The following is a 55,988-nucleotide window of genomic DNA, read 5'->3' as shown; positions in this document are numbered from 1 at the left end:
CCAGCTCGACTTGATGATCGGCGAAGGCCCGGCCGCGCGCTCGGTCAGAATCGATCTTCCGAAATTCACCCTCGTCGGCGCGACGACGCGGGCCGGGCTGCTGACCAATCCGCTGCGCGATCGCTTCGGCATTCCGGTCCGGCTGAATTTTTATTCCGTGCCCGAGCTGGAACTGGTCGTCTCTCGCGGCGCCCGCGTGCTCGGCGCCAACGTGGCGAGCGACGGCGCGCGAGAGATCGCCAAGAGATCGCGCGGAACGCCGCGCATCGCTGGACGTTTGCTCCGCCGCGTGCGCGATTTCGCGGCCGTCGAAGGCGCGGCCGTCGTCAACGCCGCAGTCGCTGACAGGGCACTGAAGATGCTGGAGGTCGACGGCGAGGGGCTCGACGCCCTCGATCACCGCTATCTCGGATGTATCCTGAAGAATTACGAGGGCGGACCCGTCGGCATCGAAACATTGGCGGCGGCGCTTTCTGAACCCCGCGACGCGCTGGAGGAAATCGTCGAGCCTTATCTCCTGCAGCAGGGCTTCATCAGCCGCACCCCGCGCGGCCGTGTCTTGACGCTCAAGGCCTACCGCCACCTCGGCGTCAGCGGCCCGGCGCGAACGGCCACGCCCGATTTGCCCATTTTTGATGATGGTCCAGACGAGACTTAACGACGCTCTCCCTCGGATCGTAGAAAAAATTCACGTTTTTGCCCGCATTTTCGGGCGATCCTTCCGCTCAACGTATAGGTTGCGCTCTCCTTCATCGAAAGACCGCTTTGTGATCAGCCGCCGTGATTTGCTGAAGATGCTTGCTGCCGTGGGGCTCGGCTCTACGGCGCTGAGCAGTTACGCCGTCGCGGAATCCTTCGGCGAGCGGATAACGTCTTACGCGCTGACGCCACCGCGATGGACGCCCGGCTTGAGACTGCGTCTGGCGGTGCTGGCGGATCTCCACGTCTGTGAACCCTGGATGTCCGTCGATCGGATCGCTGCCATCGTCGAGCAGACGAACAGCCTTCAGCCGGATGCGATTCTGCTGCTCGGCGATTACGTCGTTGGGCATAGCCTTGGCAGACTATCGACGCCCGTCAGCGCCGGAGCTTGGGCAACCGCGCTCGAACGTCTCAAGGCGCCGCTCGGCGTGCACGCCGTTCTTGGCAACCACGATTGGTGGGAGCAACGAGAGGTGCAGGCACGCCGCGCCGGACCAACACGCGCCGGGCTTGCGTTGCAGGCCGTCGGCATCCCGGTTTACGAGAATCAGGCGATCCGGCTTCAGAAAGACGGCAAGCCGTTCTGGCTCGCGGGTCTGGGTGACCAATGGGCGTTCTGGTCACGCTCTGGCGAAGACGACGAACTCGCCGTGAAAAACAGTTATCGCTACCAGGGCGTCGACGATCTGCCGCGCACGCTGGCGCAAGTCACCGACGATGCGCCGGTAATTCTTATGGCGCATGAGCCCGATATTTTTCCAGAAGTGCCTAACCGCGTATCGCTGACTGTTTCCGGGCATACGCACGGCGGTCAGGTTCGCATATTCGGCTTTTCTCCGGTCGTGCCCTCTCGTTTCGGGCGGCGCTATGTTTACGGACATAAAATCGAGCAAGGGCGCAACCTGATTGTGTCCGGTGGCCTCGGCTGCTCGACGCTTCCGGTGCGGCTGGGATCGCCGCCCGAGATTGTCATGATCGAGCTCGGCGGCGGAGGCGAAGCGTGACCGGGAATTCATGGCCGGATCTTGCAGGCCGCATTTTCCGCGACGAGTCCGGCCAGCGCCATGTGCTGCCGGTGCGCATTTATTTCGAGGATACCGATGCGGGCGGGGTCGTCTATCACGCGTCATACGTCCGGTTTTGCGAGCGTGGGCGGACAGACTTCCTGCGGCTGCTTGGAACCGATGCACGCCGCCTAATCGACGGTTCGGACAACCGCGAGCCGGCCGCATTCGTCGTCCGCCGCATGAATTTCGATTTTTTCCGCCCCGCACGCATGGACGACCTGCTCGAGATCGTGACTCGCGTCAAGGAAATCGGCGGCGCGAGCGTCACGCTCATTCAGACGGTCACGCGCGACGGCAACAGGATCGCCGAAGCCGAGGTGACCGTGGTGCTGATATCGGTGTCGGGAAAGCCATTACGGTTGAGCGATGCCGTGCGCGACGCATTTCTCGCGCACTAGCGCCAGCAGGCTCACGGCGCGCGACGCCAGGCTTCGGCCGAAGGCTACGGATGCCGTCGCTTCCAAGTTTCCCAGTTGATTCGTGCAAGACGGTAGGCATCCGGGATCGAAAGCGCCCATACGAACAGGCCGAGCGCCGATCGCCCGATCATCGAACGATCGTCCGGCGCGAATTGCCAAGTCACCAACGCCAGCAGCAGCGTAAATAGGGCAAACATGAAGCCGCGTTGCTGTTGGCCGATCGCAACATGGCCCATGCCGGGGAGAACGATCGCCAACGCAAGAACCAGATACGGGTTTATGGGTTTGCGATCGGCTTGCAGCGCATTCATGCAGCAGACACCAGCTTGACGTTGAGAAGAAGATTTTCGACTTCGAGCACCGCCGCGATGACGTCTTCCAGGTCTTCTGGATTCAGTCGTGCGTTTTCGAAAACGATCTGTCTGAGAATGAGATGGTCGCCGCGTTTGCCTTCTGCAAGCTGGTGCATGATGCGGATTCCGCGCGGCGTGATGGCGATCTCCTTGAAGTAGGGATCGTGAAGAAGGTTGGCCACGTACGGCGCAATTCGCTCGAGGATGTGACGAGCGCCGGGGCCATCACCCTTGATGAGGCACATCTCGGGAAAGTTTGCGGGCGGCTCAAGCCGCTCATTCCAGCGATCGGTCAGCGAGAAATAATCTGCGCCGGTGGGCCGGATGAGAATGGCGACGCTGCCGTCGACGGGCAAGCTGCGCTTCATCGTGACGTCGAGCCAAAGCTGCGGCAATCGGCGAAACGTCAGGGTATCGGGGATGAGACCGACGCGGAATGAGCGTCCGCGAAACGTCCCGTCCAATTTTGGAAAGCCGCAGGAGTCGATTTCGATTTTGCCGGCATCGAGGACGTCCTTCGATGGATCGAGAATCGAATGGCGGGCGCTGGCAGCGAGGCGCGCCTCACGGCGACCGAAAATGATAAAAAACGCGATCGCTGCAGCAAGCAGCAAAGCGGCAAGCGTGAGAGGCATCTATGGTTCTCCCGCGAAAAAAAAGCAGGTGGCGCATCACGAGGACGCGCCACCATTGAGCTAGGGTTCTCAGTAACCTTGTGGCCGCGGCCAGTTCATCGTGAACTGGTCGCCGCGCCGGACGTACTTGTAGCGGTGGAAGTGGAACCAGAGCGAAGCGACGATGAAGAACACCATCATCGCGATGAGCTGAGTGCCGTATCCAAGAAACACCGCGAAGTACGTTGCGGAGCAGATGGTCAGGAGAACGAGTGCCGGAATCGGATGGAACGGATGCACGTATCCGCGCTTGATCGTATCAAGCGGCCACATCTGCCGGAAGAAGATCACCTGAACCGACATGTACGTATATCCGAGCAGGCCCGACAGGATCGAGAAGGTGATCACCTGATCGAGCGGCGCGAAGTACGCAAAGGTCAGCGCGACGGGCACCAGGAACACGATCGACCGGAAGGGCGTCCTGTTCTTGGGATGCACGGCGCCGAACCAAGTCGGCAGATAACGGTCGCGGCCCATCGAGAACCACGCACGCGAAGCGTCGTTGATGCAGCCGTTGGCCGATGCGAGCGTAGAGAACATCGTGCCGACGAACAGCAGCACCATCAGCGGCGTCGAGCTTGTCAGCCGTGCGGCGTCGAAGAGCGGCGTCGTTGCTTGGCCGAGGTATTCCCACGGCATCAGACCCGAGCAGAGGTACCACGTCATCGTTGCCGCGATGAGCAGGGTCATGATGCCTGCCATCGTTCCGAGCGGCAGCGAGCGTGCCGGTGAGCGGACCTCTTCGGCGGCCTGACACGTCCCTTCGATGCCGAGGTAGTACCAGAGGCCGAAGTGCAGCGAAGCAAGCACGCCGATCCAGCCATAGGGCAATCCATTCAGGATTTCCTTATGGTTGAGCAGCTCTGTCGACCACGGCTTCACCGCGACGAACAGGATGACAACCGCGATGAACGCTATCGCGGTCAAGACAAGGTTGACCGTCAACGTCGCATAGACACCGCGATAGTTCAGCCATGCGAGGAACATGATGGACAAGACGATGAATGGCTTGTCCTGGGCGTCCGCGAATCCGGCCATCTGTCCGACTGTCTGGACGAGATAGCCGAGCGTGATGGCATTCGCAGCTTCCAGCATCGTGTAGGCAAACACGAGATAAAGGCCGACGTTGAACGCCATCAACGGTCCGATGATATGTTTCGACTGCGCATACTGACCGCCGGCGGCAGCGACAGTGGATGTCACTTCCGAGTCGATCATGGCGACGCAGGTATAGAGGAGACCGGCAGCCCAGCAGGCGATCAAGGCCGCGATCGCGCCGCCTTTGCCTACCGCGAAGTTCCAGCCCATGTACTCGCCGACGAGCACGATACCGACGCCCAATGCCCACACGTGAGCGGGGCCGAGAACGCGGAGAAGAGAAATCTTCTCTCCGTGAACAGCAGTTGTTTGATTCACAGGTGCCCCCCTTGGTGCGGTGGGTCGATGACCAGCGTGTCGTCGATCTCACCTTCGCGCGAAGACGTCAGGAGGTCTTCGCTGTAAGCGCGGTTGGTCTTGATGGTGTCAAAGAGCATGTAGAGGCCAAGCACCAGTGAAAGTGCCCAGGCCGCATATTCAATGAGTTGAAAATTGTCCATTGCGGCCTCTCACTTTCTGCCGAAGCGTTCTTCGAGAACTTCGATGTATTCGCGCTTCGAGAACATAAACAGCAGCACGAAATAGCCGATCACCACCACAGCGGTGATGCCGAGTTCGATCGGGCTGAAGCTGTAATCGAATCGCGACGTGATGAGCGGAGCCGCAGTGTCCGGAGTGAATCCGAGCTTTTCCCATTGACCAGCTTGCGCTGCATTCTGGCCAAGTCCGACCCACGTCGATTTGTCAGCGACCGGAAGGTCGATTTTACCGCCGCCGGCGAGTTTCAGGTAGAGAGGAGTGAAGAGCGCGGCGAACACGAGAACGAGCAGGAACATGCTATCGAAAAGCTGGCCGATAGCGGACTGCTTTGGAGGTTCGTAGTGAGGCTTTTCCACGTTACCACCTATCAGCTGTATGATTTTTTCTTGGCGAGATCGACGTAATGCAGATCCAGCCCGTATATCTCGTCACGCTCCTCGCTGAGATGCGCGACCATCGCCAGAATGGCGGCGGTATTGAATAAAAGGACAAGCCCACCAAATATAACGAGCGTCCAAGTGACTTGTGGGTCCAGATAGTCTTTCACCTCGTAGAAGACGAAAGCGTAGAGCGCCCATAAAACGGCGACTGCGACAAAAGACCAATTACGATCACCCGAAAATTTCTTGGCTATTCGTGGATCGGGGTTAAGATTTTCCTTGTTCATCAGCGTTTCCCTGTCATTCAACTTGAACGGATAACGTTTCTTTTTTTTATGCGCGTCTTGAGCTCGGGCCAAAGCAAAGTGTGGCACTTTGCCTGATTGTCCAGGCTCACACCAAGTCGCGTATCAGTTGGCTCTTAGTCAACTTTTTTTCGTAACATGAAAACAAAATTCGATGATGCACCGCATATATTGCGATGCAATCATGGGTAGTATTGTTGATTTAAATCAACACGATAATGCCGTTTTGCAGCGCAAAATGCATAAATTTTGATCAATTGCTAAAATAGAGTGCATAGATTTTCGGATCAAAAATTGATCACACGGCGCGTGGTCGGTCCTAGGCAAAAATATCGTCGATGATCCTAAAGTGCGGTTGTGGCCTCCGCCAAGCCCCAGCAGGCGACATCGATGCATTTTTTTGCGTGGATAAACCGCAGCATGTGCCATCGAGTCTGCGGCGCACGGGCCCTTGTTTGGTCATATTGCGCGGCGAAAGCTCTGTTCCAACAAAAGCGCATGCGGCGGGCATGGCTGCCGGGGTGGACGCCATAAGACCGTCATATGCAATCGCGAGCGATCCCGCGGCGCACGATTGCCGGCGTTTCCTGAATTTTAATCTCATGCGCGCTCTGACCGAGCTCTGCATTTCTTCGACATGGATGGTGAAATGAATCCCGCGGATGTCGCCCAAGGCGTCGTTGCTCCGGTTAATGCAGCTGGGTTTTCCTTCATCGAACTGTTCATGCAGGCGAGCCTCGTCGTCAAAATCGTGATGACGGGATTGGGCCTCGCCTCCATTTGGTCCTGGGCGATCATTTTCGAAAAGCTGCTGGCGTTCCGCCGCGCGCGCGTCGAAAGCGACCGCTTCGAGCAACTGTTCTGGTCCGGTCAGTCGCTCGACGAACTTTATGCCAATCTCTCGCGCGGGCGGACAATCACGATGGCCGCGCTGTTCGTCGCCGCGATGCGCGAATGGAAACGCTCCGTCGAAGGCAACATTCGCGCTCTTGGAGGCATCCAGCTTCGCGTCGAGAAGGTGATGGACGTCACGATCAGCCGCGAGATGGAACGCCTCGATCGCCGCCTGCTCTTTCTTGCGACGGTCGGATCGACCGCGCCGTTCGTCGGTCTCTTTGGCACCGTCTGGGGCATCATGACGAGCTTCCAGTCGATCGCAGTTTCGAAAAATACCTCGCTTGCGGTCGTCGCGCCCGGTATCGCGGAAGCGCTGTTCGCGACGGCGCTCGGCCTCATGGCCGCCATTCCGGCCGTCGTATTTTACAACAAATTTTCCGCCGATTCTTCTGCCATTTCTCAACGCCTGTACGCTTTTTCCGACGAGTTCGCCGCGATCGTATCGCGTCAGATCGACGTGAGGACCTGATTACATGGGCGCAAGCATCAAGGTAGGCGGCGGAGGCGGCGGGCGTGGTCGCAGGCGTCGCGGCCGCAACGCTCCGATGAGCGAAATCAACGTCACGCCGATGGTCGACGTGATGCTCGTACTCTTGATCATTTTCATGGTCGCCGCGCCGCTTCTGCAGGTCGGCATTCCGGTTGATCTGCCGGAAGCGAAAGGCCAGCAAATCCCGACGCCGAAGCAGGAGCCCCTTGCCGTCACCGTGAAGGTCAACGGCGACGTCTTCATCGGCGATACGCAGATCAGTATCGATGAGCTTGCGGACAAGCTCAAAGCCATCGCGAAGAACGGTTACGACGAGACGATTTTCGTGCGCGGCGATAGAGGCGTACCCTATGGCATCGTCATGAAAGTGATGGGGCGCATCAACGACGGTGGATTCAAGAAGCTGTCATTCGTTCTCGATCAGGAGAAGGGAGGCACTTAGCGGTGTCCTTCGGACTTGTCCTGTCGCTCGCTTTCCACGCCGCGCTCCTCGGATGGGCGCTTTTTTCCATGCGCTCAGTTTCGCAACTGACGCCGGACACGCCCGCGATCGCGGCCGACATCATCACGCCGTCGGAGTTCCTGCGCCTGAAACAGGGCAGCGAGGACGCCAAGAACCTCGAGACGAAGGCCAAGGAAGAACCGAAGCCCGACGACAGCAAGAACGATACCGCCAAGCCTAGCAATGCCGCGCCTCCTCCTCCTCCGCCGCAGGAACAGGAAGTCGCCAAGGCTGAGCCGCCACCCGAAGCTGAGCCTCCGCCGCCCGCCGAGCCTCCGAAGGCGGCCGAGCAGGTCAAGCCGCCGCCCCCGGACCCGATCGCAAAAAAGCTGGACGAACCCCCGCCGCCGCCTGAGCCCGCGCCCGGCCCGACGCCGGATGAAAAGAAAATCCTGGAGCAGAAGCTCGAGGAAGAGCGCAAGGCTGAAGAAGCCAAGAAGCAGGCCGAAGAGGAAGCCCGCAAAAAAGCCGAGGCCGAGGCGAAGAAAAAGGCTGAAGAAGAGGCCAAAAAGAAAGCCGAGGAAGCCGAGAAGAAGAAGCGCGCGGCCGAGTTGAAGAAAAAGAAGCAGGAAGAGGCCCGGAAAAAAGCCGAGGCCGCGAAGAAACAATTCGATCCGAGCCGCATTGCCTCAATTCTCGACAAGTCGCCCGAAGACGCGCCGCCGAAGGCGCTGCTCGACAAGGACCCGAGGAAAAAAGGTCAGCAGGCTGCCGGTTCAAGTGCGACCGCCGATAAAACCGGTAGGGAAGCGGGAACGGCGACCGGCACCGATACGGTGTTGTCCGCGCGCGAGCAGGATTTGTTGAAGGGAATGCTCAAATCGCAGCTCAACGGATGCTGGCGGCCGCCCGGCACCGGCGGCGGCGAGGAGGTTCCGGTTGTCGAATTGCACTGGGAAATGAACCCTGACGGTAGCCTCGCGGGCGAGCCTCGTGTCACGTCGGCACCACCGACGACGGCGGGGCAGGTTTACACCGAAGCGGCGCTCCGGGCGGTGCGAATGTGCGCTCCGTTCAGGTTGCCTCCCGATAAATACAGCGCATGGAAGATCGTCGACTGGACTTTCGATCCGCGGCAAATGTTGTAAACGCCAAAAAGTTGCTTCATTCGACTATGAAGCGAACACGACCTGAGATGTCCAACGATTGACGGATGAGAGATCGCATGAGCCCGAAAAATTCCCTGCAGCACGCGCTTGCCTTCATCTGTCTCATCGCGGTCGGGCTCGCGCTCGATTGTGGTTTGGCGACAAGGGCGCAGGCACAACTCAAAGGCACGCAGACGGAAGGCACGATCGCGCCGATCCCGATTGCGGTTCCGCTCTTCGTCGGTGACGATCCGCAACTTGCAGCCAACGTCTCAGACGTGCTGCAGGCCGATCTCGAACGGTCCGGGCTGTTCCGCCCCCTCGATCGTGCGTCGTTCTTGGAGCAGATCAGGGACATCAATGCCGTGCCGCGGTTCGGCGACTGGCGCTCCGTGCAGGCCGATGCACTCGTCGTTGGCCGCGTCGTCAATGCCGGTGATGGCCGCGTCGGCGCCGAGTTCCGCCTGTGGGACGTCGCGAGCGGCAAGCAACTCGCCGGTCAGCGATTCTCCACGTCGGCGCAGAATTGGCGGCGCATCGCGCATATGATTGCCGATAGCGTCTACGAGCGCCTGACCGGCGAAAAAGGCTATTTCGATACGCGCGTGGTGTTTGTCGACGAGACCGGCCCCGCGCAGAATCGCATCAAGCGCCTCGCGATCATGGATCAGGACGGCGCCAACGTGCGTCTCCTGACCCAAGGCAAGGAATTGGTTCTGACGCCGCGCTTCTCGCCGACGAACCAGGAAATCACCTACATGTCATATACGTCCGACCAGCCGAAGGTTTTCATCATGAACCTGGAGTCGGGGCGGCGTGAGCTTGTCGGCGATTTTCCGGGCATGACGTTCGCGCCGCGCTTTTCGCCCGACGGGCAAAAAGTCGTGATGAGTCTCGGCACGCCCGATGGCCGCTCGAGCATCTATGAGATGGACCTGCGGACGCGACAGCCGCGTCGCCTGACCGAGTCGACCGGCATCGACACCAGTCCGAGTTACTCCCCTGATGGCCGCCAGATCGTGTTCGAAAGCGATCGCGATGGCACGCAGAAGCTCTATGTCATGAATGCCGATGGATCAGGCGTGCACCCGATCTCGCTCGGAGGCGGCAGCTACTCGACGCCCGTCTGGTCGCCGCGCGGCGATTACATCGCCTTCACACAGCAGGCCGGCGGCCGATTCTTGATCGGCGTGATGAAGCCAGACGGCTCCGGCGAGCGCGTTTTGACCGAAGGCTTCCATAATGAGGGGCCGACCTGGGCGCCGAACGGCCGCGTCCTGATGTTCTGGCGCGATTCTCAGTCGACGAGCGGCGGACCGAAGATTTACTCGGTCGATATCACCGGTTTCAACGAGCGCCAGGTGACGACTCCGTCGTTCGCTTCCGACCCCGCCTGGTCACCGCTTCTTAATTAACACCTTCTTTACAAACGGCGGCATTTCGAACTCCGAGAGCGTCTCGAAATGGCGAAAATAATATAGTTAAAACAAGGAGTTAGATGCTCCTTGGGCGATCGAGAAAGTGTTGACTTTCCCACACGCAGCGTCGTTGCATTTTCGCATCTATAGGATTGGAAAACTTGGTTTTTGTCGCCTCTGTCCTTGATCGTGCGGCGCTCGCCCGGTACCCCAGAGTACGGCTTTTGCCGGAATCGTATCAGGAGATATGACCATGCAGGGTGTAAAGGGGCTGATCCTTTTGTCAGTCATAGCCGCGGCTGTCGCAGTTAGCGCATGCCGTCGCGAAGCTGAGCACGTGCCTTTGAAGCTCGGCGGTCCCACCGCAAGCAGCCAGGCCGTTCGCTAATAGCGGATTGTTTGGAACTCAAAGGAGACTACACATGAAGAGCGCAATCGTTCTTGCTACAGTTTTAGTTGCTGTTGCTGTCGGCGCATGCCGGAAAGAAGTTGAGCATCAGCCTCTGAAGCTCGGCGGTCCGGCCGCTTCGGCTCAGGCAGTGCGCTAAGCACCGCCTGTTGTCTTAGTAATGCGTTTTTCATACCGATCTTCAAGACCGAGTTGTTGGCGATTTCCTCGCCACCATCTCGGTCTTGAGCTTTTTGGCGTATCGATTCGTCTGCTGTCGAATTTCGGTTAGGAACCGAGTCCGAATTGTGCTGACGGAATGACCACATTTTGTGTGTGGGAAAATACTTCTGAATCGAATTGGTCGCACGTGCGCCGCAAAGCCGCGATGTTACAAACCGTTCGGTCGGCTGATGGTCTCGCTGCGCTAACAATTGCGTCGGCATTCGATGCACATGAAATCGCTGTGAATCTGCGGAATTGGTCATATTTTCGGCTGATCATCCCGGTAAACGCTGACAGAACAAAGATGGCCTCTTGCGGAGCGGATTGAACGCGATCTGGCTTGCTCGAGAGTTGCGATCGAGACGAAAGGGATAAACGAAATGCTGGCAACGATTGCGCGGAGCATGTGGCTGCGCCTCGCCGCCGTTTCGATTCTCGCAGCGACGGTCGGTGCGTGCGCGAGCAATAAAGAGCTTCAGCCGGACGCATTGAGCGGCAAATACGGCGCCGCGACTCCCGGATCTCAGCGCGACTTCAGTCAGAACGTCGGCGACATCGTCTACTTCTCGACCGACTCGATCGACCTGACGCCGGAAGCGCAGCAGACGCTCTCGAAACAAGGGCAGTGGCTGCAGCAGTATTCGCAATACGCCATTACGATCGAAGGCCATGCCGACGAGCGGGGCACGCGCGAATACAACATCGCACTCGGCGCCCGCCGCGCCACGACCGTGCGCAACTTCCTCTCGCAGCACGGCATCAACGGCGCACGCATTCGCACGATCTCGTACGGCAAGGAACGCCCGGTCGCGGTTTGCAATGACATTTCCTGCTGGTCGCAGAACAGGCGCGCCCAGACTGTGCTGAACAGCGGCGGCGTCGTAAGCCAGCGCTAAACTAAATATCGCTATTCGGATTGGCGCGGTTGGCTGAATTAAATTAGCCACACGCGCCAATTGCTTTTGACAGGCTCTAAATCGGCAAAGTTTGGCCTAATTGGCCGAGCATAACGGGCGTGCAAGTCAGAATATTCGCGCCCCTCAAATGTACAAATTGCTATCGTCCAGGTTTGTGATTGGCGTCATGTCGGCAGTGCTCGCCGTCATGATCGCATTGCCGTTGCCTGCGATCGCCCAGGATGACAACGAGGGCCCGAACGGAGAGACCGCCGCCGAACTTCTCGTCGATGGCATGGACGCCGCCTCCGATCACGCCACTGAGTCCGCGCGACGGATTTTGCAGAAGTTGATCTCGCTCTTTCCGAACTCGTCCGAAGCGGCCCGCGCGCGCCGGGCGCTGGCAACGCTCGGGTCCGGCGGAGATACTGATGAAGACCGGGCCGCCATCCGCGCCGATGAAGCCGAGCGAACTGCCGAGTATCGCCATGCCTTCCTGGTCAGTGTTGGAGATCGGGTCTTTTTCGCGGAAAGCAGCGCGGACCTCGGCGGCCGGGCCCTTGCCATCATAGAAAGTCAGGCGCGCTGGCTGAAACTGCGGCCAAATCTTACGGTCACTGTGATCGGCCGCGCCGACGACGGCGGTGACAGGCGATCGGCGCAAGTCCTGTCTACGCAACGGGCCGAGGCCGTTCGTGGTCGTCTGGTTGCAGCGGGACTCGATGCGACCCGGATCGATTTGCGGCCGACCGGAAACGATGACAAGGTCGCGGTCTGCACGTCGTCTTTGTGCCGGGCACAGAATCGGAACGCCGAAGTTTTTATTAATGATCTTCGTGACCAGAACCCGATAAGATCGAGCATGCAATCTCCGGCGGCGCAAAACCCCAGATCGTCGTCGGGTCGCCCAGGTGAGACAGGGCAAGTCGCGCAGTGAGCCAATGTGGCTTCGCCTCAATTGCCGCATCGGCGGGGGAAGCCCATGACTCTTCATTTGATTTCGCCCAATATCGGGCGCACGAGACAGTTCGGTAGACGCTTGGCCGTGATAGGGTCGGCGGCGATGTCGAAATCGGTAGCCTTTATCGAATCACACGGAGCAGGGCCGGGGCATGGCTAAGCGCAAACCGATTCCAGTCCGATTGGGAATTTCCGCAGCAGCAGCTGCGTTGCTCATTGCGGCGACACCGGCGTTCGCGCAATCCAAAGACAAAGCGCCGAAGGGAGTTTCTGCCCAGTCCGCGGAAAGCGGATTGCAGGCGCGTGTCCAGTCGCTGGAAGAGCAACTCGTCGATATGCAGGTCGTCATCGGGACGCTCGAGACTATGGCGAAGAGCGGCGGTTCCGCGCCGGCGCCATTCCCGGCATCGACGGCGGGAGGCGACGGCGATGCGGCTCGTATCGAAGGACTCGAAACGCAAATTCGCGCCCTGACGGCTCAGGTTCAGCAACTCTCCGATCAAGTCCGAGGCCTCGGCGGCACGCCGCGTCGCTCGGATATTCCGCCTTCCTCAGACACCGCGTCCGCCGACGACGGAACTTACCCGCAGGCGCACGCCGCCGCAGCACCGAGCCCAGGATTCGGCTCGACGACCGTTGCGGCAGGGGACGATGCCATCGGCGGCCTGCTCAACGGCGATAGCGCGCACTCTCCGGCCGCGGGTGTCGCAAACCCTCAAGGCGGAGAAGCGCCGCCCGCGCCTGTCGCGACGGCAGCGCTGGCCCCCGCCAGCGAGTCGAGCAACGACCCCAAGCAACTTTATGAGCAAGCCTACGGCTATCTCCTGCAGCGCGACTATGGCGCAGCCGAAACGGCGTTCACTGAATTCTTGAAGAAGTTCCCGAGCGACTCGCTTTCGGGCAATGCGCAGTACTGGCTCGGCGAAACGCATTTTGTTCGCGGGCAATACAAGGCTGCCGCGAGTGCCTTTCTGAAGGGCTATCAGACATACGCGCAAGGCGCGAAGGCGCCCGACAGTCTGTTAAAGCTCGCGATGTCGCTCGATCGTCTCGGCCAGAAGGATGCGGCGTGCTCGTCGTTCGCCGAATTGGCGACCAAGTTTCCGGCGGCTCCGAAGAGCGTCAAGGCGCGTGCGCAGAGCGAACGTCAGCGCGTCGGGTGCCAGTAGAGTAGCGGTGAAAAGCGATGTCACGCGACTCGCATCTGCCGGTCTCGCCTGTCGAAGCGAACGCCGCTTTCGAGCCGCTCGCAACGTTTGAGCACGTCGTTCTCGCCGTTTCGGGTGGCCCCGATAGCATGGCTCTTCTCGTTCTTGCTGCCGAATGGCGTCAGAGCCGAAATGGCGCGCCACCATCGCTTTCCGTCGCAACGGTCGACCACGGCCTTCGGCCTGAAGCGTCCCGGGAGGCCGAATTCGTTGCGAGAGAGTCGCGCCGCCTGGGAATGCCTCACGTCACATTGCATTGGACCGGCGAGAAGCCGCCGAGCGGCATTCCCGATGCCGCGCGCCGGGCGCGTTACCGGCTGCTTGAGGCGCATGCGCGAAGCCTGAGCGCGGGCACGGTTGCCGTCGTCACGGCGCATCATCAGGACGACCAGGCCGAAACCTTCGCCATGCGTCTCGCACGCGGAGCCGGCGTTGCCGGGCTCGCCGCCATGCCGGCTGAACGCACGCTGCAAGAAGGATCGAACGTCAAACTTGCGCGGCCGTTCTTGCCGTTCTCCAAATCGCGCCTCACCGCAACGCTTGAAGCGAGTGGCGTAGCCAGCGTTGACGATCCGACCAACACGGATCATCGCTACGAACGTACGCGCGTCCGCGACACGCTACCGGCTCTCGACGCCGCCGGAATTTCCGCCGAGGCGCTCGCGACGTCGGCGCGGCGTCTCGGTGCCGCCGAAGCAGCGCTGCGCTACGCCGACGAACGCTTCGCCGCGACCCTTGCTCTTTCGTTCGGCAATGAAGTCTTCGCCGCGTTCGATCGCAACGCTTTCCGCGACGGTCCCGCGTTGCTCCGCCAGCGGCTTCTCGCAAGCCTCGTCGCACGCTACGGCGGCGCCAGCGACCGACCCGGCCTTTCCGAGATCGAAGACCTCGCGGCCAGGCTTCAGGCGGAAGAAAAAAGCACCGCGACGCTCGGCGGCGCCATGATCACGAGCGGCAGCCGTTTCGTCCGGGTCTGGCGTGAGGCGGGGCGGCTCATCCAGTCTGACCTTATTTTAACTCCAGGTGAAAGCCGCATGTGGGACCGCAGGTTCGTTGTCCAGCGTTCGGCGGAAGCGAATGGGCCGGTAAAAGTGCGCCCGCTAGGCGCGGAAAATTACTTGAGAATCGCGGCCCGCCTCACCCCTGGGCGTCGACCGCCGGCGCGGGCGGCACATGCCCTGCCGTCCTTCTGGCAGGGCGACGATTTGGTCGCGGTTCCGTCCCTTGCCCCATTTGCGATGGCTTCCGAAGCGCCGCTTGTGGAAGCAGGGTGTGAACTCAAGGCTTTGGCGTCGTCGGCTGCTTGTTAAGGTTTTAAGGGCAGGCTGTAGGCTGAACTTGTGCGGATGTGCCGAGCCTCCTATGTTAAGCAGGCTGTCCGGCTCCATGCGCGGCCGGAGCCCAGAACGCTGGCCGCGTGACTGGTCGGTGACTGGCCTCAACAGGGAATCCTATGAACCCTAATTATCAGAAACTTGCGATCTGGGCGGCGCTGCTCGTCCTGCTGCTCGCTTTGTATAATCTGGTGAGCAACCCCAGCCAGTCCAGGCATTCAAACGAGATTCAATATTCAGAATTCCTTGACGCTGTCGATAAGGGGACTGTGTCGGAAGCCGTTCTTGCCGGTAATCGTATCACCGGCACGAAGCGCGATGCGGCGGGAACCGAAGCGGCATTCGCGACGTACGCACCCGAAGACCCCAATCTCGTCACCCGCTTGCGCGAAAAGGGTGTGAAGTTCAAAGCGCGGCCCGCAGAGGATGAAGTGCAGTCGATCACGAGCATTCTCCTGAGTTGGTTCCCGATGCTGCTGTTGATCGGCGTCTGGATCTTCTTCATGCGCCAGATGCAGTCCGGTTCGGGGCGCGCCATGGGCTTCGGCAAGTCGCGCGCCAAGCTCCTGACCGAGCGCCACGGCCGCGTCACGTTTGACGACGTCGCCGGTGTCGACGAAGCGAAATCGGATCTCGAGGAGATCGTCGAGTTCCTTCGCGATCCGCAGAAGTTCCAGCGCCTCGGCGGACGCATTCCGCGCGGCTGTCTGCTCGTCGGCCCTCCGGGAACGGGTAAGACGCTGATCGCTCGCGCCGTTGCGGGCGAAGCCAACGTGCCCTTCTTCACGATCTCGGGCTCCGATTTCGTGGAGATGTTCGTCGGCGTCGGCGCCAGCCGCGTTCGTGACATGTTTGAGCAGGCGAAGAAGAACGCGCCCTGCATCATCTTCATCGACGAAATCGACGCCGTGGGCCGTCATCGCGGCGCCGGTCTCGGCGGCGGCAACGACGAGCGCGAGCAGACGCTCAACCAGTTGCTCGTCGAGATGGACGGCTTCGAAGCCAACGAAGGCATCATCATCATTGCGGCGACCAACCGTCCCGACGTTCTCGATCCCGCGTTGCTGCGTCCCGGCCGTTTCGACCGCCAGATCATGGTGCCGAACCCGGACGTAAACGGACGCGAAAAGATCCTGCGCGTTCACATGAAGAAAGTGCCGCTGGCGCCCGACGTCGATCCGAAAGTCATTGCACGCGGCACGCCGGGCTTCTCAGGCGCCGATCTTGCGAACCTCGTGAACGAGTCGGCCTTGCTTGCCGCGCGCCGCAACAAGCGGCTCGTCACACAGGCCGAGTTCGAGGATTCCAAAGACAAGGTCATGATGGGCGCCGAGCGCAAGACCATGGCCATGACACAGGAAGAAAAGCTCGCGACCGCTTACCACGAAGCCGGGCACGCGATCGTCAACCTCGTCGTGCCGGGCAACGATCCGCTGCATAAGGTGACGATCGTTCCGCGCGGCCGTGCGCTGGGCGTCACGATGAGTTTGCCGGAGCGCGATCGCCTCAGCTATTCCAAGCAATGGTGCGAAGGCAAGATCGCGATGGCCTTCGGCGGCCGCGTCGCCGAGCAGATCATCTACGGCCGCGAGCACTTGAATACCGGCGCGTCGAGCGACATCAGCCAGGCGACCGGCATTGCCAAGCGCATGGTCACGGAATGGGGCATGAGCGATAAGCTCGGTCCGCTGCTCTACTCGGAAAACTCGCAGGAAGTCTTCCTCGGGCATTCGATCACGCAGCAGAAGAACATGAGCGAGGAAACCGCCGGTCTCATCGACGAAGAGACGCGCCGCATCGTCACGACTGGGCAGAGCATCGCCTGGGAAGTGCTGACGAAGCACAAGGCCGAGCTCGAAGCCCTGGCGCAGGCGCTCATGGAATACGAGACGATTACCGGCGAAGAATGTCAGGCGATCATGCGCGGCGAGAAGATCGCTCGCCGCGATGATGGTGACGGCACGAAGGGTTCGGCAGGTTCCGCCGTGCCCTCGGCCGGGCGGCAGCCACCACGTCCGCGCGGCGAGCCGTCGGGCGGCATCGACATCGGGCCGGAGCCCCAGCCCCAAGGCTGAGCCGCTCATGCGCGCTATCAATCATCCAGCGGCCGCGATGCTCTCGCGGCCGCTTTCGTTTGCGGCTCCCGTCGCGATTCGTTATCGCAGCAGCATCTACCGACCATCGCTCTTATTCCCCTCCCTTGACGCGGAGGCGTTAGGGGCGGGGTGAAGACCCAGGCCAAATCTCAGACGTTTTCAATGATCGAACAGCGGACGAAAATTTCGAGTATCTGCGGCAGGTCGCCCCCGACCCTCCCAGCGAGGGAGAGGGGAGAAGTGACGGCAGCCCAAGCAAGAGCATTGAACGAACCCGACTGAACCTAATGACTCGCAGTGAAGCAGCAGACGAGTTCTCCTCTTATTCCCCTCCCCTTGACGGGGAGGGGTTAGGGGTGGGGTGAAGGCCCGGGCGAGCTGTTAGAGTTTTTTCCCTAAGACCATCTGGCCACCCACGGATACAGCGACCGATGAAACGCTCGATCTATCTTCAGCCCACCGCGATGTTCTGGAACCGGAGCGCCCGCCGGGCGATCGACGAACCCGACATTCCCGAATGGCGCGGATTGCCGCTCGCTGGCGGACGGCTGTCGTTCGCGGCACTCGATGTCCTGACGCGAGCGACGCCCGAAACGAAGCGGCGTACGATCGTCTTGGGCGACGCGTTCAGTGGCGACTGGGGGCGCGAGGCTTTGGCTGCCGCCGACATTCTCGAGGAGCTGTCCTCGCAGCGTCCGCGGATCGCCGGTCTGTCGCTTGACCGTCCGCGCATCATGGGGATCGTCAACGTCACCCCCGACAGTTTCTCCGATGGTGGCGAAAATCTGAACACTGACAAAGCGATTGCGCACGGACTGGAACTTATCGCTGAAGGCGCCGACATTCTCGACATCGGCGGCGAGAGCACGCGCCCGCAGTCGGACGCCGTTGCGCTCGACGAAGAGCTTCGCCGCGTCATCCCTGTGATCGAGGGCTTGCGCGCCAAAACCGACGCGGTGATTTCGATCGATACTCGCAAGGGTGAGGTCATGCGCCGCGCCGCAGCCGCCGGAGCCGACATCTTGAATGACGTCTCGGCGTTCACACATGATCCGGACTCACTTGCCGTCGCGGCTGAAGCGGAACTGCCCGTCATCGTCATGCACGCGCAGGGCGATCCGAAAACGATGAACGACAATCCGCAGTACGATGATGTCGTCCTTGACGTGTTCGACTATCTCGAAAGCCGCGTGCAGGCCTGCATCGCGGCCGGAATTCCGAAATCGAAGATTGTCGTCGATCCGGGCATAGGCTTCGGCAAGCACCTTCACCATAACGTCGCGGTCATGGCGGGACTATCGCTCTATCACGGGCTCGGCGTGCCGATCCTTCTCGGCGCGAGCCGCAAGAAAATGATCGGCCAGCTCTGCAACGTCGACGACGTGAAGGATCGTGTTTCGGGTTCACTCGCCTGTGCCATCGCGGGCGTCGCATCAGGGGTGCAGATCGTGCGCGTCCATGACGTCAAGGAAACGAAGCAGGCGATCGAGGTTTGGCGCGCCTGCACGGCGGGCACTGAAAAGGGGTTGGAATAACCGAGGCATTAAGCGCGGGAGATGAGCTCTGATGCAAATAACTTCCGACGTAGCATTTACACCGTCCGTCAAGGCCGAACAGGCAAAGCGCGGGTCGCGTCTTCAGTACGAGCGTATGGAACGTTTGCGGGGATGGCCGAGCACGGTCACGCCCGACCTGACCGCATTCATTGCGGATGCCCGCTCGTTCTACCTCTCAACCGCGAACGCCGAGGGGCAACCCTACATCCAGCATCGCGGCGGACCGGCGGGATTTCTCAAGATCCTCGACGACAAGACGCTGGCGTTCGCTGATTACGCTGGAAACAGGCAGTACATCACGATCGGCAATCTCGCCGAGAACCCCAAGGCATATATATTTATCATGGACTACGTGCATCAGCGGCGCGTGAAGCTTTGGGGCACGGCCAAGGTGATCGAAGGCGACGAGGACCTTCTCTCGAAGTTAAGCGATCCAGGCTATCGCGCGCGACCGGAGCGCGTGATCGTCTTTACGATCGAAGCTTGGGACCAGAATTGCCCGCAACATATTCGGCGGATGCTACCGTTTGACGAAGTGGCGGAAGCTTTTGGCCGGATGCAAAAGCGGATTGCCGATCTCGAAACGGAAAATGCGCGCCTGCTGAGCGGCTCGCAGGCGCAATGAGTGCTCACCGGATGTCCGATTTGGACCGAAGAAAAGCGTAAAGGCCGAGGATCACGGCTATCAGCGCTCCCGCGAGCGCGGGGGCGCGCCAATCGCTGCTCGCAAGGCGCGTCAATAGCAGCCCCGCGCAAACGGCTATTCCAGCAATCGGCAGGACAATCGGAATTTCGAACTGGCCGGGCTTTTCGCCGGCGCGGCGCTTGAGCGTGACGAGCGACGCATTGACGGCGATGAACACGACCAGCAGCAGCAAGACGGTCGCCGCCGCTAGATCTGCAATTCCGCCCGCAATCACGAGCAGCAGCGCCACGGCGAGCAGCACCAGTACGGCGATGTGCGGTGTCCTTTGCGTCGCGTGCACACGGCCGAGAGGGCCCGGGAGCAAGCCTTGTCCCGCCATGCCGTAGATCAGGCGCGAGGCCGTGACGTAATTGACGAGTGCGGTATTGGCGACGGAGAACAGCGCGATAAACGTCATGATGCCGGGCGGGATGCCGGGCGCGCCGCGGCGCATGACTTCGGTCAGCGGGCTCGACGCCGTCGCAAGCTCATTCCAGGGAACGACCGACACGGCCGTGATCGCAACCGCGATATAGAGCAGCGCAGCGGAGCATGTCGCGATGACGAGACCTCGAGGTATCGTCCGCTCCGGATCTTTGCATTCTTCCGCGACATTGACGGCGTCTTCAAATCCGATGAAGGCGAAGAACGTCAAGACCGACGCTTGCAGAACAATCACACTGAATGCCGTATCGGCACGTTGCGGCGGCGTTTCGAAGTAGTCGACGCTGCCCCAATAGGAAATGCCGGACGCGATCACGAGAAGCAGGCCCGAAACTTCCATCAGCGTGCAGAGCACGTTGACCCACATGCTCTCGCGGATGCCGCGAAAGACGATGCCGCCCAGGATCAGAAGGAAGCCGGCGGCGATGAACGTCGGCGAAAGCCGTTCGAGGCCCGCCATGTCCGCGAGGATCGTGGCGAAAATTTTCGATTGCGTCGCAATCGAGGTCAGCCCCGAGGCGACGAGCGCCAGCCCAACGACGAAGCTCACGACGGGAACGCGAAACGCGCGTCCGGTCACATACGCGGCCCCGCCCGCTCTCGGATATCGCGAGCCGAGCGAGGCATAGGAGAGCGACGTCAACAGCGCGGCGCAGAGCGCAACGAGGAATGACAGCCAGACGGCGGAGCCGGCCTCGCCCGTGGCCTTGCCGATCAGTCCGTAAATCCCCGAGCCGACCATGCTGCCGAGCGCGTAAAGCGCGAGCTGCGTCGTACCGATCGAACGGCGGAGGAGAGGTTCGCCGCGTTGCGCCTTGTTGCTCAGCGGATCGCTCGTCTGGTCGCTCATGCGGTGCTCCGATGCGCGACGATCCGCGAAGGGGCGATGCTCAGCTCGCGGCGGCCTTGCGGTCGGCGAGGCGCTGCTCGGCGGCGGCGACGATGGCTTTGCGGATGTCGTCCAGGCGGCGGAGCTTGGTGTCAACCGGAACATGCTGCGCTTCCGCGAACGCCCTGAGGTTCTCCGCCGACTTGATTTCCTGGAGTCGCTTGATCAGCCCGTCGCGGCCCTGCTTCGCAAGAACGACGATGGCCGAGAAGAGATACGGATTGAAGTTCTCGGCGCGTGCATGACGAGCCGCGATCTCGGGCGCGGGGTCGGCCTTCTCGCCAGCCTTGTCCGTACGCGGAACGTCACCCGGCATGTCCCAGACGAGCATGCGGTTGACCGCCTTGGTCAACGCCTCGGCAAGCCGCTCCGCCGCCGCATCGTCGAGTGACGTCTGACGCCGGATATGCGCGCTGAAGAAGCTGCGCATCTTATCGCCGGGCCAGAGCTGTGTGCCTTTGCTCATGATCGATGCGCTTTTCGACTGGGGGCTTTAAGAAACCGGAACCTTCGTTTTCTTGTTTGCGGAGATCGAGTCAATGACCCGCGAGATTTCCTGGTAAAGTTCCTTCACGTCACCCGCCGCATCCGAGTATTTCACGTCGATCGGCCGAAGCTGCCCGACATAATCGAACGCGTTTGCGATACCGTTTCGTTGCGGCAGGAATGTTTCAAGCACCGGATGCACGAGGCTGATTTCCTCGATCATCATATAGTCCTTGTCGTCGTTCCGCACGTAGTTTGCAAGGCAGGCGTAACGCCGGTCGTCCATCGGAATTTCCGACAGATCGTCGAGGTTGCGCGTGTCCTCGATGAGCATCGCCACGCGGTCGACCGCGAGCTGCGAAACGTAATCGGGACGGAAGGGAACGATGACTTTGTCGGCCGTCTTGAGCGCGGCAAGCGCCGCGAACGACAGCCCCGGCGCACAGTCGAGGATCACGACGTCGTAATCGCCCTCGAAGCGCCGGATCAGGCTCTCCATGCGGCCGCGCACCCGGTTCGCGACGACGTCCGGAATATTGCTCTGGTTGGCCTGCTTCAGATAAAGCTCGCCCTGGATGTCCTCGAGCAGCAGCGATCCCGGCACCACCGAGATCGACGCCGGCTTGCCGTTGGCCGCCGAAACGTCCCCGGCATTCTTGGAAACGTAGTCGCGCGCATTGGCGGGGATGCCGTCGAACAGGTCGTAGAAATAGTCGGCAATCGTCTTTCCGGCCTTGCGCGCCTCGTTCCATCCCTGGCCGCCCATCAGGATCAACGACGCGTTGCATTGCGAATCGAGATCGATAAGAAGCACCCGCTTGCTGCCGTGAACCGCCAGCGCGTGCGCCAGCATCACGGCGACGGTGGATTTCCCGACCCCGCCCTTGCGGTTCGCGACCGCCAGAAACACTGCCATAAACCTTTTACCCCTCGCTGTACCGGCCTTGACCCTCTATGCCGCCGCCGGCAGACGCTTAAAAACTGGTAGCCGACCTATGGGCCGATTCCGTGGCCCTATCCAAGAGCGCCCGAAGCCGCCATGATAGCCGCCATGCCACTACAACGCGGGGAAAATGGTCGGAAATTTGCTTAAGCTCAACCTTCGAAGTGGCATGATCTCACGATCTGGGACAAGTGTGGCCCGTAATCAGCGGCAAGCGCTGAAGCGCCATGCTCGCGTTCCGCGAAAATTGGAATATTGAACTTTGGGAACAGGCGTTCCCGCACGGCCACGACGGGAGAGCACATGTCACGCCGCTATTTCGGGACAGACGGCATTCGCGGTCTCGCCAACCGCCATCCGATGACGTCGGAAATTGCGCTGAAGGTCGGCATGGCGGCCGGAACGATCTTCCGCTCCGGCACGCATCGCCATCGCGTGGTGATCGGCAAGGACACGCGCCTCTCGGGCTATATGCTGGAGGCCGCGCTGATGTCCGGCTTTACCTCCGTCGGTATGGACGTCTTCCTTCTGGGGCCGATGCCGACACCGGCCGTCGCGATGCTGACGCGCTCGCTGCGCGCCGATCTGGGGGTGATGCTCTCGGCATCGCACAATCCATCGAACGACAACGGCATCAAGCTATTCGACGCCGACGGCTACAAGCTGTCCGACGATATGGAGCACCAGATCGAGGATCTGATCGACTCCGACAGCAAGAGCTTGCTGGTCGAAGCCGAGCACATCGGCCGGGCGACGCGGGTTGAAAGCGCGCAGGAGCGCTATATCGAATTCGCCAAGCGCACGATGCCGAAGCACTTGCGCCTCGCGGGCCTGCGCATCGTCATCGATTGCGCCAACGGCGCCGCTTACAAAGTCGCCCCTGAAGCGCTCTGGGAGCTGGGCGCCGAAGTGATCAAGATCGGCGTCGAGCCGAACGGCCAGAACATCAACCTCAACTGCGGCTCGACCGCGCCGGAGCTTTTGGTCGAGAAAGTCAAGGAATTCCGGGCCGATATCGGCATTGGTCTCGACGGCGATGCGGACCGCGTGATCATCGTCGACGAGAAGGGCCGGATCGTAAACGGCGACCAGTTGATGGCCGTCATCGCCGATAGCTGGCTTCGTTCCGGACAACTGACGGCGGGCGGCATCGTCGCGACGGTGATGAGCAACCTCGGCCTCGAGCGCTATTTGAAATCGATCGGCCTGACGATGGTGCGCACGCCCGTCGGCGATCGCTATGTCACCGAGCACATGCGCAAGCACGGCTTCAACGTCGGCGGCGAGCAGTCCGGCCACATCGTGCTGTCGGACTTCACGACCACGGGCGACGGCCTTGTCTCGGCGCTGCAGATCCTCGCCTGCGTCGTGGCAACCGGCAAGACCGTCTCGGAAGTCTGCGATCGCTTCCATCCGCTGCCGCAAATCCTGCGCAACGTGCGATACGGCAGCGGCAAGCCGCTCGACGATACGCGCGTTGTCAAGGCGATCGAAGGGGCAAAGGCAAAGCTCGGAGAAAACGGCCGCCTCGTCATTCGCCCGTCAGGCACCGAGCCCGTCATTCGCGTGATGGCGGAAGGCGATGACGAGCAGGTCGTGTCGTCTATCGTCGGCGACATCGTCGACGCCGTGAAATCCGCCGCCGCAGCCTAAGGACTTCGCCCCAAAGTCTTTGCTCGTCCTTGCGGGCGCGTGCGTGATCGGATTGATCCGTATGCCGCTCAACGAGCCTCGCTATGGGCTGGCGTCCTAAGCCGGACAAGCCGATTTTGCTTACGCTACGTTCGTCTTTCTCAGACGGCTGAGCGTGCCAATCCTCGACGCTGATTAAGCCTCCTTTAATCGTTTCGTCTGCATTGTCCTCATCGGTTCAGTATCCGCCGCAGTGCGTCGTTGGCGCCGCGTCGGAGCGAAAAGGAAATGACAGATGTTCAACGCGCGCAAAGTATGGATTCTCGGCGCGGCCTTCGTTCTCGGTAGTGCTCTGAGTGCGTCGGCTGCGGACCTCGGCGGCTTGCAGGACGAGCCTGTGATGGCCCCTGCCGCAGCCGGCCCGTCCGGCTGGTATATCCGCGCCGACGGCGGATACACCTGGTTCAACAATCCCGGAATCGATATCGCCGACCCATTCGGCACGCATGGAACGAAGATGGATGGCGCCTGGTCCGTCGGCGGCGGCATCGGCCGTTACTTTGGACGTGGCTTCCGCGGCGACATCACCGTCGATCACCTCTTTGATGCCTCGACCGAGACGACGCTCTGCGAGTGCGGCACCGACATCGGTCACGCGAAGTTCGACTTCAGCAGCACGGTCGTCCTCGCCAACCTCTATTACGATATCAATCGCGGCGGCCGCTTCATGCCTTACATCGGCGGCGGCGTCGGCTTCGCGCACAACGAGACGTCCAGCGGCACAGTCGACCCGGATTGCGGCTGCGAAGGCACCATCGGCGGCGGATCGAGCAACAGTTTCGCGGCCGCCGGTATGGCCGGGTTTGCCTGGCGCATTCGTGGCGGCGAAACGCGCTACATGGGTGGCGGCATGAAAGACGAGCCGGTGGCCGTCAGCAGCGGCAACGCGCTCTATCTCGATGTCGGATATCGCTTCCTCTATCTCGGCGACGTCAAAACCGGAGAGGCCGATTGGAGCGGTAACTCGGTCGACGACGTCAAGGTGAAGGACGTGACGGCGCACCAGATCCGCGTCGGTCTGCGTTACGACTTGAACTAGTTCGCGTTGGCGCGTGTCGCGCGCCGAAGACACGGCCGGGAGCAGGGGCAAGTTCGCACCTGCTCTCTAAGTAAGAGTAGTGCCAACGGTGTGGTTCGTTCCACGGCGTTTTGCTGCAAGCATCCCGAATGCGGATCGCGGCAAGCCGTCTGACCCTCGTGTGGCTCGGTTAGCGCACGCGTAGCGTTGAACAGAGTCCTGAGCGGCGCATTTTGCGTTTCGCTTGCAGTGGGGGAAGAACGGCCATGACGTTTTCGAAAGCGCTCGCTTTGGCGGGCCTCACGTTGATCGCAGGCGCGGCGCCGGGCTGGGCAGCCGACTGGGGCGGCGTCAGAGACATGGGCGGTGGCGTTGCGATTCCCGTTCCCGCGCCGGCTCCCGTGCCGACCTACGATTACGATTCCGATTGGTACGTCGGTCTTGCGATCGGCGCCAACATTTCCCAAAGCGCCAAGATCAACGGTAGCGACATCAAAATGCCGGTGAAGGACAGCGGCGATATTGGTGCGTCGCCGATCTTCAGCGGCAGCTTCGGACGCTACCTCACGCCATCGCTGCGTGCTGAAATAGCAATAGACTATTCTCCCGACGAGCGGCTGACCGATGATGGAACCCTACGCTATCGAACGACACGAACCTCGATTAATGTCGCGGGTACAGGAACAGATTCTGATACTTATGGTGTCCTAAGAAATGACTCCGTAAAACTGTCGCGGACAACGGCGCTTTTCAACCTACTCTACGATATTCCAACTGGAACGCGATTTACGCCTTACATTGGCGGAGGTGTTGGATTTACGTGGAGGCGAATTCGCCGCGGCTACTCTGAATTCGCTAGTTGCGCTTCAACAGCCAATTTCCCCGATCTCACTTGCGATGTGACAGGAAATCCCGCAATGCCGCCTAGCGCGAGCATCAGTGGTTCGACGTCAAAAAACCAATTCGACTTTGCCGCCGCCGTGCAGGCGGGTATTGCCTATAATGTCACCGATCAGATCGTCTGGGATAATGGTTGGCAGATGCTATGGGAAGGCAATGCCATATCGTCGACCGCACCTTCAATCTCAGGCGACAATACGATCGTCTACAAGAATGCAGTTCTCCAGCAATTCCGCTCCGGCATCCGTATCAAGTTTGACTGAAAGCTGCGCACCTTTGTTGTCGGTGCCCAAAAGGCGGTCGAAATGGCCGCCTTTTTTTATTGCTGCCGGCGCGGAAACGCGTGATGCGGGGCACACGGACGGGGTCAGGTCCTCGACAACCGTCGAAACGCGCAAAAGAACCCGGAGAAGCCGCGTCGCTACAGCCGGTTTTTCGCTTCTGCCATCTCGTGCTAAGAGGCCCCGCCCGTCGCGGTGACGGGAATAACGTCGGGAATGAAATGTCCGCATCAGAAAAGCCGAAAAATAAGCCCAACCGGCCGTTCTTTTCCTCCGGCCCCTGCGCCAAACGTCCTGGCTGGACCACGGGCGCGCTGAGCAATGCATTGACCGGTCGCTCGCATCGCTCGCCCGAGGGGCGCGAGAGGTTAAAGCACGCCATCACGCTGACGCATGAAGTTCTGCGCGTGCCCGAGGGCTACAAGATCGCGCTCCTTCCGGGTTCCGACACCGGCGCGGTCGAGCTTGCGATGTGGAACCTGCTTGGCGCGCGCCCCGTCGACGTTCTCGCCTGGGATGTGTTCGGCCGCGTCTGGCTGCGCGACGTCGCCGAAGAGCTGAAACTTCCTGGCGCGCGCACGATGGACGCCGAGCCCGGCCACCTGCCGGACCTATCGAAAGTCGATTTCGCGCGCGATGTGGTCTTTACCTGGAACGGTACGACGACCGGCGTTCGCGTGCCGAACGCTGATTGGATTCCCGACGATCGCCAAGGCTTGACGATCTGCGACGCGACGTCGGCGCTGATGGGACAGACGATCGATCTCAACAAGATCGATGTGCTGACCTACTCCTGGCAGAAAGCGTTCGGCGCCGAAGCCGCGCACGGCATGGCGATCATGTCGCCGCGCGCTCTCGAACGCTTGGCTTCCTATACGCCCGCCTGGCCGATCCCCAGACTGTTCCGCATCAAGAACCGGGGCGAGATCGTTCATGACGTCTTCGAAGGCGTGACCATCAACACGCCGTCGATGCTCTGCGTCGAAGATTATCTCGATGGCCTCAACTGGGTGAAGGAGATCGGCGGCATCGACGCCACCATCGCGCGTGCGCACGCCAACGCTGAAACCCTCTATGGTTGGATCGAGCGAACACCGTGGGTGGAAGCGCTTCCCGTCGATCCGAAGACGCGTTCGGAAACGTCCGTTGCGATCCGCTTCGTCGAGCCCGATCTGCTGGCGCTTGGCGAGGCGAAGGCGCTCGCCGTCCAGAACGACATGGTGCGCATCCTCGCCAGCGAGAAGGCGGCGTTCGACCTCGGCGCCTATCGCGGTATGCCGATCGGCTTGCGCATATGGTGCGGGCCGACCGTCGAGAAAGCCGATCTTCTCGACCTGCTGCCCTGGCTCGAGTGGGCGTATGCGGAGGCACGCAGTAAAAATGGGCTTTGAAGCCATAATTTGAGCCCGGCTGAGGGTTAACGCCGCCATGAGTCAGTGCTTTTGCTGGGCCAGCGTATCGGCCATAATGGCGGCCGTGTGCCCCCGGGGATGCGGGAAGGGTGGCGTATGACGATCCGGAACAATAACGAAGGTTTTAGCGCGATGCGTTTTGCCCTTGCGGCAGTACTTGTGGCTGCCCAATCCCTGAGTGCGCATGCTGCCGACGTCCCCGCGACGTCAGTGGTCGACGCGGTGACCGTGTTTCTGTCCGGGGCGGAAGTCACGCGCCTCGCCAAGGTCAAGCTCGACAAGGGCGAGAGCACGATTATTCTGGGCGACGTGCCTGCAAGCGCGGTCCCGGGATCGATCCGCGTCGAAGGCAAGGCGACGGGCAAGATCGAGATCGGTTCCGTCGACACCGCGCACAAGCTGTTGCAGCGTCAGGAAAGCCAGGCCGCCGACGTCAAACGCAAAGAGTTTGAGGATCGCGTTGAGCAGCTCAAGGATGAACGCACGGCGATCGACGCCCAGGCCCAGGCGGCGGCGATCCAGAAGAAGCTGATCGCAAATCTGGCCGAACTGCCGAAGCGGCGGCCATCGTCCGAGACAGCGGCGGGCGCTGGTGACGATTGGCAGAAAATTCTGTCCCTCATTCCGCAGGCGTCGGGAGAGTCAGGAAAGCTCGCTCTCGAGGCGCAGCAGAAGATCCGCGTCATCGACCGCAACATCAAGGATATTAAGAACCAGCTTGCGTCTCTCGCACCCGCCAAGACCGAGCAAACCGAGATCCGCGTTTTCGTTTATGCCCAGACGCCCGTCGATGCCGATCTGACGATCCGCTATCAGGTTCCGGATGCAAACTGGGCGCCGATTTACGACGCACGCCTGCAGACCGGCACCAAGACCGAGCCGCCGAAACTGACCCTCGCCCGCCGCGCGGCGATCTCGCAAAGGACGGGTGAGGATTGGACGGGCGTAGCGCTGCAGCTGTCGACCTCGCGCCCGTCAGATGGCGCATCGGCTCCAATGCTCGATACGCAATTCGTCGATTATGAGCAGCCGCCACGGCCTGTCGCCGCCGCGCCAGCTTCCGTGAACATGGAGTTCGCGAAACGTGACCGCCTCGCCGACGGCCGTGCACTCGGAGGGGTTGCCGCCGCGCCCCCGCCGCCAGAGCCGGAAATGGATGCGGCTCCCGTCGTCGAAACCGTAGCGAAGCTCGACAGCGCGCCCTTCGAAGCAACATTCGAAGTGCCGGGCCGCACGACGGTCGCGGGCAATGGCGACGTCAAGCGCGTGCTGCTGATGTCGGACGATATCGAGCCGCTGCTCGGCAGCCGGTCTGTTCCGAAGCTCGACTCCAACGCGTATCTCTATGCCACCCTGAAAATCGCCAAGGGCACTCCGCTGCTGCCGGGCCGCGTGTATCTCTTCCGCGACGGGACTTTCGTCGGCACCGGCGACGTGCCGCTGCTGCCGCCGGGCGAGGAATACAAGCTCGGTTTCGGCATTGACGATCAGGTGAAGGTCAAGCACGCGGTTCTGGAAGAAAAGCGCGGCGAGAGCGGTCTGATTTCGACCTCGCACGTCGATAGCCGGAGCTTCCGCGTCAACGTCAAAAACCTGCATGAGCGGCCGATCAACGTGACGATCCTCGACCGTATCCCCGTTTCGCAAAACGATGAGATCAAGGTCGAATACACGGGCCGCGCAACGCCGACGGCGCAGAATGTCGACGATCGCCGCGGAGTTGTGGCCTTCGAGGCCAAGCTCGATCCCGATGAAGAGAAGATTCTGGAGTACGGCTATCGCATCTCGTGGCCGGCGTCGAAGTCGATTGTCTACGGTCCATAAGCGAGCCTGCTGGTATTTGAGTTTCTAAAAAGAAATCTGAAAAAGCGCGGTGTCACCGCATGGCCTCGGCTTCTGCCGGGGCCAAGTCATGAGAAGGTATGAGAATGACGAACGTTGTCGTGGTCGGTGCCCAGTGGGGCGACGAGGGCAAAGGCAAGATCGTGGACTGGCTGTCGGAGCGCGCCGATGTCGTCGTGCGCTTCCAGGGCGGCCATAACGCGGGCCACACGCTTGTCATCGACGGCACGACGTTCAAGCTTTCGCTGCTGCCGTCGGGCGTCGTCAGGTCCGACAAGCTTTCCGTCATCGGCAACGGTGTCGTCGTCGATCCGTGGGCGCTCATCGCAGAAATCGAGAAGCTGAAAAAGCAAGGTTTGTCGATCACGCGCGACAACCTCCGCGTCGCTGAGAACGCGACGCTGATCCTGCCTTTGCACCGTGAACTCGATCAGCTCCGCGAGGAAGCAGCGGGCACCGAAAAGATCGGCACCACCGGCCGTGGCATCGGCCCCGCCTATGAAGATAAGGTCGGACGCCGTGCGATCCGAGTGCAGGACTTGGCGTCTCCCGAGACGCTTGGGCCGAAGATCGATCGTGTCCTTGCCCATCACAACGCCCTTCGCCGTGGCCTCGGCCAGCCCGAAGTCGTGAAAGAGAAACTCATCGCGGATTTGACCGGCATTGCTCCGCAGGTGCTCCCCTATATGGATGTTTCGTGGGAGCTGCTCGATGTCGCGCGCAGGCAAGGCAAGCGCATTCTGTTTGAAGGCGCGCAAGGCGCGCTCCTCGATGTCGACCACGGCACATACCCTTACGTCACGTCGTCGAACACAGTTGCGGCTCAGGCAGCGACGGGTTCGGGCATCGGCCCGCGTTATGCCGGATATGTGCTTGGGATCGCGAAGGCCTACACGACCCGTGTGGGAGCGGGGCCATTTCCGACAGAGCTGATGGACGCAATCGGAGAGAAAATCGGCGAGCGCGGGCACGAGTTCGGAACAGTCACCGGACGCAAGCGCCGCTGCGGCTGGTTCGACAGTGTACTCGTGCGGCAGGTGGCGAAGGTGTCCGGGATAGACGGAATAGCTCTGACGAAGCTCGATGTTCTGGACGGCTTCGAAACGATCCGGATCTGCGTCGGCTACACGCTCGACGGAGAACGTCTCAATCGCTTGCCGGCGAGCGCCAACGCGCAGGCAAGAATTGTTCCTGTCTATGAAGATTTCGAGGGCTGGTCCGAGTCGACGCAAGGCGCGCGCCGATGGGCCGATCTACCGGCCCAAGCCGTAAAATATGTTCGTCGCGTCGAGGAATTGATTGAGTGCCCCGTAACTCTTCTCTCAACCAGTCCCGAGCGCGCCGACACTATCCTGATGAAAGACCCGTTCGAATAAGAACAATTTGAAATAGTCCGTTTGACTAAATGTCATGTTGAATAGGGCCTGCAGAAGCTGGCAAGGTGCGTAAAAAAATTCGAGATGGTAGGTGCGTGAGGAGAGGGAAACATCGCACGTGAATCCGTCGACGCAATACGAACGATTGACCTTACTGAGACGAAGTCAATCGTTCGACCCTGAAGTCAGCAATTCCGCACTGTCTCTCCACTTCCAGTCCGAGCCGATTGTCAGGATCCGCACCAAAGGCAGGCGGACGTTTTTCCTGCGGCGACAGCTGTTCGAGGAGCACGAACCTCAGGTCGTCTACCGCGTCTTCGTTGACGAGCGATCGGCCAAGGCGGCGGAAAATGACGTCGCTTTCTGTCGGCTGACAAAGCCGGAAGACGGAATTGCCACCATCGTGAATGCCGAGGTTAAAGAGGCATTTCGCAAGAAAGGCATAGCTACCGCCGTTTATGATTGCATCGCGCGCGATCTGGAGCGCGCCGGAGCGCTTCTGTGGCCGGCTTCTCCCGCAAAGATGGCCGACGCGGAGTTCAAGATGTGGTGGCGCTGCTCGCCGGCTCTGGTTTTTTATTATCCGCACCGCGAACGGCTCGGGTTCGCACCGCGCCAAGAGTTCGAGGATCTGTTGAACGACGGCGGTGCTACGAAGCCTCCCATTGCGGCGCCTTCACAGGCTGCGGAAGCATCGCGAGTCCAAAATAGGTTTGCGCGGGCACGACGCTGGTTCTTCCGCACCGGCGACTGATCCAGCCGAAGTTTTAGGCAGCAGGCCTTATCGACCGTCAGCCAGTGCCGAAATCAGCGCACGCAGATTGGGTTCGCGAACTTTGCGGCTTGCGGTCTGTGCATCGAACCAGACGCGATTACGCTCGGCCTTTTCCTTCCACTGCTTCTTTTCTTTTTTGACCCAGAGCAGATAGACGTCGACCTCGATCAACCGGATGTTTTCCTTTTCGATTTTCCGGTAGCGATAGCTGCCGACAGGCTTCTTCGCGATCTTTCCGGTAACGCCAGCCTCCTGCTTGGCTTCTCGCGCGGCGGCGGCACTGTCGATCATGCGCTTCGACGGCCACCCTTTGGGTATCACCCATCGCCCCGTATCCCTGGAAGAGACCAGAAGCACTTCAATCGTATTGGTCGGCGCTTTGCGCAGCGGCAATGCGCCGACCTGTTTCAATAAAGGCATGACCTGATGATGATTGGAAACGGCAGCAAAAGGAAGCCTGAGTATCGGACTTCATGTGCACGGGCACACCATACGCTCATTCTTACTGATTTGACAGCGTCCAATCCGCAACTGTCGCTTTGATGGTGCGCACCGCATCGGGTAAAACAAAGGGATTGCCGCAACCCGGGGACTTTGAAATGCAGGCTGCACGTTCTCTGACGCTCGCCGCGCTTGCTGCGGCGACAGTGGCGTTCGCGGCCAATTTAGTGGAGGCTGGAGAGCGAGTCTGTGCGCCCGGCACGCTCGGCATCTCGCGCACGATCGAGGTCGACACGACCGGCGGACCATGGATTGGAGCGCCAAAAGGCGATCCGGATTTCTTGCGGCCGAAAGAGGTCGTCCTCACCTTTGATGATGGCCCGTCGCCTGCGAACACGCGCAAGATTTTGGCGGCGCTCGCCAAGGAATGCACGACAGCGACGTTCTTCGTCGTCGGCGAAATGATCGCCGTGCACCCTGAGGTCGTTAAGGAGATAGCCGAACAGGGCCACACGATCGGAACTCACACCTGGACCCATCCCAATCTCGCACGGCGGGCTCTCGATGACGTCAAGCACGAGGTTGAAGCAACCTTCAACGAGGCCCAGAAGGCGAGCCCGACACCTATTGCGCCGTTCTTCCGGTATCCCTACCTCAGCAGCAGCGACACCACTGAAACGTACATGAAAAGCCGAAACATCGCGCAGTTTGCAGTAGATATCGACTCGCAGGATTGGCGCGTTCGCAGCAGCAAGCCGGTTATTGCGCGCGTGATGGCGGGGCTCAAAGCGCGCGGCCGTGGCATTATCCTGATGCATGATATTCACAAGTGGACCGCGGATGCCGTGCCGCAACTCTTCGCGCAACTGAAAGCCGGCGGTTATCAAGTGGTGCAGCTCAAGGCAAAAACTTCGGTCGATCTGGTCGCCGACGTGACGCCGCCCGAAAAGCCCGCCCATCCTCAGCATGCCCGCAAGCGATCTAGAACTGCGTCAGGGAAAATCCAGCGCAAGATGGCCCTTCGCACGCGCAAGCCTTCTGCGTAGCCAACGCGCGATCTTGATCGCAGATCATCGGCGCACGGGACCAGTTTACGGCGACGGACGGATCGCGTTTTCGCCTGCGCCAGGTCCTGAAGTCGGCGGCGCGCTGATGGCTGCCATCCCGGCGCCGGTATGGCTCGCCAGGGGATTCGCATGGAAATACCAGCTCGCCACGCCGAACGCGACCAGCAGCACCATCAGCAAAACATTCAGCGCATTGTCGCCGGAATGAACAGCGTCATCCAAGGCTCTGGGTCTAAGCAGCCCATGAAAGATGGCCATATGCCGCCTCCTTGTTTAGAGGCTAACGGCCAGTCGGCCGGACTGGTTCCGGCTTTATCGACTGCTGAGAATAGTGATTGCGGGGTTTGTCTGGGTGATGTCGCTGTTATTGATGTCATACATCGCCGAGAAGCGTGCCAGGAATTTATTGAGCTTATTCGGGTCCTGCAGATCGGCGATTTTTAGCTTTTTCGTGATCATGTTGGCCTGCACATCGATGTCGGCATTCGACATCGATGTCGGCAGCCCGAGCGCCGTTTGCGCCACCTGCAGCAGTGCCTTGTCCGCGAGGATCGAATAGGCCGATGTAATCGTCGGCGCCAGACGCTGGAAGTAAAGCGCCAGGCGCGCGCCTTCATTCTGGTCGCCGGCATTTTCTTCCAAAGTCTGCCGAGCATAGGCGTCCGTCGTCGCGACCATCTGGCTGCGCGTCTGCACTTGCTGTAGCGGCGTCGCGAGATCTTTGCCGTCAGTGCCGAAATTGAACGCGACGGCCATTGCCCGATAGGCTGAATTCTCCGGCTTGTTGATGAAGCTCTTGAGGTCCGTCGGATCGCTCGTCAGGATCTTGCGCAGAGTATCGTTGGAGAGCGCTTTCTTTTCCAGGTCGAAGGCGGTGAGCGCGAACGTCACGAGGCGCTTGTTCTTCAGGAATTCATCGACATTCTTGATGGTCCCGATTGTTTCGCCGTAGTAGGTATCTTCGGTTGTCGTCTGCGTGTTCGTTAAGGTCGGATCGCCGGTCTCTTTATTATAGAGTTTGATCGTCGAAATGAGGCTCGCATTTACCTGCGCCGAGCTCGCCGTCTTGGCATTCCCGTTCGCATCGAAATTGAATGCAGCCGCGAGTTTGCTGTAGGCGGAATTGTGCGAAATGTTCGCGTAACTGCTCGGATTGCCGGCGTCGCTTTCCAGGACTTTCTCGATCGTAAGTTTCGACGTTTTGCTGGGGTCGATACCGAACGCGCTCAAAACGAAATCATAAAGGCCAGAGTCTTTTATGAAATCCGACACGCTTCCGATCTTGGCGATATCGGTCTTGTAGAAATTGATTTCGGCGGTCTGGTAAGTCTGGGCGGCGGTCGTGTTGTTCGTCGTGAACGATAAAATCGTGCTGTCGGTCTGGGACGCCGATTGAGCCACGCTTCCGTTGATGGAGCCGTCGGTATTGAAATTAAAGGCGGCCGCGAGCGAGCGATAGGCGGCATTGCTCTGCTGATTTGCGAAGCTGTCGGGGTCCGAGAGGTCGCTCGTCAGAACATTGCGCAGGATCTCCGTCGACTGCTCGGAAGGGTCGAGACCGAAGGCTGTTTCGAGATAGCTGACGAGACGCGAATTGCCGAGCAGGTCGTCGACGGAGGTCACGTCCGCAACCGCATCTTGATAGTACTGCGTTTTGAAGGCAGCCCCTGGCGCGCTGGCGCTCGCCCCCGACGCATCATAGTACTGATAGACGGTGCTCGCGGCATTGCCGCTTGACTGCGCCGAGCTGCCGTTGATCGATCCGTCCGTATTGAACGAGAACGCCGCTGCGAGCATCGTGTACTTGCTCGGCATCTGGTTCGCGACGCTGTCGGGATCGGAGAGATCGCTCGTCAGGACTTGCCTGATCGCCGTGTCGGACGCGATACTGGGATCGATCCCGTAAGCCGTCAGCGTGAAGCTCAACAGGCGCTTGTTGCCGATGAGGCCGTCGACGGATGTGACGTTGCCGATGTTCGCCTGATAATAGGCAGCATCGTCGGCGGCCGTCGCGCCTTTGTTGACCTGCTGCTGGCTATAGAGATTGATGAGATCGGTCTGGTCGTTGGCTTGCTGTGCCGTTACCGGCTGCGAGGCAACCTTCCCATCCGTCGAAAACTGAAACGCCTGCGCGAATTTCAGAAAGCGAGGGTCGGTCAGCTTTCCGACAAAGCTTTTCTGCAGGCTGGTCGAGCTGCTGATGTCGCTCGTCAGCACCTTCCTCATGAAGGCCTTGGCGTAGGTCATGTCCTCAAGTCCGTAGGCCTTCATGGCGTAGGAGAAGAGGCGATTGTTCTTCATGAAATCGTCGACCGATTTCACCTTGCCGATGTTCGCGTTGTAGTAAGCGGTCGCGCCCGAAACGTCCGCCTGCGCCGAAACACGCACAAGCGACCTCGACATGTCCGAGGAGAAGCTTGTGTAGGTGAGAAATGTTGAGATCATCGCCGGCCTTCGCGTCGCGTTACGCATGACACGCGGTGAACGAGAGCGCCGAGGCTAGAACGGACAACTTGCATGAACCTGCCTCGGTAAGAGCCATCGGCGACGGCAAAGGAATGCACATGCAATCCGCTGTGCACTCGGAGTCTCCCGGATGGTCCGGTGAATCGTTTACCAAAAGGTTATCGCCGTGCCGGAAGCCGAGGCCGTTCGGGCTTACGCGCGCAGTCCGTTCGACGGGATGGCAACGATGAGTCCGCGGAATTCCGCAAGCGCGCCGTCCTTCAATTCCTGCGCGAGCAGCCGCGCCGGATTGACTGGACCGGGAAATACGATCTGGCCTGCGGGTACAACCTTGAAGCCGAACCGACCGTAGTAGGGATCGTCGCCGACGAGCACGACCAACGACGTCCCGCCGGCGCGCGCCGTCGCAACGGCTTCACTCATCAGCTTGGTTCCGAGCCCGATGCCGCGATGATCGGGATCGACGGCAACCGGACCGAGCAGGGCAGCGCCGGGCCGACCTCCGATCGTGATCTCGGTCATCCTGAGGGACGCGATGAGTTGTCCGCCGAGATGCGCAACGAGACAATACCGGGAAAGATGGCCCTTGCCCTCACGCACCCGATACGCCGACCGCGCAAACCGTCCAGGCCCAAAAACGCGCGCATGCAGCCGCGAAATTTCGGGAACGTCTTGCGGGATGGCTTTTCGGATAACGAGCGGAGAAGACATGGAGTTTTTAAGGTTCCGGCAGGCGAATGGCCGCCTTCTAGCACACTTCGAACGGCGCGCGACTCTCGACCGCTTGGCGAATGCGCGCGGTATCTTGCGGGGGCAGTCCCGGCGGCAAAGCGCCGAGGCCGAAAAATGACAGTTCCAATACACCCGGGGCGATGTCCCGCCGCCAGTGCCGCACGACGTAAAGGCCGGTCATTCCGTCCCGCTCCGGCATGATATCGCGATACATCCAGAAAAGCTCTGGCCGAGACGCAATGTGAATTCGATAGTCGTCCGTCAGAAGACGCTGCAGCGCATCCTCGAGCGCTTCCTGTTTGCGGACTTCGGTTCTCGGCAATCGCCAGCCGTTTCCCACGCCTGTTTCGACGAGAGCGATCCGGTCCTCGCCGTCGATCACGCACGCTTCGGCTGCCAGTGCGAAGCTCCGCGTCGCCCGCCAGTAAACCCTGAATCCGCTCGTGACGATCCTGCTGACGAACGCCATGGTCCTCGCCGAAATGCGTCCGCCGTGCCGACGCATTTGCTAATTACCACAGTGTGCTAGATTGCGTCTGCCCCGCCCCGGTTTCATCTCTCCAAAATGACAGAAACTTTTACGCTCGCGCACTTTTCCGATGTTCACATGTCTCCAATCATCGGATTTGGCTGGCGCTACTGGAATGCCAAGCGCGCGCTAGGCTATCTGAATTGGCAGCGCAAGCGCCGGCGCGTGCATGTCACCGCCGTCGCCGACCGTTTGATTGCGGACGCGCATGCTCTGAGGCCGGATCATATCGCGATCACCGGCGATCTCATAAACCTCGGGCTCCCCGCCGAGCACGAAGCCGCACTCGCTTGGTTGCGCAGTGTCGGTTCGCCCGCCAGCGTGACTGTGGTTCCGGGCAATCACGACATCTATTCGAGCATGCGCGGGGATCGCGGCGTGGCGCGCTGGGCAGCCTACATGGGCGGCGAGGAAGAGACGCTCGCCTTTCCGTTCGTGCGTCGCACGGGGCCGCTCGCTCTTGTCGGTTTGAATTCCGCCGTCGAAACGCCGCCCTTTTTCGCAAGCGGGTTGCTCGGATCGCACCAGCTCGAAATCGCACGGGAGCAACTTTTGCGGCTCGATGGAGAGGGCGCGATCCGCGTCGTGCTTATCCATCATCCGCCGCTCGCCGATATGACGTCGCCACGCCGCCGCCTGAACGATGCCGCGCATTTCGCGCATCTACTCGAACGCACGGGCGCTGAGCTTGTCCTCTACGGACATAACCATACGCCCGCTCTTGATTGGCTGCCGTCGCGTAAAAAACCAATTCCGCTGATCGGCGCCGCATCCGCGTCGGCAGGCGCGATCCACGGAGACGAACCGCTGGCGCGGTATAATCTTTTCACATTTTTCAAATGCTCATCAGGTCTCCGCATTCGTCACGTCGTGAGAGGATTGGAAACACCCGACGGTCCTGTCACAAAGCTCAGCGAGAATTTTCTCGACGCGGAACGCTAATTCAGACCGGCGGTTTCGTAGCGGCCAATTGACACGCGAGTACACGGTGCTCTGACATAATCGCGGACTGAAATCGCCGAATAAAAATTGCGAATGCACGCGGGCTGGGCAGCATGCCGCGAAAATGCAGCGCAACGGATTGTTTATTGCGCAATTCGTGACGATCTGTTGTGCGAACGCAGCGCATGTTTTTGAAATTGAAGCGTGTGAAAAGATCGGGCGTCGTGCCGCAGGTGCGATGACATTGGGCTGCCGCGAGCGTTAATGATAATCATCGCCGGTGCCGCTTTGCATTGAAGAGCGGCGCGTGCGGGGAGCAGCAGAATTTGCCGAAACTGGTTGACATCAATCTCGCCCTTCAAGGTGGCGGGGCTCATGGTGCCTTCACCTGGGGCGTTCTCGATCGTCTTCTCGAAGACGAGACGATGCGCTTCGGCTGGATCAGCGCGACGAGCGCCGGTGCCGTCAATGCCGTGGCGCTTGCGGCCGGACTCGCCGAAGGTTCGCGCGATAAGGCCCGCGAGAAAATGTACAAGATGTGGCAGGCGATTTACCAGGCGGGCGTTCCCGATCTCACGCGCCTCAATCCGTTTCTCAATGGTCTGGTGCGACCGTCGCAGCTGACGACGCATCTTGCGACGATGCTGTCGCCTTATGAATTCAATCCCCTCGGTTTCGATCCGCTCCGCCGCGTCATCGTGGATCACGTCGACTTTGATCTGGTGCGAACGAAATCGCCGGTTGAGCTTCTGATCGCTGCGACGCACGTCGCGACCGGCCGCGCGCGCCTCTTCCGTCATGACGAAATTACCATCGAAGCCGTCCTTGCCTCGGCGTGTCTGCCAGTCCTGCACCACGCCGTTGAAATCGAAGGCGCGGCCTATTGGGACGGCGGTTTTTCCGCCAATCCTGATCTCGTGACGCTGGCCAGCGAAAGCCCCGTCGGCGATACGCTGCTGGTGATGGTCGCGCCGCGCGTCAACACCAAGCTGCCGACGACGGCGCGCGATATTTCGAACCACGCCAACCGCCTGACGTTCAATGCGCCGCTGCTGCGCGACATTGAGGTGATTACATCCGTGCGTGAGGCGTGCTCCGGAGCACTGCTGACGAAAGGCCGCTTGGCGCCGCTCGGCCGTCACCGCTTCCATCTGATCGACGGCGGCCCGGTCACAGGCACACTCAATCCCGAGACGTCGCTGAAGCCCGATTGGGATATGATTACCTACTTGCATGGCGCGGGCCGCGATCACGCCGACAAATGGCTCGCCGTGGCGCGTTCGGCCGTCGGGCGTCTCGAGACGATCGACCTCGCGAAGTACTTTTTTCCAGCCGTCGACGAAGGCGTCTCGTTCCGTCCGGCGTCATTGTTGAAGCGGACAACGCCGAAGCGCCGTGCCGCCGCTGTCAGGCGCGCGAAATAGTTCAAGCTGTCGACGTCGTCGAATGATGGGCGCTAGCCAACCGATAGCTCACCGACAACGCCGCTAGCTGACGAGCCGCGCGTATCCCTCGGTGACGGTCTCATCTAGAAGACGCTTATATTCGGCGTAAATACGGGTCTTGGGCGTGATCTCCCCGAAAGCATCGCCGTCGAAATTGTCCCGGCGCGCATAGAGGATCGCCGTCGCGACGGGGATCAGCGTTGCGCGTTGTTTATTGATCGTCGTGATGATGCCGCGCATTTCGCCCGCGCGATCGAGCTGCGAAACGACGATCATCCGCATCGCGCCTTTCGTCAGGGACACGAGATGGATGAAGCTCGATGACGCCGGAATATAGAGCCGCCCGCGATGGGCGTAGGGTTCATCCGGACGGTCGCGTTCCTGGAACAGAAGGCTCGGCCATTCCGCGTCCCAGGTGATGTCCGTGCGGTACGAGACGATCGTGTCCGGCAGAGAAAACGATCGCCGCAGCGTCAGATAGCTGCCGACATAATGATCGACGGCAACCTGCGCATAAGCGCCCATGTAGACGGGCGCGACGCCGCCGCCCTGAGGCTTGGTCGTCATTCCCCCGTTGTCGACGGCGACGGACTCTCCGTGCCACGCATCCCGCAGTCCGTGGAAATCAAGCCCCAGCACCATGCAGACGTCGAACAGCGTCTGATCGCGCACGGAACGCCCGCCGAGTAAATTCTGGATCGTTTTCTCATGGCAGTCGGACGCATCCGCAAGTTCCGCCTGAGTGAGCTTCTTCTCGACCATCGCCGTTTTGATCCGGTCGAGAGCTTCCGAACGCGTCGTGGCCGGACCGGGCGCGGGTTGTTTTTTCATGGATCACGCAAGCAGGGTGAGAGGGCTGAAATCAGTTGCGGAAAAATACCGATTTTTATCCCTCGATGGCAATCGGAAACCGGCATCAAAATTCCCATTCCGCGAGCTGCCGCCGCTTGGCTGCCGACGGGCTGATGTTTCTCCCCGGCAAACGGCATCTTCACGCCATCGCCACCGCTGGGGTGGCAACGAAGCGAACAAGGAGATGGGCACCGTGTCGGAGACATTCACATTGAGATTTGCGGCGACAATATCAGCGGCGGCACTCGGAGCGCTGGCGGTGCTGGCCGCCCAGGTGAGCCGCGCGAGCGCGCAGGAATTCGATTGCCGCAAGGCGGGTATGGCCTCCGAGCGCACCATCTGCCGGAGCGACGTCCTGGCAGCGCTCGACGAGAAGATGAGCGGCCTCTACGGCGAGCTGAAGCAATCCTATGGCCAGGGCAGCGACCGCGATCAGTTGAAGCGGTATCAGCGCCAGTTCCTCGCCGCGCGCAACGATTGCGGCCGCGACACCGAATGCATCAAAGGCGCTTATCTCGACCAGATCGGCGTGCTGGAAGCGCAGATCGAGCGCAACAATCGCCTGAGCGAGCGTTGACGGCGCGGCCCACTCCGTCGTTCCAGTTCAGGTTCAGTCGCGGCGCTAGTTCATCACCTCGAGGCGGACGTTGGTCAATCCGACGTCCGTCATCTTGAGGGTCTTGGCGGCCCCTTCCGAGAGGTCGATCACCCGGCCGGGTTTGAAGGGGCCTCGGTCGTTGATGCGGACGACGACGCTCTCACCCGTATCAACCCGCGTGACCTTCACCCGCGTACCGAAGGGCAGAGTGCGATGCGCCGCCGTCATGCCCGAAGGATCGAACCGCTCTCCGGTCGCCGTCTTCACGCCGGCGCTGATGCCGTAAAACGATGCGAGCCCCGTCGTTGCGTGCGCGCTTTTTTCAGGGACGGGACCGTGCAGGCCATAGGGGTGTGAAACGGCCGAAGGATCGAGGGTCGCGGTGGCCTTGACCTTCGGAACTGCGACAGTGACCGATATCGTCGGGCGCCACGCGACGATGTCCGGCTTATGGACCGTGATCTTGGCAGCCCACGGCCCCATTTGCAGGGCCTTGCCTGCGGGCGTTGCGAGGCCGTCGCTAAGCGACTCCGCCGAAAGAGGCGCCGCCGCCGCGGCAGTCGCCAGATTCAAGGCAAATACAAAGCCAACTCGAGCGCATCGATGCACGCACATTCCCCCCGGAACCACGCCGAATCCTATCGATTATGCTGATTCGCAGGGCGAAAAAACGTCGAAGGCGCCTGGGTCCCCAGACGCCGTCGTCAAAGTGCTTCGGGAAAAGTGGAAACCGGTTTTCCCGTCAGAAGCACGACAAACAAAAACCTAGAGCCGATCCGCGATTCAACTGAAAGCGGAAAGGCTCTAGGCCGGATGGGTGAATAAGGCTCAGCTGCGGCCGAGAACTTCGAGCGAAACCGCTGCCACGCCTTGGCCGGTCATGCTGATCGCCTGGGCGGCGGCGCGCGACAGGTCGATAATGCGGCCGCCGATGAACGGTCCACGATCGTTGATCGTGACGACGACCGAGCGGCCGTTCGTGCGGTTCGTAACGCGGACGCGCGTGCCGAAAGGTAGCGAGCGATGCGCAGCCGTGAGCGCGCCGGGGTTAAACCGGACGCCGGAGGCTGTCATCTGGCCTTGCCAGTAGTAGGAAGCCATCCCGCTGTAGGCGCCACGACCGGCGGCCGGAGCCGCATGGGCAACGCGATGCTTGCGCGCCGGAGCCGAAGCATAGTGACGGCGAACGACCCGATTGCGCGAGGCGTAGCGCGAATGCTTGACCCCACGGCGCGGAGCATAAGCTTGACGCGAATGCGAGGCCCGATGGGAAACCCGCGACTTGACGGCCTTATGAGAGGCCGACTTACCGCAAACATAGGATGACCCGCGGCAATTCCAGGCAGCGTCGGCCGGAACAGCGCTGGCGGCCATCCCCACAATACCAAATGCGGCAACAGCGATTAACGAACGCATTAGTGCACTCCTTGTTAAAAGGAGCAGCAGCGCTTCCGGGTCGAATTGAGCGATTTCCCCCGCCTGCGGCCGCAAAAAGGGCTGCAGGACAACCGCCACCGTGGCGGCACCGTCGTTAATGTTGGGAGAAGTGGCTCGTAAAATTGAAATTCCCTGAAAGACCCGTAACCCGAACTCCAGAACCCAGTTCGAACTGCTACCCGAGATGACTGGGGAAACCCCCCGTCCTGGCGGGGCACAACCAGCATCGGAAGCAGGGGCGGTCAACCCACGGCTTCCATCACATTTTAACCATATTATTTAAGGTTTTGAAAAACATGAGTGTTTCTGGGTGCATCTTTGAGTTGCGTGACGTCTGGCCGCAGCCAGCAACGTACTCGGATGGTTAATAGCTCCGGCGGAAACATTCCTTTTCCAGTCAATCGACTACCGCACTGCAGCAGGATTTTTCATCCGGGTACGTCGTAATTGATGAAATAGCGACGCTCCGTGAAAATCCCGGGGCAACGTTACCGCCCGCATACGTATCGGGGAGATCGCGCAACGGCCGGCTGGCTCAAAGCCAGCCCTTCTTCCGGAAATAGAGAAACGGCACCAGACCCGACACGAACATCAGGATAAGCGCCAGCGGATAGCCCCACGACTCCGCAAGCTCCGGCATATACTTGAAGTTCATCCCGTAGATAGACGCGACGAGCGTCGGCGGCATCAGCATGACGGCCATCACCGAGAACAGCTTGATGATCTGGTTCTGCTCGGTGGAAATCATTCCCAGCGTCGCATCGAGCAGGAAGCTTGTCCGCGACGAAAGAAAGCGCAGGCTTTCCATCAACGACGTGATGTCGTGGTTAGCGGATTCGATCCGCGCCATGATGCGCTTGTCGTCTTTGCGCTCGCGCACGGCGTTAGCGAAGTAGAGCAGGAGCCGGTGGATCGACATCGCGCTTTCCTGCGCTCTTGCGGTGACGTCGCCTTCCTTTCCGACGGTCTTCAACAGCAAGTCGAGCCGCCGGTCGCGCGAATGCTGGGCGCCGTTCTGCCCGAATACGAGCGGCGCCATCCGTTCGACCTGATCTTGAACCCGCTCGATGAGATCCGCTTCGCGTTCGATGAGCATTTCGGTGAGGCCGATCATGATGCCCGGACCGCTCACGCACGCCGGATCGCCCTTGGCGGCGCGGGCGACGTACAGCGGAAAGGCTCGGGGCTCGGCATAGCGCACCGTCACAAGGCGCGTGCCTGCCAATATGAACGTAATGACCGCCGTCAGCGGCACATCCTGCGTGCTGTTATGCACGATGATGGACGTCATGTAGTACGCGCCGTTTTCGGTATAGAACCGGTTCGACGCCTCGATCTCGCGCATTTCCGAGCGTGTCGGAACCTCGATGCCGAGGGCCTGCTCAATGATCTTGTCCTCATCCTCCACCGGATTGAGGAGATCGATCCAGACCCCGCCGCTCGACAGGTTGCCGATTTCCGGGCGCGCAACCAGCTTGCCGCCGACTGCGTCGTACACAGTTATCATCGGGATACCTCTGTAAAATCGATCGTTTGCGGCTATCTGAAAGGGATGCGCCAGAGGCGTTCTATGCCGCGTCTGCCCGGCGAGACCAATTTCATGGCGGCCGCGGCAAGGCAAGCCTGCTAAACTGAAAAAACACGATTTGACAGCACGGTGCATCGCGCGGCAACGGAGCGAGGATTGACGATGGCGAAAGAACACTCGGCAGCGCTGGCTCTGCTGGCCGCGGGGATGGCTGTCACAATGGCGCAACCTGCCGAAGCGAAAATCAAGTGCTCGGAAGGCTACCAGCTCGTCAATGGGGCGATGCTGTCGACTCCGTATTGCCGTGACAATTACGTGGCGGCCGTTGCGCGCCAGTATGGGATGAACGCTCCGGACGCCAAAGTCCGCAACAATCCGAATTTCAAGCGCGAGATTTGCCGCTGGATCGGGCACGACATCCGCGTCAAGGACTCATGCGAAGAGGTCGAGCCCAGCGGCCGCAGCCGCTTCTGAAATCGGTCACCGGAAACACGATCGCCAGAGGAACGACCGCCAGAAACACGAATGACGTTCGCTTGAACCGCAAACGCCATTCTGGAAACTGATCTGGTGCGTGGAGCGCTCGGCGACTAGCTGAGGTCGGGAGTGACTTCGCTGCTGTCCTTGGCGCGCCGCACGCTGCCGTCGAACTGCGCGCCCTCGTCGATCGAGAGCGTCTGTTTGACGATATCGCCCTCGACCCGCGACGTTGCGTTGAGATTGACCGACGATCCCTTCAAAGCGCCGCTGACTTCGCCTTGAATGATGATCGTGCGCGCGGTGATCGTGCCGACGACGCTGCCCGTGTCGCCGACGGTGACCGACTCGCCGTGAACGTCGCCCTGGATATGGCCCGCGATCAGCAGCGAACCCTTCGTCTTGATGACGAGCTGCTGCCCAGCGATGGTGATGTCCTGTCCGAGCACGGACGTCGGAGCGTCGACCGCCGGTGTCGAATGATGCTGCGTCGCCCCAAAGAGCGGGGGCGCCGACGTCTTGATCGGCGAAATCGGCTGCGGCGTGATGGATTTGATCGGTTCGACGGAACGCGGATCAGGCGTCGATACGCGGTTGAACATTACTTACCCCCTAAGATGACATCGGTTGTCGCCAGCCCCGCGACGACCGTTACACCACCGCACTTTGAGCACATTATGGCCAAGCACAAAAGTTCTCCGGCAAATTTCCAAGCCTGAAGACATCTCCGGCGCAGCCCGAAATTAGCAAAAAAGCATGCGTGGATGAAAGCTGTGAAGAACCTAACGCCGCTTTCCATAAAATTGATGACGAGGCGACTACGCCCCAGCAGGCTCGTCGGAAGTGAGCACCAAAGGCGCCGCCGGAATAGCCTTAAGCATTGCCGACACCGCGCTACGGATAATTCCCCAAAGATCAATTGCCTCATCAACAGTGAGGACATCTTCGGGATGGACCAGTGTATTTCGGTGCAAGTCTTTTATTTGCCGGAGCGTTGCACGGACCTTTTCATCCCCCGCTTTCATGTCATCAAGCTTGGCCAAATAACTTCCCAGATTCCGATTTCGCGGTTTTGCCGCTTTGGACGTCACAGCATCCCAATAACGCAAGAGAACGGCCTCGTTTGCACGAAGAAGATGGAAACCCGCCGCTGTCCCTAGTTCGAAAGCTAAACATCGACCCGCTTCTTGGACATCTCGTACCGCTTCAGGAACTTTATCGGCGAAGCCACCTGGGAAAAGAACGTCGCCCCGCGTAATTAAATCAATCGTATCGTAGCCACCCTTCTTCGAAACGAAATACGCGTCTGCTGCACGCAGCTCTGCCTTCAAAACTGGTTCAAAGTTATCGAGCGCGTTGATAACGCTGTAGACGTCAAAGAAATCCATCTTTCGCGCGGGGTCAGGATGAGTAGTCAGCTTTTTGATCGCCTCATAGAGGACATTGCCGTCTGCGAATGCTCCTCTCAACGCTTGAAAATAGATCGCCTTGGGATGGAAAAGCCCCTCAAGCTGATCCTCAGCCTCTGACAATGCAAATCGTGCCGAGCTGATAGGCTTCCCTTCACTCATAGCCTCCCTCAGCAGGTGGAACGCAAGTCCGATGTCATACGGATACGCCAGCGATATTCTGATCATGGTGCCCCCGCACATAGTTGCGGGATGACGCTGAAACTCTCTTGAGTTCGCACCCGCTAGCTTGTTGTGTATAAGCTAGCTCCAAAATTTGGAGTTGGGGAAGTACAATATCCCGCCGCCGTCTTGGCGCCTATCTCCAAAGATCGACGAAGGGCGCCACGACCCGAGTGCCGCGCCGCCCTTTGTAGACGTGCACGAACGGCGCATCGACGACGGTCCGCCCGCCGCTTTCGACGCGCGCGAACGGTGCGTCGACAACACGTCCGCGATAATAGCGGCGGTGATAGCGGCGGGAGCGGTAACCGACGTCATGAACAATGCTGACAGAGGAAGCGGCGCCGCTTGCAGCTGCCAAGCCGGCGCCCGGAGCAGCCGTCGCGTCCGATAGCCCGCTCAAGCCTGTCAAAATCAATGCAGTGCCCGCGATCAGCGCCGCAGGACTGAAAAACGCCGTCATGAGAAGCTATCTCCGTTGTGCTTTCTATGACGCTGAAATTAGGCGCGGAATTTGATGCCAGCAACCGCAGCTGCACCGAATGCCGACTCGTGCGACACTTGTACTGAGTGCCGAGCTAACCGATGCTCCATTTCGAGCGATATCGGGGAATTGCGGCAGGGAAAACGGGCTGTTTCGCGTGACGGCTTTGCTAGATCGAATGTCGGACCAACGGGGAGAACGGCAATGGCAATGCACTGGTTAGTGCGGGGTTGTGTGTTCGCATTGCTGAGCGGCGTCTCGGTCGCGGCATCGGCTGAAGACGCATGCCCGAAAGCCGGAACGCTGGGCGTCTCGCGCACGGTTGAAATCGACACCACCGGCGGCCCGGGCTTCGGCATGGAGCACTACAAGGCCTACGACTTCCTGCAAGACAAAGAGGTCGTACTGACCTTCGACGACGGCCCGCAGAAGTACTCCACCGAAGCCGTCTTGAAGGCGCTCGCCGACGAGTGCGTGAAGGCGACGTTCTTCTCGATCGGCAAGATGGCGCTGGGTTACCCTGAAATCATTCGCGAGGTTTCCAAGGCCGGTCACACCGTCGGAACGCACACCTGGAGCCACAAGGCCATCGCCAAGGCAAAAACCTTCGAGGAGGGCAGGGCCGAGATCGAGCGCGGCATCAGCGGCGTCCACCGTGCCGTCGGCGGACCGATCGCACCATTTTTCCGTTTCCCGACGCTCGTCGATACGCCGGAAGCCGTCGCCTATCTCGGCAAACGCAACATTGCGATGTTTTCGACCGACATCGACAGTATCGACTACAAGCCGCAGACCGTTGACCATCTCGTCAAGTCGGTCATCGCGAAACTCGACAAGCGCGGCAAGGGCATCATCTTGATGCACGACATTCACAAGCGCACGGCGCAGGCTCTGCCCCTTCTCCTCGCGCAGATGAAGGCCAAGGGTTACAAGATCGTGCATCTGACGGCGAAGGCTCCGGTCGTAACGCTCGCCGAATTCGACGAGACGATCGAAAAAGAGGCGAAGGGGCTGCCGCAGGTCGGCGCCGAACGGCCGATGTCGAGCGTCGTCAAGACCGTTGGCGCAACGTCGCCGCCCGATGACGCCGCGAGCGGTGCAAGCGAGCCTGAGGGAATGCCTGCTCCACCCGTGGAAGACAGCGCGCACGCTCCGCTTCCGGCCTTTCCGGCGGCATCCTCGCCCGCGGAGAAATCCGCATCTCCGGAAGCGTCCCCGCCGTCCAGCACAACTTCAGCTCCCGGCAAGCAATCGTCCAACGAACCGCCGAGCGCATCTTCCTCTGCCGGCACACAGGCCGCGCAAACAACGCAGCCAACCGCGGCGCCGGTTGCGTCTTCCGGAACTGCAGCGGCGTCGCCGCCGTCGATGACCACCGCGTCCGTCGTGCGCACGGTTTCAGGCAATGGCGAAGCAGAGCCGGCCGCCGCAACGGAACCCCCGGCCAAGGATGCCGCGCCCGCAGCGCCGCACAAATCTCTGATGGAGCGCGCCAAGGAGACGTGGAAGCTCTGGTTCGGCGAATAGCAGCAAGGGCCAGCGCGCAATAACGCCGTGCACGTATGGAAGCGACGCGCATAAGCTAGCGTCGCGACGAAAAAGAAATGGGTGGCAGATAATGCCACCCATTTCTTTTTGGCCGCCCTGTAGGTCCCCCCGGACCCGCCGCAAGCCAAGCTGGTATTGGGCGTATCAATGCAGCGAGATTAGAACCTGCGCATCGTTACGGCATGTGTGGGCGTCTTGCTCCCCCCCAGCCGGTCCCCCGATCGGCTGTCCCACGAGCAGGACGTTAAGTCAGCAAGAGAGGGTCTTCCACAGAAAAACGAATCACGTCTCACTGATTCGATATTGCTGTGGTGTTTTGGTTACAACAAAACAGCTGGAGACAATCGAAGTCACAAACCTCTCGCAAATGAAAAGGGCCGCTTTTGACAGCGGCCCCCGTGAGATCATTCGTCATGAAAGCGGAGTGCGATGTCCGCGCTCGTCGTATCAGGCACACCCCGGGAGATTTCCGGATGCAAGTCTGAGCGACCACGACATCGACCGCCTCAAGATCCCACAAGACATCGGATCACCTCCTCTCGATTGTTGCTGATGGAGGAAGACTCGCACTGTTCGCGAGCTTTGAAAAGGGCGCACGCGGCGCTCAATTATTTTCCGCAGCTCGGGTACGGTTCTTTTTCTCCGGCGACGATAGGGCAGATCCGGAAAGGCACCATCTGCTTCAACCGGTTTTTCCATTTGCTTTCGTCGATCGTCAGGTTTTCGGCGTTCGCTGGCGCGCGCTCCGCCCACTGGATCGTATAGATGGCTTCGCTGGCCTTGATCGCAATCGTCAGCGCTGTTTCGCTATGCTTATCCGGCTCGACCTTCCCGCAGCTCGTAACCGCGACGAACGCGTCCTGTCCGTCGATTTTCGTCGGACCCAGCGGCTTCACTGAAAAGGTGTCGGGGCAGAGCTTTTGAATGCTGCTCGAAATGTTCGCGGCGATGAACTGCGCGTTCTTGGTCGGATCCTTGTCCACATCCTTGACGCCGGTGATGCTGATGAGCTGCGTCCAGTTGCTAGGGTTCTCACCTTTCAGCGCGGCAGCGCGAAAATATCGGCCGCCGTCGGATTGTTCCTTCTGCATCGCGAACCCATCCGGCAGCGTGAAACCGACCAGATGCCCGAGGACCGGCGCGATGATCGACGATGAGGGCGTTTCCGCCGTCGCGGCCGATCCGGCCAATCCATAAAATACAGCGAGCAGGGCAGAGGCAGTTCGCGTTCGCATATCGAAAACCTTCATTGTCGAGCGTCGTCGGATAGGAGTGTGATGCGTCAAAAACATGGTCGGCCGGATCTGCCCGCTGATCGTTATCCGAGGCGGCTGAGGACGAACACCGCGAGCAGCGCAGAGATGGCGAGGTCCGACCATAGCGCAAATCGCTCTTTGAGATTGCCACGACGAAGAACATGTCCGAGCCCGGCAAATCCGTAATATAATCCGCCGACGATGGCGGCAGGGACAACCCACGAGGGCTCGAAGAGGCTCGCAATCCCGAGCGTTCCCATCGCCAGATTTCCGAATCCAACTTCGCGGACGATAGCGTGTGCTGCGGGAGCATCGATCTCGAAGATCGATTTCGCGGTGAATTCCGGTCTCAGCGTCTGCATCAGTCCACCGGCAAGCAGGCGAACGCCGCACGCCCAGAAGACAAACCATTTCCCGACAAGCCACATGATATCGGCCCCGGAGGAATAGAGCGCCTCGACGACGACGGAGGCCGCCGGAAGAACCAGCAGTAAAAGAACGACGGCAATATAATACATGTCTGCACCGCATCGATATAGTCTAGCGCTTGTAGCACGATGACGAGGCGAGGCCAGCTTGCTGGAGGCCCTGATCGTGCCCAGGCTCAGTCGCGATGTGTTCGCATCTCCATGGCGCGCCCGAAGCCCGCAAGTAAGGTGCCGAGCGCGAACAGCGCAAGCACAATCACTTGCAGAATGTCTTCCACGCCTTCCTTCTCGATCATGTAATCGGAAATATTTGCATCCGCGGTCCGGTAGCGGTCGAGGTTCTTATCCCGCTCGGCTTCGGCTTCCTTGACCTTCTCCTCCGGCGCATTCGCCACTTGCAGCAGCGCGATCCGGTTATCGTGGATGGCTTTCAGCTGAACCTGCGCCGACTGCTGGATGCTGAAAGCCGCAAGCCGCCATTCGATCTCGCGCTTCAACGGATCGAGATAGAACATCTGGGTCGCGGTCGCGCCGAGTAGCAGGAAAATGCCGAATAATTCGCCGAACTGATAGACCCTGGCCCCATTTTTGATTCCCCGTTTTGGCGCATCTTCGAAGTCTTGATGAGATAAAACGGGATTTAAGGCTATGGCTCGTGAAATTGTAAGTGCTGTTCAGTCCGTTTGCCGACGGTGACCATCCCGTGGATCGCGCGGCAATGGCGCACGAGGTTCTCGTGAGCATCGACAAACTTTTTCAGCGGCGTCGCGATGTCGTAGAAATAGATGTTGGCGATGAAGCCGTAAATTCCGGCGTCGATAGTTGACGGCGCGGGTCCATGCACGAAGCCGATTTCGGGGATGAGGTGCGCGAGGACCTGAAGATCGGCCAGGCCGCGCGCCATCGCATCGTCGGGTTCGTAGCGGCCGATGCCTTGGAAATGATAGCGCTGGGCATTGAATTCCTTCGCGGCAATGAGGCTTTCTTCCGTCAGCTGCGGATGCTCGCGGAGCAGCGCGTCACGGAATTGCATCCAGTACAGCTCGTCCTTCCAGCGCGAATAGGACATCACCCAATAGAGATCGTCGAGCAGGCGGGTAACGAGAAGGTCGGTGTCGCGCTCTGCCGACGTCAGGGCGTCGTCGATGGTGACACCGTACTTGCGTTTGGCGTGCGCCATGATCGCGTTGCTGTCGCCGATCGTTTCACCGTCATCGACGATGTAGGGCAGTTGACCGCGCGGCGCGGAAGACGCGTCGAAGATGTGCTCGTGTTTGAAGGGTACGCCCGCGAGGCGCAGGAAGGCATAGACCTTCAGCCCATACCCGTTGTTATCGGCCACGCCGAATAGGGGCGGATAGGAATAGAGGGTGAGCATTTTACACGCCAATCAAGTGCTAGTTTCACGAATTCAACGTGCGCCGTTGTTTGCGAAGGAGTCACGCTGAGCATGCGCCTGTTTCAGAGATACCATTTTTTGAGCATTGCGACGAATATTGCGCATCGCATTTCAATTATCTCATAGTGCGCTATCGCTCTTCCGCACCTTCTCTGTTTCAACGTAAAGCTGCTCACCCATCTCTTTGAACTTCTCGCTCATCTCGGCCATGCCAAGTTCCTTGTCGTTCAGTGTTGCCGCATAGTCGCGCACGTCCTGCGTGATTTTCATCGAGCAGAACTTCGGCCCGCACATCGAGCAGAAATGCGCCACCTTGTGCGCGTCCTTCGGCAGCGTCTCGTCGTGGAACGCCGTCGCCGTGTCCGGGTCGAGCGACAGATTGAACTGATCCTGCCAGCGGAAGTCGAACCGAGCGCGAGAGAGCGCATCGTCGCGAAGCTGCGCCGCCGGATGTCCTTTGGCGAGATCGGCCGCATGCGCCGCGATCTTGTACGTGATGACGCCGGTCTTGACGTCGTCGCGGTTTGGCAGACCAAGGTGCTCCTTCGGCGTCACGTAGCAGAGCATCGACGTGCCGAACCAGCCGATCATCGCCGCGCCAATGCCGGACGTGATGTGATCGTAGCCGGGTGCGATGTCGGTCGTAAGCGGTCCGAGCGTATAGAACGGCGCTTCCCCGCAGGCTTTGAGCTGCTTCTCCATGTTGACCTTGATTTTGTGCATCGGCACGTGGCCGGGCCCTTCGATCATCACCTGGCAGCCTTTCGCCCAGGCGATCTTGGTCAGCTCTCCGAGCGTTTCGAGTTCCGCGAATTGCGCGCGGTCGTTGGCATCCGCGATTGAACCCGGACGCAAACCGTCGCCAAGCGAGAACGAAACGTCGTATTTGCGCATCAGATCGCAAATCTCGTCGAAGCGCTCGTAAAGGAAGCTTTCCTTGTGATGCGCGAGACACCACTTCGCCATGATCGAGCCGCCGCGCGAAACGATGCCCGTCACGCGATTTGCGGTGAGGGGAACGAAAGGAAGCCGCACGCCGGCATGGATCGTGAAGTAGTCGACGCCTTGCTCGCACTGCTCGATCAGCGTGTCGCGATAAAGCTCCCACGTCAGCTTGACCGGATCGCCGTCGCATTTTTCAAGCGCCTGATAGATCGGTACGGTCCCGATCGGCACCGGCGAATTGCGGATGATCCACTCGCGCGTCGTGTGGATATTGCGCCCTGTTGAAAGATCCATCACGGTGTCGGCGCCCCAGCGGATCGCCCACACCATTTTCTCGACTTCCTCTTCGACCGACGACGTGACGGCCGAGTTGCCAATGTTGGCGTTGATCTTCACGAGGAAGTTGCGGCCGATGATCATCGGCTCCAGTTCGCCGTGATTGATGTTCGCCGGAATGATCGCGCGTCCGCGCGCAATCTCGTCGCGCACGAACTCCGGCGTGATGTGGTCGGGGATTTCGGCACCAAAACTTTCGCCGTCTCCGATCGCATTCTTCGCCCGCGCCAAAGCTTCCGTGCGTCCGAGGTTCTCGCGATGTGCGACGAAGATCATCTCCTTCGTGATGATCCCCGCGCGCGCATATTCGAGCTGCGTGAGGAGACTCCCTCGCCCCGTTCTTTCAACGGGGAGAGAGTCAGGGTGAGGGGCGGCCCTAACGTCTTGCTCATCACCCCACCCCCGATCCATCCCCGTCGAGGGGAGGGGAGAAGAAGGGACGCTTTCGTCTGGCATTGCCCGTAGCGGCTGATGTACCGTCGAAAACACGCGCGCGGCGTGAGTATCGGAAACGTTGCCATTGTCTTCGGGCTTCACCGCACGCCCGTCATACGCTTCGACGCCCCCGCGCTCTTGGACCCATGCGTCGCGCAATCGCGGCAAGCCTTTCTCGACGTCGATCGCCGCCGTCGCATCCGTATATGGCCCCGAGGAATCGTAAACGCGGAACGGCGCTTCGCCGCTCGCCTCGCTCAGCACGATCTCGCGAAACGGAATGCGCAGGCTCGGCGCGTCCTCGGGCGCGGCATAGACTTTGCGCGAGCCCTGCACCGGACCGGTCGTGACCTTCGGCGTAACGATGTCGGAAGCGCGAGTGACTTTGTTCATGGCAGATTGCTCCTCTCGACACCGCCCTTGATAGGGAGTGTGCGCGAACGATGACGGCACGCGGCGACATGCGCGCGATGCGTTATCCGGAAAGGTGCGGAAGGGTGGCGTCGTGCCACCTCGATTTGTCCGTCCCTTCGCCGGCATGACCCGGATCAGGTTCTAAGGGTGCTCGCGCTCGTTACGCGATCTCAGCCGGACAACCGGCGCCCCTCGGAAACGATGCGATTGTGGCTCTATTGAATGGCGATGGCAAGTCGGGCTAACGGCCTAGATTCCGGAGGCAGGCACAGTCGAGAACCGCTCAATCGTGTCGCAATACGCGCCCTGACCCCTTACGTCATGGCGGCCAGCCGCCCCCGTTACGTCATGGCCGCGCAGGCGGCCATCCACATTCCTCATTGTGATCTGCCCTTAAACGATCACCCGCGCTCGAACGTTCTTCCTCAAGGGGGAATGCATCTGGAGAGGCTCCGAGCAGGCTCGATACGAGCGCCCCTGTCGACCCAGTCATGGATGGCCGCCTGCGCGGCCATGACGGAAATTAATGTTCCGGACGAGCGATAACCAAATCTGCGTAATGACCAAGTCGACGTGGCGATGAAATACACATGACGATCACATCGCCATGCGCGCCAACGCCGCTCACCCCTACGTCATGGCCGCGCAGGCGGCCATCCACGTCTCTCTCAACGGCGGCACTCGATGGCTCTCCGTCAAGCCGCCATCGCGTGCTTGGCGGCGTTGACCCAGCCTTTGATTTTCTCGATGTCCGGAGGGCGGCCTTCGCGCAGTACGCGCCTGCCTGCTGACGTCCCGGCGAACTTCAGCACATGCGCCGAAAGCGCGACCGGATCGGCCTCCGCGACCGCCTCCGCCGTGCGATATCCGGAGCCGACGAGAAGCTGCGCATGCGTGCCCCTGAGACCTGGAACATCGATCACCATCCGCGCCTGATCCTGCCAGTCCGTCAGCGTCTCGCTGTCGAAACGCGAGTCGTCGAGGTCTTCCGCCAGCGCCATCGGATCGCATTCGAGAAAATCTCCGACGGTATGCACGCCGATGGCCGCGAAGCTCTCCGCCATCTTCGGTCCGATGGAGGGCGCGGCCTCGAGATCGTCGCTTTCCAAGAGGTAAGAGCGACCAGCCGCGGTTCTCTCTTCCGGCACCCGAACCGGGATCGGGCGCGGATGCGGCGTCCGCGCGACGGCCTCCTGCATATCGGCCTGCACCGGCAAAGCGGGAGGATGCTCGGTGACGTCGGACGCGATGTGAGACGACTTCGCGACGGCAAGTTCGAGCGCCGTCGTATCGTGCGCGGGCGGCGCTTCGATCTGAGCCGCGATTGCAGGCGGCGTCTGCATCAGCGCAACGACCGCGCTGCCCGACACCTTTGCGGCGCGCGCCTCGCTGCGTTGCGCGAGCTGCGGCTCGAGCACTTCCGTGCGATGCAGATCGCGGATCGTCCGATCGTCTTCCGACAGCGAATTCTCCACCCGCCCCGTCGTTTTTAACTCGTCGTAGATCGCCGCGACGAGCTTGCGGTCTTCTTCGTTCGTCAGCCGCTTTTCGATGAACTTGCGGGGAATTTGCGTCATCGCCAGGAACGTTTCGGCGGTGAGCGTGACCTCGGGCGCCGCGACGCCGGCTTCCGAGATGGCCGCATCGAGTACGCGCCCGTAGCCCTTGGCCGCGTACATCAACAACTCGGCGACGATCGTGCGCGCGACATCGTCAAGCCCGTCTTCGGGCCTCACCGTACCTTTGTGAATGTCGTAATGCGCGATGAGCTTCTCGTAATAGCGGTGTGAGAACTCCGCGCCGTCGCACACGAATTCCTTCAGCCAATTGCCGCCCGTCGGAACGGGAACGTCGACGTTCGCGAACTGCCGTTCGCCGATCGCGCGCAGCGTATTGTAAGAGCGGTTGATGCTCCACTCGGCCGAGCGATGGATGGCGTTCTCGGCTTCTGTCTGCCCGGTGTGAAACGGCATGACCGGATCGGTGTAATAGTGGCTGAGCACGCCGGCCGCATAGGCGGCGTCCGGCCAGTTGCCCGCCTTAAGTTCGGCAACTGTCCGCCGATACCACTCGTCCGCCTTCTGCGGCGCACCGCCCCAATAATTCTCGGACACGTGCAGAACGTGATTCTTGAAATCCTTGAAGGTGACGTCCGGAGCTTTCGAACCTTCGAGAAAGCGCTCGACGTGTTTCAGGACGACCCGCGACCAAGCCTCCTTGTCCTTGCGTGGCATCGCGTCGAGGCCATCGAGCGCCAGCTTATGATGCGTTCCGTTGGCATGCGTGGCATAGACAATTCGAAAAAGTGCGGACATCTCTTGCCTCGGGGCTGGTCACGGGATCAGCCCCGATGTCTACGCGAGTCGCGCGCCATCCTCGATTGCAGCAGCGACACCCAAGCGCCTCATCAACGATTTTCGCTCTGCTGCCGCGCCTGTTTCGCGGCCGCGAGATCGATGATATCGGCGCTGAAGCCACGATCCCGGGCAATCCGGAGCGCCAGATCTGCGTGCCGCCCGAGCCGCGTGACGTTCGTCTCGCGAGCCAGAGCTGCATCCGAAAGCATGCGCGCCAGAACCTCGGGCGTAAGCCCGCACGCACGCCCAAGTGCCAGCGCTTCATCCCGCGCGATCGCGTGCGCCGCTTCGACGTAACCCATCAACGCCGCGACCGCGTGCGCGCTGCCGAGCGGCCCGGTACGCTCGACGTGACCGAGAAGCGAAAGCACTTTATCGGCGATTTCGACAGAGTCGGGATAGCCGCCGAGCATGATCCTGGCCCGGCCTTCGGAGGCCGCGTCCGGGCCGCCGATCAGCGCCGCATCGACGAGCGCCACGCCGCGCGTGCCGAGCAGTCCGAGAAGGGCCTGCAATTCGCGAGGCGTGCGCGCGCCGAGATCGACGACGACCGATCCCGGCTCCATCTCTGCGCCCATCCCCATTCGGTCTGGATTTCCGGTGAGGAGATTGCGCATGGCCTCCGTATCGTCGACCGCGACGAGAACGAGAGGGCATTCGAACGCAACGTCCGTCGGCGTCGAAGCGGGTTCTAGCCGTTGGCCGCGCGTAACGGCGGGCGATCCCGGCAATCCCGCATAGAGGACACGATAGCCGCACGCCGCGATACGCGCGGCAATCGCCGGACCGTAGTCGTCGTTGCCGATGACTCCGACCGGCGTGTCGCCATAAGCATAAGGTTGAGAGCTGGCCATTGTTCCTCCGGCTCTGGAGCGAGCTAACGCCCCTCGCGCCACCATGCG

The 55,988-nt window shown here is 60.5% G+C and carries 57 protein-coding genes and 1 riboswitch (2 of these 58 cut by a window edge); of the genes, 27 read left to right on the top strand and 30 right to left on the bottom strand.

The features are described from left to right. The 3 genes from ruvB to ybgC all read left to right on the top strand — a co-directional run. Positions 1-658, top strand: the 3' portion of a protein-coding gene (gene ruvB, locus WC026_RS05025) for a Holliday junction branch migration DNA helicase RuvB (protein WP_372709712.1). It extends 389 nt beyond the left edge of the window; the window shows 658 of its 1,047 coding nt (coding positions 390-1,047); the start codon falls outside the window, past its left edge; the stop codon is at positions 656-658. Positions 659-767: 109 nt separating this feature from the next. Continuing rightward, positions 768-1,706, top strand: a complete 939-nt coding sequence (locus WC026_RS05020; RefSeq protein WP_372709711.1) for a metallophosphoesterase — start codon at positions 768-770, stop codon at positions 1,704-1,706. Then, entirely contained in the window at positions 1,703-2,167 is a 465-nt protein-coding gene (ybgC, locus tag WC026_RS05015) for a tol-pal system-associated acyl-CoA thioesterase (RefSeq protein WP_372709709.1), read from the top strand. Before WC026_RS05020 ends, ybgC begins: the two co-directional genes overlap by 4 nt. A gap of 44 nt (positions 2,168-2,211) precedes the next feature. Here ybgC and WC026_RS05010 read toward each other — a convergent pair whose 3' ends face one another. The 6 genes from WC026_RS05010 to WC026_RS04985 form a co-directional block, all read right to left on the bottom strand. After that, a complete protein-coding gene (locus tag WC026_RS05010) occupies positions 2,212-2,499 on the bottom strand; it encodes a hypothetical protein (protein ID WP_372709708.1) in 288 nt (95 codons plus the stop codon). Continuing rightward, positions 2,496-3,176 (bottom strand): hypothetical protein, encoded by a 681-nt coding sequence (locus WC026_RS05005; protein ID WP_372709707.1) that lies wholly within the window; start codon positions 3,174-3,176, stop codon positions 2,496-2,498. The genes WC026_RS05010 and WC026_RS05005 overlap by 4 nt, the downstream gene beginning before the upstream one ends. A gap of 69 nt (positions 3,177-3,245) precedes the next feature. Then, the gene (locus WC026_RS05000) at positions 3,246-4,631 is read right to left on the bottom strand and encodes an APC family permease (protein ID WP_372709706.1); all 1,386 of its coding nucleotides are present in this window, start codon (positions 4,629-4,631) and stop codon (positions 3,246-3,248) included. Continuing rightward, positions 4,628-4,813: a hypothetical protein gene (locus WC026_RS04995; RefSeq protein ID WP_372709705.1), complete on the bottom strand. Its 186-nt coding sequence runs from the start codon at positions 4,811-4,813 to the stop codon at positions 4,628-4,630. The genes WC026_RS05000 and WC026_RS04995 overlap by 4 nt, the downstream gene beginning before the upstream one ends. 9 nt (positions 4,814-4,822) lie before the next feature. After that, the gene (locus WC026_RS04990; RefSeq protein ID WP_372709704.1) at positions 4,823-5,209 is read right to left on the bottom strand and encodes a hypothetical protein; all 387 of its coding nucleotides are present in this window, start codon (positions 5,207-5,209) and stop codon (positions 4,823-4,825) included. Between the two features lie 11 nt (positions 5,210-5,220). Then, positions 5,221-5,520, bottom strand: coding sequence for a hypothetical protein (locus tag WC026_RS04985; RefSeq protein WP_372709703.1), 300 nt, complete (start codon positions 5,518-5,520; stop codon positions 5,221-5,223). Positions 5,521-6,187: 667 nt separating this feature from the next. On the opposite strand from WC026_RS04985, the gene tolQ reads away from it, so the two are divergent. The 4 genes from tolQ (at position 6,188) to tolB (ending at position 9,930) form a co-directional block, all read left to right on the top strand. Beyond that, positions 6,188-6,904 carry a protein TolQ gene (tolQ, locus tag WC026_RS04980; protein WP_372709702.1) on the top strand — a complete coding sequence of 239 codons (717 nt, stop codon included), beginning with the start codon at positions 6,188-6,190 and terminating at the stop codon, positions 6,902-6,904. Positions 6,905-6,908: 4 nt separating this feature from the next. Beyond that, the gene (locus tag WC026_RS04975; RefSeq protein WP_372709701.1) at positions 6,909-7,367 is read left to right on the top strand and encodes an ExbD/TolR family protein; all 459 of its coding nucleotides are present in this window, start codon (positions 6,909-6,911) and stop codon (positions 7,365-7,367) included. Between the two features lie 2 nt (positions 7,368-7,369). Then, on the top strand, positions 7,370-8,515 hold the full coding sequence (gene tolA / locus WC026_RS04970; protein WP_372709700.1) for a cell envelope integrity protein TolA: 1,146 nt from the start codon (positions 7,370-7,372) through the stop codon (positions 8,513-8,515). A gap of 77 nt (positions 8,516-8,592) precedes the next feature. Beyond that, positions 8,593-9,930, top strand: coding sequence for a Tol-Pal system beta propeller repeat protein TolB (gene tolB, locus WC026_RS04965; protein WP_372709699.1), 1,338 nt, complete (start codon positions 8,593-8,595; stop codon positions 9,928-9,930). A 447-nt stretch (positions 9,931-10,377) separates the two neighbouring features. Here tolB and WC026_RS04960 read toward each other — a convergent pair whose 3' ends face one another. Then, on the bottom strand, positions 10,378-10,809 hold the full coding sequence (locus tag WC026_RS04960) for a hypothetical protein (protein ID WP_372709698.1): 432 nt from the start codon (positions 10,807-10,809) through the stop codon (positions 10,378-10,380). Positions 10,810-10,926: 117 nt separating this feature from the next. Between WC026_RS04960 and pal the strand changes: the two genes are divergently transcribed. The 7 genes from pal (at position 10,927) to WC026_RS04925 (ending at position 19,221) form a co-directional block, all read left to right on the top strand. Beyond that, positions 10,927-11,442 (top strand): peptidoglycan-associated lipoprotein Pal, encoded by a 516-nt coding sequence (gene pal, locus WC026_RS04955; RefSeq protein ID WP_372709697.1) that lies wholly within the window; start codon positions 10,927-10,929, stop codon positions 11,440-11,442. Positions 11,443-11,629: 187 nt separating this feature from the next. Then, positions 11,630-12,379 carry an OmpA family protein gene (locus tag WC026_RS04950; protein ID WP_372709696.1) on the top strand — a complete coding sequence of 250 codons (750 nt, stop codon included), beginning with the start codon at positions 11,630-11,632 and terminating at the stop codon, positions 12,377-12,379. 175 nt (positions 12,380-12,554) lie between these two features. Further along, a complete protein-coding gene (ybgF, locus tag WC026_RS04945; protein WP_372709694.1) occupies positions 12,555-13,571 on the top strand; it encodes a tol-pal system protein YbgF in 1,017 nt (338 codons plus the stop codon). Between the two features lie 17 nt (positions 13,572-13,588). After that, entirely contained in the window at positions 13,589-14,920 is a 1,332-nt protein-coding gene (gene tilS / locus WC026_RS04940; protein WP_372709693.1) for a tRNA lysidine(34) synthetase TilS, read from the top strand. 143 nt (positions 14,921-15,063) lie between these two features. After that, positions 15,064-17,019, top strand: a complete 1,956-nt coding sequence (gene ftsH, locus WC026_RS04935; RefSeq protein WP_372709692.1) for an ATP-dependent zinc metalloprotease FtsH — start codon at positions 15,064-15,066, stop codon at positions 17,017-17,019. A 452-nt stretch (positions 17,020-17,471) separates the two neighbouring features. Then, positions 17,472-18,575, top strand: coding sequence for a dihydropteroate synthase (gene folP / locus WC026_RS04930; RefSeq protein WP_372709691.1), 1,104 nt, complete (start codon positions 17,472-17,474; stop codon positions 18,573-18,575). A gap of 31 nt (positions 18,576-18,606) precedes the next feature. After that, complete coding sequence (locus WC026_RS04925; RefSeq protein ID WP_372709690.1) at positions 18,607-19,221, top strand: pyridoxamine 5'-phosphate oxidase family protein; 615 nt, start codon at positions 18,607-18,609, stop codon at positions 19,219-19,221. Positions 19,222-19,225: 4 nt separating this feature from the next. Here the strand turns inward: WC026_RS04925 and WC026_RS04920 are convergent, their stop codons facing one another. Genes WC026_RS04920 through WC026_RS04910 form a run of 3 tightly spaced genes read right to left on the bottom strand, consistent with a single transcriptional unit; the run spans position 19,226 to position 22,016 of the window. After that, complete coding sequence (locus WC026_RS04920; RefSeq protein WP_372709689.1) at positions 19,226-20,575, bottom strand: APC family permease; 1,350 nt, start codon at positions 20,573-20,575, stop codon at positions 19,226-19,228. Positions 20,576-20,615: 40 nt separating this feature from the next. Then, positions 20,616-21,080 carry a hypothetical protein gene (locus tag WC026_RS04915; RefSeq protein ID WP_372709688.1) on the bottom strand — a complete coding sequence of 155 codons (465 nt, stop codon included), beginning with the start codon at positions 21,078-21,080 and terminating at the stop codon, positions 20,616-20,618. Positions 21,081-21,107: 27 nt separating this feature from the next. Then, entirely contained in the window at positions 21,108-22,016 is a 909-nt protein-coding gene (locus tag WC026_RS04910) for a ParA family protein (RefSeq protein ID WP_372709687.1), read from the bottom strand. Positions 22,017-22,346: 330 nt separating this feature from the next. On the opposite strand from WC026_RS04910, the gene glmM reads away from it, so the two are divergent. The 7 genes from glmM (at position 22,347) to WC026_RS04875 (ending at position 31,318) form a co-directional block, all read left to right on the top strand. After that, the gene (glmM, locus tag WC026_RS04905; RefSeq protein WP_372709686.1) at positions 22,347-23,696 is read left to right on the top strand and encodes a phosphoglucosamine mutase; all 1,350 of its coding nucleotides are present in this window, start codon (positions 22,347-22,349) and stop codon (positions 23,694-23,696) included. A 274-nt stretch (positions 23,697-23,970) separates the two neighbouring features. Next, positions 23,971-24,774 carry an outer membrane protein gene (locus WC026_RS04900; RefSeq protein WP_372709685.1) on the top strand — a complete coding sequence of 268 codons (804 nt, stop codon included), beginning with the start codon at positions 23,971-23,973 and terminating at the stop codon, positions 24,772-24,774. Between the two features lie 245 nt (positions 24,775-25,019). Beyond that, a complete protein-coding gene (locus WC026_RS04895; RefSeq protein WP_372709684.1) occupies positions 25,020-25,916 on the top strand; it encodes an outer membrane protein in 897 nt (298 codons plus the stop codon). Between the two features lie 239 nt (positions 25,917-26,155). After that, positions 26,156-27,325: a phosphoserine transaminase gene (locus tag WC026_RS04890; RefSeq protein ID WP_372709683.1), complete on the top strand. Its 1,170-nt coding sequence runs from the start codon at positions 26,156-26,158 to the stop codon at positions 27,323-27,325. 117 nt (positions 27,326-27,442) lie between these two features. After that, positions 27,443-29,170 carry a mucoidy inhibitor MuiA family protein gene (locus WC026_RS04885; RefSeq protein WP_372709682.1) on the top strand — a complete coding sequence of 576 codons (1,728 nt, stop codon included), beginning with the start codon at positions 27,443-27,445 and terminating at the stop codon, positions 29,168-29,170. A 104-nt stretch (positions 29,171-29,274) separates the two neighbouring features. Beyond that, the gene (locus WC026_RS04880) at positions 29,275-30,564 is read left to right on the top strand and encodes an adenylosuccinate synthase (protein WP_372709681.1); all 1,290 of its coding nucleotides are present in this window, start codon (positions 29,275-29,277) and stop codon (positions 30,562-30,564) included. Between the two features lie 118 nt (positions 30,565-30,682). After that, a complete protein-coding gene (locus WC026_RS04875) occupies positions 30,683-31,318 on the top strand; it encodes a GNAT family N-acetyltransferase (protein WP_372709680.1) in 636 nt (211 codons plus the stop codon). 27 nt (positions 31,319-31,345) lie between these two features. On the opposite strand, the gene WC026_RS04870 is transcribed toward WC026_RS04875, so the two are convergent. After that, positions 31,346-31,759, bottom strand: coding sequence for an NUDIX hydrolase (locus WC026_RS04870; protein ID WP_372709679.1), 414 nt, complete (start codon positions 31,757-31,759; stop codon positions 31,346-31,348). Between the two features lie 179 nt (positions 31,760-31,938). Here WC026_RS04870 and WC026_RS04865 point away from each other — a divergent pair, with 179 nt between their 5' ends. Beyond that, entirely contained in the window at positions 31,939-32,826 is an 888-nt protein-coding gene (locus WC026_RS04865) for a polysaccharide deacetylase family protein (protein ID WP_372709678.1), read from the top strand. 45 nt (positions 32,827-32,871) lie between these two features. On the opposite strand, the gene WC026_RS04860 is transcribed toward WC026_RS04865, so the two are convergent. The 4 genes from WC026_RS04860 to WC026_RS04845 form a co-directional block, all read right to left on the bottom strand. Then, entirely contained in the window at positions 32,872-33,105 is a 234-nt protein-coding gene (locus WC026_RS04860) for a histone deacetylase (RefSeq protein ID WP_372709677.1), read from the bottom strand. Positions 33,106-33,159: 54 nt separating this feature from the next. Beyond that, positions 33,160-35,292, bottom strand: a complete 2,133-nt coding sequence (locus WC026_RS04855) for a DUF1217 domain-containing protein (protein WP_372709676.1) — start codon at positions 35,290-35,292, stop codon at positions 33,160-33,162. 213 nt (positions 35,293-35,505) lie between these two features. Then, positions 35,506-36,024: a GNAT family N-acetyltransferase gene (locus WC026_RS04850; RefSeq protein WP_372709675.1), complete on the bottom strand. Its 519-nt coding sequence runs from the start codon at positions 36,022-36,024 to the stop codon at positions 35,506-35,508. A 37-nt stretch (positions 36,025-36,061) separates the two neighbouring features. Further along, complete coding sequence (locus WC026_RS04845; RefSeq protein WP_372709674.1) at positions 36,062-36,514, bottom strand: NUDIX hydrolase; 453 nt, start codon at positions 36,512-36,514, stop codon at positions 36,062-36,064. A gap of 96 nt (positions 36,515-36,610) precedes the next feature. Between WC026_RS04845 and WC026_RS04840 the strand changes: the two genes are divergently transcribed. Together WC026_RS04840 and WC026_RS04835 are read left to right on the top strand one after the other, a co-directional pair. Continuing rightward, complete coding sequence (locus WC026_RS04840) at positions 36,611-37,516, top strand: metallophosphoesterase (RefSeq protein ID WP_372709673.1); 906 nt, start codon at positions 36,611-36,613, stop codon at positions 37,514-37,516. 326 nt (positions 37,517-37,842) lie between these two features. Next, a complete protein-coding gene (locus WC026_RS04835; protein ID WP_372709672.1) occupies positions 37,843-38,940 on the top strand; it encodes a patatin-like phospholipase family protein in 1,098 nt (365 codons plus the stop codon). Positions 38,941-39,003: 63 nt separating this feature from the next. On the opposite strand, the gene WC026_RS04830 is transcribed toward WC026_RS04835, so the two are convergent. Next, positions 39,004-39,792, bottom strand: coding sequence for a helix-turn-helix domain-containing protein (locus WC026_RS04830; protein WP_372709671.1), 789 nt, complete (start codon positions 39,790-39,792; stop codon positions 39,004-39,006). Between the two features lie 214 nt (positions 39,793-40,006). Here WC026_RS04830 and WC026_RS04825 point away from each other — a divergent pair, with 214 nt between their 5' ends. Next, positions 40,007-40,390, top strand: coding sequence for a lysozyme inhibitor LprI family protein (locus tag WC026_RS04825; protein WP_372709670.1), 384 nt, complete (start codon positions 40,007-40,009; stop codon positions 40,388-40,390). A 45-nt stretch (positions 40,391-40,435) separates the two neighbouring features. Here WC026_RS04825 and WC026_RS04820 read toward each other — a convergent pair whose 3' ends face one another. From WC026_RS04820 to WC026_RS04810, 3 genes are all read right to left on the bottom strand, one after another. After that, entirely contained in the window at positions 40,436-40,984 is a 549-nt protein-coding gene (locus tag WC026_RS04820) for a septal ring lytic transglycosylase RlpA family protein (RefSeq protein WP_372709669.1), read from the bottom strand. Positions 40,985-41,239: 255 nt separating this feature from the next. Further along, entirely contained in the window at positions 41,240-41,827 is a 588-nt protein-coding gene (locus WC026_RS04815) for a septal ring lytic transglycosylase RlpA family protein (protein WP_372709668.1), read from the bottom strand. Between the two features lie 556 nt (positions 41,828-42,383). Further along, the gene (locus tag WC026_RS04810; RefSeq protein WP_372709666.1) at positions 42,384-43,355 is read right to left on the bottom strand and encodes a magnesium transporter CorA family protein; all 972 of its coding nucleotides are present in this window, start codon (positions 43,353-43,355) and stop codon (positions 42,384-42,386) included. A gap of 183 nt (positions 43,356-43,538) precedes the next feature. On the opposite strand from WC026_RS04810, the gene WC026_RS04805 reads away from it, so the two are divergent. Beyond that, positions 43,539-43,850: a hypothetical protein gene (locus WC026_RS04805; RefSeq protein ID WP_372709665.1), complete on the top strand. Its 312-nt coding sequence runs from the start codon at positions 43,539-43,541 to the stop codon at positions 43,848-43,850. 116 nt (positions 43,851-43,966) lie between these two features. Here WC026_RS04805 and WC026_RS04800 read toward each other — a convergent pair whose 3' ends face one another. From WC026_RS04800 to WC026_RS04790, 3 genes are all read right to left on the bottom strand, one after another. After that, positions 43,967-44,455 (bottom strand): polymer-forming cytoskeletal protein, encoded by a 489-nt coding sequence (locus WC026_RS04800; RefSeq protein WP_372709664.1) that lies wholly within the window; start codon positions 44,453-44,455, stop codon positions 43,967-43,969. Positions 44,456-44,671: 216 nt separating this feature from the next. Beyond that, on the bottom strand, positions 44,672-45,490 hold the full coding sequence (locus WC026_RS04795; protein WP_372709663.1) for a hypothetical protein: 819 nt from the start codon (positions 45,488-45,490) through the stop codon (positions 44,672-44,674). A 130-nt stretch (positions 45,491-45,620) separates the two neighbouring features. Beyond that, positions 45,621-45,947 (bottom strand): hypothetical protein, encoded by a 327-nt coding sequence (locus WC026_RS04790; RefSeq protein ID WP_372709662.1) that lies wholly within the window; start codon positions 45,945-45,947, stop codon positions 45,621-45,623. A gap of 225 nt (positions 45,948-46,172) precedes the next feature. On the opposite strand from WC026_RS04790, the gene WC026_RS04785 reads away from it, so the two are divergent. Then, on the top strand, positions 46,173-47,495 hold the full coding sequence (locus WC026_RS04785) for a polysaccharide deacetylase family protein (protein ID WP_372709661.1): 1,323 nt from the start codon (positions 46,173-46,175) through the stop codon (positions 47,493-47,495). 629 nt (positions 47,496-48,124) lie between these two features. Here the strand turns inward: WC026_RS04785 and WC026_RS04780 are convergent. The 8 genes from WC026_RS04780 to WC026_RS04745 form a co-directional block, all read right to left on the bottom strand. After that, entirely contained in the window at positions 48,125-48,751 is a 627-nt protein-coding gene (locus tag WC026_RS04780; RefSeq protein ID WP_372709660.1) for a hypothetical protein, read from the bottom strand. Positions 48,752-48,834: 83 nt separating this feature from the next. Next, complete coding sequence (locus WC026_RS04775; RefSeq protein WP_372709659.1) at positions 48,835-49,290, bottom strand: DUF6790 family protein; 456 nt, start codon at positions 49,288-49,290, stop codon at positions 48,835-48,837. A gap of 86 nt (positions 49,291-49,376) precedes the next feature. After that, positions 49,377-49,715, bottom strand: a complete 339-nt coding sequence (locus WC026_RS04770; protein WP_372709658.1) for a hypothetical protein — start codon at positions 49,713-49,715, stop codon at positions 49,377-49,379. Between the two features lie 131 nt (positions 49,716-49,846). After that, positions 49,847-50,578: a glutathione S-transferase family protein gene (locus tag WC026_RS04765; RefSeq protein WP_372709657.1), complete on the bottom strand. Its 732-nt coding sequence runs from the start codon at positions 50,576-50,578 to the stop codon at positions 49,847-49,849. Positions 50,579-50,719: 141 nt separating this feature from the next. After that, the gene (gene thiC / locus WC026_RS04760) at positions 50,720-52,708 is read right to left on the bottom strand and encodes a phosphomethylpyrimidine synthase ThiC (RefSeq protein ID WP_372709656.1); all 1,989 of its coding nucleotides are present in this window, start codon (positions 52,706-52,708) and stop codon (positions 50,720-50,722) included. A 115-nt stretch (positions 52,709-52,823) separates the two neighbouring features. After that, a riboswitch (TPP riboswitch) is annotated at positions 52,824-52,932 on the bottom strand. Between the two features lie 492 nt (positions 52,933-53,424). Beyond that, on the bottom strand, positions 53,425-55,044 hold the full coding sequence (locus tag WC026_RS04755; RefSeq protein ID WP_372709655.1) for a DUF4332 domain-containing protein: 1,620 nt from the start codon (positions 55,042-55,044) through the stop codon (positions 53,425-53,427). A 92-nt stretch (positions 55,045-55,136) separates the two neighbouring features. Further along, positions 55,137-55,940 (bottom strand): NAD(P)-binding domain-containing protein, encoded by an 804-nt coding sequence (locus tag WC026_RS04750; RefSeq protein ID WP_372709654.1) that lies wholly within the window; start codon positions 55,938-55,940, stop codon positions 55,137-55,139. 23 nt (positions 55,941-55,963) lie between these two features. After that, positions 55,964-55,988, bottom strand: partial view of a hypothetical protein gene (locus WC026_RS04745; protein WP_372709653.1) — the final stretch only. 2,111 nt of this gene lie beyond the right edge of the window; 25 of the gene's 2,136 nt are visible here — the last part of the coding sequence; the start codon falls outside the window, past its right edge; it ends in the stop codon at positions 55,964-55,966.

Source organism: Hyphomicrobium sp. (assembly GCF_041674905.1).
In the GTDB taxonomy this organism is placed as follows: Bacteria; Pseudomonadota; Alphaproteobacteria; order Rhizobiales; family Hyphomicrobiaceae; genus Hyphomicrobium_B.
This window is presented reverse-complemented; position numbering and strand designations above follow the sequence as displayed.

What these genes read in the sequence shown, in the direction of transcription:
- WC026_RS04895 (WP_372709684.1), top strand. Translation starts at nt 25,020, where the DNA reads ATGACGTTTTCGAAAGCGCTCGCTTTGGCGGGCCTCACGTTGATCGCA.
- WC026_RS04995 (WP_372709705.1), bottom strand. Translation starts at nt 4,813, where the DNA reads ATGGACAATTTTCAACTCATTGAATATGCGGCCTGGGCACTTTCACTG.
- WC026_RS04780 (WP_372709660.1), bottom strand. Translation starts at nt 48,751, where the DNA reads ATGCGAACGCGAACTGCCTCTGCCCTGCTCGCTGTATTTTATGGATTG.
- WC026_RS04960 (WP_372709698.1), bottom strand. Translation starts at nt 10,809, where the DNA reads ATGACCAATTCCGCAGATTCACAGCGATTTCATGTGCATCGAATGCCG.
- WC026_RS04915 (WP_372709688.1), bottom strand. Translation starts at nt 21,080, where the DNA reads ATGAGCAAAGGCACACAGCTCTGGCCCGGCGATAAGATGCGCAGCTTC.
- WC026_RS04860 (WP_372709677.1), bottom strand. Translation starts at nt 33,105, where the DNA reads ATGGCCATCTTTCATGGGCTGCTTAGACCCAGAGCCTTGGATGACGCT.
- tilS (WP_372709693.1), top strand. Translation starts at nt 13,589, where the DNA reads ATGTCACGCGACTCGCATCTGCCGGTCTCGCCTGTCGAAGCGAACGCC.
- WC026_RS04985 (WP_372709703.1), bottom strand. Translation starts at nt 5,520, where the DNA reads ATGAACAAGGAAAATCTTAACCCCGATCCACGAATAGCCAAGAAATTT.
- WC026_RS04815 (WP_372709668.1), bottom strand. Translation starts at nt 41,827, where the DNA reads ATGCGTTCGTTAATCGCTGTTGCCGCATTTGGTATTGTGGGGATGGCC.
- glmM (WP_372709686.1), top strand. Translation starts at nt 22,347, where the DNA reads ATGTCACGCCGCTATTTCGGGACAGACGGCATTCGCGGTCTCGCCAAC.
- WC026_RS04880 (WP_372709681.1), top strand. Translation starts at nt 29,275, where the DNA reads ATGACGAACGTTGTCGTGGTCGGTGCCCAGTGGGGCGACGAGGGCAAA.
- WC026_RS05005 (WP_372709707.1), bottom strand. Translation starts at nt 3,176, where the DNA reads ATGCCTCTCACGCTTGCCGCTTTGCTGCTTGCTGCAGCGATCGCGTTT.
- tolB (WP_372709699.1), top strand. Translation starts at nt 8,593, where the DNA reads ATGAGCCCGAAAAATTCCCTGCAGCACGCGCTTGCCTTCATCTGTCTC.
- WC026_RS04805 (WP_372709665.1), top strand. Translation starts at nt 43,539, where the DNA reads ATGGCGAAAGAACACTCGGCAGCGCTGGCTCTGCTGGCCGCGGGGATG.
- WC026_RS04900 (WP_372709685.1), top strand. Translation starts at nt 23,971, where the DNA reads ATGTTCAACGCGCGCAAAGTATGGATTCTCGGCGCGGCCTTCGTTCTC.
- WC026_RS04845 (WP_372709674.1), bottom strand. Translation starts at nt 36,514, where the DNA reads ATGGCGTTCGTCAGCAGGATCGTCACGAGCGGATTCAGGGTTTACTGG.
- WC026_RS04785 (WP_372709661.1), top strand. Translation starts at nt 46,173, where the DNA reads ATGGCAATGCACTGGTTAGTGCGGGGTTGTGTGTTCGCATTGCTGAGC.
- WC026_RS04765 (WP_372709657.1), bottom strand. Translation starts at nt 50,578, where the DNA reads ATGCTCACCCTCTATTCCTATCCGCCCCTATTCGGCGTGGCCGATAAC.
- ftsH (WP_372709692.1), top strand. Translation starts at nt 15,064, where the DNA reads ATGAACCCTAATTATCAGAAACTTGCGATCTGGGCGGCGCTGCTCGTC.
- WC026_RS04775 (WP_372709659.1), bottom strand. Translation starts at nt 49,290, where the DNA reads ATGTATTATATTGCCGTCGTTCTTTTACTGCTGGTTCTTCCGGCGGCC.
- WC026_RS04920 (WP_372709689.1), bottom strand. Translation starts at nt 20,575, where the DNA reads ATGAGCGACCAGACGAGCGATCCGCTGAGCAACAAGGCGCAACGCGGC.
- WC026_RS04755 (WP_372709655.1), bottom strand. Translation starts at nt 55,044, where the DNA reads ATGTCCGCACTTTTTCGAATTGTCTATGCCACGCATGCCAACGGAACG.
- WC026_RS04865 (WP_372709678.1), top strand. Translation starts at nt 31,939, where the DNA reads ATGCAGGCTGCACGTTCTCTGACGCTCGCCGCGCTTGCTGCGGCGACA.
- WC026_RS05010 (WP_372709708.1), bottom strand. Translation starts at nt 2,499, where the DNA reads ATGAATGCGCTGCAAGCCGATCGCAAACCCATAAACCCGTATCTGGTT.
- tolQ (WP_372709702.1), top strand. Translation starts at nt 6,188, where the DNA reads ATGAATCCCGCGGATGTCGCCCAAGGCGTCGTTGCTCCGGTTAATGCA.
- WC026_RS04790 (WP_372709662.1), bottom strand. Translation starts at nt 45,947, where the DNA reads ATGACGGCGTTTTTCAGTCCTGCGGCGCTGATCGCGGGCACTGCATTG.
- WC026_RS04770 (WP_372709658.1), bottom strand. Translation starts at nt 49,715, where the DNA reads ATGTTCTATCTCGATCCGTTGAAGCGCGAGATCGAATGGCGGCTTGCG.
- WC026_RS04910 (WP_372709687.1), bottom strand. Translation starts at nt 22,016, where the DNA reads ATGGCAGTGTTTCTGGCGGTCGCGAACCGCAAGGGCGGGGTCGGGAAA.
- WC026_RS04840 (WP_372709673.1), top strand. Translation starts at nt 36,611, where the DNA reads ATGACAGAAACTTTTACGCTCGCGCACTTTTCCGATGTTCACATGTCT.
- ybgF (WP_372709694.1), top strand. Translation starts at nt 12,555, where the DNA reads ATGGCTAAGCGCAAACCGATTCCAGTCCGATTGGGAATTTCCGCAGCA.
- WC026_RS04870 (WP_372709679.1), bottom strand. Translation starts at nt 31,759, where the DNA reads ATGCCTTTATTGAAACAGGTCGGCGCATTGCCGCTGCGCAAAGCGCCG.
- WC026_RS04950 (WP_372709696.1), top strand. Translation starts at nt 11,630, where the DNA reads ATGTCGGCAGTGCTCGCCGTCATGATCGCATTGCCGTTGCCTGCGATC.
- folP (WP_372709691.1), top strand. Translation starts at nt 17,472, where the DNA reads ATGAAACGCTCGATCTATCTTCAGCCCACCGCGATGTTCTGGAACCGG.
- WC026_RS04750 (WP_372709654.1), bottom strand. Translation starts at nt 55,940, where the DNA reads ATGGCCAGCTCTCAACCTTATGCTTATGGCGACACGCCGGTCGGAGTC.
- WC026_RS04855 (WP_372709676.1), bottom strand. Translation starts at nt 35,292, where the DNA reads ATGATCTCAACATTTCTCACCTACACAAGCTTCTCCTCGGACATGTCG.
- WC026_RS04800 (WP_372709664.1), bottom strand. Translation starts at nt 44,455, where the DNA reads ATGTTCAACCGCGTATCGACGCCTGATCCGCGTTCCGTCGAACCGATC.
- thiC (WP_372709656.1), bottom strand. Translation starts at nt 52,708, where the DNA reads ATGAACAAAGTCACTCGCGCTTCCGACATCGTTACGCCGAAGGTCACG.
- WC026_RS04850 (WP_372709675.1), bottom strand. Translation starts at nt 36,024, where the DNA reads ATGTCTTCTCCGCTCGTTATCCGAAAAGCCATCCCGCAAGACGTTCCC.
- WC026_RS04890 (WP_372709683.1), top strand. Translation starts at nt 26,156, where the DNA reads ATGTCCGCATCAGAAAAGCCGAAAAATAAGCCCAACCGGCCGTTCTTT.
- WC026_RS04975 (WP_372709701.1), top strand. Translation starts at nt 6,909, where the DNA reads ATGGGCGCAAGCATCAAGGTAGGCGGCGGAGGCGGCGGGCGTGGTCGC.
- WC026_RS04795 (WP_372709663.1), bottom strand. Translation starts at nt 45,490, where the DNA reads ATGATCAGAATATCGCTGGCGTATCCGTATGACATCGGACTTGCGTTC.
- WC026_RS04830 (WP_372709671.1), bottom strand. Translation starts at nt 39,792, where the DNA reads ATGAAAAAACAACCCGCGCCCGGTCCGGCCACGACGCGTTCGGAAGCT.
- WC026_RS04885 (WP_372709682.1), top strand. Translation starts at nt 27,443, where the DNA reads ATGACGATCCGGAACAATAACGAAGGTTTTAGCGCGATGCGTTTTGCC.
- pal (WP_372709697.1), top strand. Translation starts at nt 10,927, where the DNA reads ATGCTGGCAACGATTGCGCGGAGCATGTGGCTGCGCCTCGCCGCCGTT.
- WC026_RS04810 (WP_372709666.1), bottom strand. Translation starts at nt 43,355, where the DNA reads ATGATAACTGTGTACGACGCAGTCGGCGGCAAGCTGGTTGCGCGCCCG.
- WC026_RS04925 (WP_372709690.1), top strand. Translation starts at nt 18,607, where the DNA reads ATGCAAATAACTTCCGACGTAGCATTTACACCGTCCGTCAAGGCCGAA.